The organism is Bradyrhizobium sp. UFLA05-108, from assembly GCF_059803455.1.
Genome location: NZ_JBANAZ010000037.1, coordinates 1 through 57,671, shown reverse-complemented (window position 1 = coordinate 57,671; position 57,671 = coordinate 1). Strand labels below are relative to the sequence as shown.

54 protein-coding genes and 5 pseudogenes (1 of these 59 running past the window's edge) are annotated in these 57,671 nt (G+C 59.8%); 26 read left to right on the top strand and 33 right to left on the bottom strand.

The window, feature by feature from the left end:
• Nucleotides 1–39, top strand: partial view of a peptide antibiotic transporter SbmA gene (sbmA, locus tag SO140_RS25535; RefSeq protein ID WP_498543357.1) — the end only. 1,182 nt of this gene lie to the left of the window's left edge; 39 of the gene's 1,221 nt are visible here — the last part of the coding sequence; the start codon falls outside the window, past its left edge; its stop codon occupies nt 37–39.
• Between the two features lie 1,114 nt (nt 40–1,153).
• Here sbmA and SO140_RS25530 read toward each other — a convergent pair.
• Entirely contained in the window at nt 1,154–1,804 is a 651-nt protein-coding gene (locus SO140_RS25530; protein WP_498543356.1) for an adenylate/guanylate cyclase domain-containing protein, read from the bottom strand.
• A gap of 285 nt (nt 1,805–2,089) precedes the next feature.
• Here SO140_RS25530 and SO140_RS25525 point away from each other — a divergent pair, with 285 nt between their 5' ends.
• Nucleotides 2,090–2,905 carry an ArdC family protein gene (locus SO140_RS25525; RefSeq protein WP_498543390.1) on the top strand — a complete coding sequence of 272 codons (816 nt, stop codon included), beginning with the start codon at nt 2,090–2,092 and terminating at the stop codon, nt 2,903–2,905.
• Nucleotides 2,906–3,049: 144 nt separating this feature from the next.
• Here the strand turns inward: SO140_RS25525 and SO140_RS25520 are convergent, their stop codons facing one another.
• The 7 genes and pseudogenes from SO140_RS25520 to SO140_RS25490 form a co-directional block, all read right to left on the bottom strand.
• Nucleotides 3,050–3,769 (bottom strand): SDR family NAD(P)-dependent oxidoreductase, encoded by a 720-nt coding sequence (locus SO140_RS25520; RefSeq protein ID WP_498543355.1) that lies wholly within the window; start codon nt 3,767–3,769, stop codon nt 3,050–3,052.
• An 11-nt stretch (nt 3,770–3,780) separates the two neighbouring features.
• A complete protein-coding gene (locus tag SO140_RS25515; RefSeq protein ID WP_498543389.1) occupies nt 3,781–4,110 on the bottom strand; it encodes an acyl-CoA dehydrogenase family protein in 330 nt (109 codons plus the stop codon).
• 281 nt (nt 4,111–4,391) lie between these two features.
• Nucleotides 4,392–5,024: pseudogene (locus SO140_RS25510) on the bottom strand (acyl-CoA dehydrogenase family protein); the annotation flags it as partial.
• 112 nt (nt 5,025–5,136) lie between these two features.
• Nucleotides 5,137–6,078, bottom strand: a complete 942-nt coding sequence (locus SO140_RS25505; RefSeq protein WP_498543354.1) for a helix-turn-helix domain-containing protein — start codon at nt 6,076–6,078, stop codon at nt 5,137–5,139.
• Nucleotides 6,079–6,762: 684 nt separating this feature from the next.
• Nucleotides 6,763–7,149, bottom strand: a complete 387-nt coding sequence (locus SO140_RS25500) for a hypothetical protein (protein ID WP_498543388.1) — start codon at nt 7,147–7,149, stop codon at nt 6,763–6,765.
• 816 nt (nt 7,150–7,965) lie between these two features.
• Nucleotides 7,966–9,135: pseudogene (locus SO140_RS25495) on the bottom strand (IS110 family RNA-guided transposase).
• The gene (locus SO140_RS25490; protein ID WP_498543353.1) at nt 9,092–10,657 is read right to left on the bottom strand and encodes a sensor histidine kinase; all 1,566 of its coding nucleotides are present in this window, start codon (nt 10,655–10,657) and stop codon (nt 9,092–9,094) included. The pseudogene SO140_RS25495 and the gene SO140_RS25490 overlap by 44 nt, the downstream one beginning before the upstream one ends.
• Nucleotides 10,658–11,011: 354 nt before the next feature.
• Between SO140_RS25490 and SO140_RS25485 the strand changes: the two genes are divergently transcribed.
• Nucleotides 11,012–12,016: a helix-turn-helix domain-containing protein gene (locus SO140_RS25485; RefSeq protein ID WP_498543352.1), complete on the top strand. Its 1,005-nt coding sequence runs from the start codon at nt 11,012–11,014 to the stop codon at nt 12,014–12,016.
• Nucleotides 12,017–12,325: 309 nt separating this feature from the next.
• A complete protein-coding gene (locus tag SO140_RS25480; RefSeq protein ID WP_498543351.1) occupies nt 12,326–12,733 on the top strand; it encodes a globin domain-containing protein in 408 nt (135 codons plus the stop codon).
• Nucleotides 12,734–12,825: 92 nt separating this feature from the next.
• Here SO140_RS25480 and SO140_RS25475 read toward each other — a convergent pair whose 3' ends face one another.
• Nucleotides 12,826–13,170 carry a hypothetical protein gene (locus SO140_RS25475; protein ID WP_498543350.1) on the bottom strand — a complete coding sequence of 115 codons (345 nt, stop codon included), beginning with the start codon at nt 13,168–13,170 and terminating at the stop codon, nt 12,826–12,828.
• 1,647 nt (nt 13,171–14,817) lie between these two features.
• Nucleotides 14,818–15,672: an SDR family NAD(P)-dependent oxidoreductase gene (locus SO140_RS25470; RefSeq protein ID WP_498543349.1), complete on the bottom strand. Its 855-nt coding sequence runs from the start codon at nt 15,670–15,672 to the stop codon at nt 14,818–14,820.
• Nucleotides 15,673–16,052: 380 nt separating this feature from the next.
• Between SO140_RS25470 and SO140_RS25465 the strand changes: the two are divergent.
• Nucleotides 16,053–16,755 (top strand): annotated as a pseudogene (locus tag SO140_RS25465) (IS5 family transposase).
• A gap of 378 nt (nt 16,756–17,133) precedes the next feature.
• Nucleotides 17,134–17,295, top strand: coding sequence for a hypothetical protein (locus SO140_RS25460; protein ID WP_498543348.1), 162 nt, complete (start codon nt 17,134–17,136; stop codon nt 17,293–17,295).
• Nucleotides 17,296–17,873: 578 nt separating this feature from the next.
• Here the strand turns inward: SO140_RS25460 and SO140_RS25455 are convergent.
• Nucleotides 17,874–18,068 (bottom strand): hypothetical protein, encoded by a 195-nt coding sequence (locus SO140_RS25455; RefSeq protein WP_498543347.1) that lies wholly within the window; start codon nt 18,066–18,068, stop codon nt 17,874–17,876.
• An 11-nt stretch (nt 18,069–18,079) separates the two neighbouring features.
• Between SO140_RS25455 and SO140_RS25450 the strand changes: the two genes are divergently transcribed.
• Both SO140_RS25450 and hemC read left to right on the top strand, forming a co-directional pair.
• Entirely contained in the window at nt 18,080–18,397 is a 318-nt protein-coding gene (locus SO140_RS25450) for a hypothetical protein (RefSeq protein ID WP_498543346.1), read from the top strand.
• A 75-nt stretch (nt 18,398–18,472) separates the two neighbouring features.
• Nucleotides 18,473–19,528: a hydroxymethylbilane synthase gene (gene hemC / locus SO140_RS25445; protein ID WP_498543345.1), complete on the top strand. Its 1,056-nt coding sequence runs from the start codon at nt 18,473–18,475 to the stop codon at nt 19,526–19,528.
• Between the two features lie 787 nt (nt 19,529–20,315).
• Here hemC and SO140_RS25440 read toward each other — a convergent pair.
• Complete coding sequence (locus SO140_RS25440; protein WP_498543344.1) at nt 20,316–21,806, bottom strand: MHYT domain-containing protein; 1,491 nt, start codon at nt 21,804–21,806, stop codon at nt 20,316–20,318.
• A 1,051-nt stretch (nt 21,807–22,857) separates the two neighbouring features.
• On the opposite strand from SO140_RS25440, the gene SO140_RS25435 reads away from it, so the two are divergent.
• Nucleotides 22,858–23,817 carry a hypothetical protein gene (locus tag SO140_RS25435; RefSeq protein WP_498543343.1) on the top strand — a complete coding sequence of 320 codons (960 nt, stop codon included), beginning with the start codon at nt 22,858–22,860 and terminating at the stop codon, nt 23,815–23,817.
• A gap of 57 nt (nt 23,818–23,874) precedes the next feature.
• Nucleotides 23,875–24,249, top strand: a pseudogene (locus SO140_RS25430) (transposase); the annotation flags it as partial.
• A 134-nt stretch (nt 24,250–24,383) separates the two neighbouring features.
• Here SO140_RS25430 and hemA (SO140_RS25425) read toward each other — a convergent pair.
• From hemA (SO140_RS25425) to SO140_RS25410, 4 genes are all read right to left on the bottom strand, one after another.
• Complete coding sequence (gene hemA / locus SO140_RS25425) at nt 24,384–25,613, bottom strand: 5-aminolevulinate synthase (protein ID WP_498543342.1); 1,230 nt, start codon at nt 25,611–25,613, stop codon at nt 24,384–24,386.
• A 367-nt stretch (nt 25,614–25,980) separates the two neighbouring features.
• Nucleotides 25,981–26,214: a DUF6894 family protein gene (locus SO140_RS25420; RefSeq protein WP_498543341.1), complete on the bottom strand. Its 234-nt coding sequence runs from the start codon at nt 26,212–26,214 to the stop codon at nt 25,981–25,983.
• A 102-nt stretch (nt 26,215–26,316) separates the two neighbouring features.
• A complete protein-coding gene (gene nhaA / locus SO140_RS25415) occupies nt 26,317–28,161 on the bottom strand; it encodes a Na+/H+ antiporter NhaA (protein WP_498543340.1) in 1,845 nt (614 codons plus the stop codon).
• 91 nt (nt 28,162–28,252) lie between these two features.
• Complete coding sequence (locus SO140_RS25410) at nt 28,253–28,882, bottom strand: hypothetical protein (protein ID WP_498543339.1); 630 nt, start codon at nt 28,880–28,882, stop codon at nt 28,253–28,255.
• 765 nt (nt 28,883–29,647) lie between these two features.
• On the opposite strand from SO140_RS25410, the gene SO140_RS25405 reads away from it, so the two are divergent.
• The 9 genes and pseudogenes from SO140_RS25405 (at nt 29,648) to SO140_RS25365 (ending at nt 35,385) form a co-directional block, all read left to right on the top strand.
• The gene (locus tag SO140_RS25405; RefSeq protein WP_498543338.1) at nt 29,648–30,010 is read left to right on the top strand and encodes a hypothetical protein; all 363 of its coding nucleotides are present in this window, start codon (nt 29,648–29,650) and stop codon (nt 30,008–30,010) included.
• Nucleotides 30,011–30,360: 350 nt separating this feature from the next.
• Complete coding sequence (locus SO140_RS25400; RefSeq protein ID WP_498543337.1) at nt 30,361–30,720, top strand: hypothetical protein; 360 nt, start codon at nt 30,361–30,363, stop codon at nt 30,718–30,720.
• Between the two features lie 204 nt (nt 30,721–30,924).
• Nucleotides 30,925–31,698 (top strand): caspase family protein, encoded by a 774-nt coding sequence (locus SO140_RS25395; RefSeq protein ID WP_498543336.1) that lies wholly within the window; start codon nt 30,925–30,927, stop codon nt 31,696–31,698.
• Between the two features lie 147 nt (nt 31,699–31,845).
• Entirely contained in the window at nt 31,846–32,109 is a 264-nt protein-coding gene (locus SO140_RS25390; RefSeq protein ID WP_498543335.1) for a (2Fe-2S)-binding protein, read from the top strand.
• Nucleotides 32,110–32,219: 110 nt separating this feature from the next.
• On the top strand, nt 32,220–32,708 hold the full coding sequence (gene bfr / locus SO140_RS25385) for a bacterioferritin (protein ID WP_498543334.1): 489 nt from the start codon (nt 32,220–32,222) through the stop codon (nt 32,706–32,708).
• A 623-nt stretch (nt 32,709–33,331) separates the two neighbouring features.
• Nucleotides 33,332–33,642, top strand: a pseudogene (locus SO140_RS25380) (NADPH-dependent FMN reductase family protein); the annotation flags it as partial.
• 4 nt (nt 33,643–33,646) lie between these two features.
• Nucleotides 33,647–34,021: a DUF1003 domain-containing protein gene (locus tag SO140_RS25375; protein ID WP_498543333.1), complete on the top strand. Its 375-nt coding sequence runs from the start codon at nt 33,647–33,649 to the stop codon at nt 34,019–34,021.
• 7 nt (nt 34,022–34,028) lie between these two features.
• The gene (hemF, locus tag SO140_RS25370) at nt 34,029–34,916 is read left to right on the top strand and encodes an oxygen-dependent coproporphyrinogen oxidase (protein WP_498543332.1); all 888 of its coding nucleotides are present in this window, start codon (nt 34,029–34,031) and stop codon (nt 34,914–34,916) included.
• 76 nt (nt 34,917–34,992) lie between these two features.
• The gene (locus SO140_RS25365) at nt 34,993–35,385 is read left to right on the top strand and encodes an OsmC family protein (protein WP_498543331.1); all 393 of its coding nucleotides are present in this window, start codon (nt 34,993–34,995) and stop codon (nt 35,383–35,385) included.
• Here SO140_RS25365 and SO140_RS25360 read toward each other — a convergent pair.
• The 6 genes from SO140_RS25360 to SO140_RS25335 form a co-directional block, all read right to left on the bottom strand.
• Complete coding sequence (locus SO140_RS25360; protein ID WP_498543330.1) at nt 35,382–35,744, bottom strand: DUF488 domain-containing protein; 363 nt, start codon at nt 35,742–35,744, stop codon at nt 35,382–35,384. The two genes, SO140_RS25365 and SO140_RS25360, sit on opposite strands and share 4 nt — an antisense overlap.
• 47 nt (nt 35,745–35,791) lie before the next feature.
• Nucleotides 35,792–36,337, bottom strand: a complete 546-nt coding sequence (locus SO140_RS25355; protein ID WP_498543329.1) for a carboxymuconolactone decarboxylase family protein — start codon at nt 36,335–36,337, stop codon at nt 35,792–35,794.
• 96 nt (nt 36,338–36,433) lie between these two features.
• A complete protein-coding gene (locus SO140_RS25350; protein ID WP_498543328.1) occupies nt 36,434–37,528 on the bottom strand; it encodes a DUF7482 domain-containing protein in 1,095 nt (364 codons plus the stop codon).
• 71 nt (nt 37,529–37,599) lie between these two features.
• The gene (locus SO140_RS25345) at nt 37,600–38,169 is read right to left on the bottom strand and encodes a cytochrome P460 family protein (RefSeq protein WP_498543327.1); all 570 of its coding nucleotides are present in this window, start codon (nt 38,167–38,169) and stop codon (nt 37,600–37,602) included.
• A gap of 11 nt (nt 38,170–38,180) precedes the next feature.
• Nucleotides 38,181–38,819: a cytochrome P460 family protein gene (locus SO140_RS25340; protein WP_498543326.1), complete on the bottom strand. Its 639-nt coding sequence runs from the start codon at nt 38,817–38,819 to the stop codon at nt 38,181–38,183.
• Between the two features lie 650 nt (nt 38,820–39,469).
• On the bottom strand, nt 39,470–39,685 hold the full coding sequence (locus tag SO140_RS25335) for a transposase (RefSeq protein ID WP_498543325.1): 216 nt from the start codon (nt 39,683–39,685) through the stop codon (nt 39,470–39,472).
• Nucleotides 39,686–40,423: 738 nt separating this feature from the next.
• Between SO140_RS25335 and hemA (SO140_RS25330) the strand changes: the two genes are divergently transcribed.
• From hemA (SO140_RS25330) to ccmB, 3 genes are all read left to right on the top strand, one after another.
• A complete protein-coding gene (gene hemA / locus SO140_RS25330; RefSeq protein ID WP_498543324.1) occupies nt 40,424–41,761 on the top strand; it encodes a 5-aminolevulinate synthase in 1,338 nt (445 codons plus the stop codon).
• A 478-nt stretch (nt 41,762–42,239) separates the two neighbouring features.
• Nucleotides 42,240–42,866 carry a heme ABC exporter ATP-binding protein CcmA gene (gene ccmA / locus SO140_RS25325; RefSeq protein WP_498543323.1) on the top strand — a complete coding sequence of 209 codons (627 nt, stop codon included), beginning with the start codon at nt 42,240–42,242 and terminating at the stop codon, nt 42,864–42,866.
• 130 nt (nt 42,867–42,996) lie between these two features.
• Nucleotides 42,997–43,659 carry a heme exporter protein CcmB gene (gene ccmB, locus SO140_RS25320; RefSeq protein ID WP_498543322.1) on the top strand — a complete coding sequence of 221 codons (663 nt, stop codon included), beginning with the start codon at nt 42,997–42,999 and terminating at the stop codon, nt 43,657–43,659.
• 98 nt (nt 43,660–43,757) lie between these two features.
• On the opposite strand, the gene SO140_RS25315 is transcribed toward ccmB, so the two are convergent.
• The 9 genes from SO140_RS25315 to SO140_RS25275 all read right to left on the bottom strand — a co-directional run bounded on the left by SO140_RS25315 (nt 43,758) and on the right by SO140_RS25275 (nt 50,858).
• A complete protein-coding gene (locus SO140_RS25315) occupies nt 43,758–44,234 on the bottom strand; it encodes a cytochrome c-type biogenesis protein (RefSeq protein WP_498543321.1) in 477 nt (158 codons plus the stop codon).
• Nucleotides 44,231–46,228, bottom strand: coding sequence for a heme lyase CcmF/NrfE family subunit (locus SO140_RS25310; RefSeq protein ID WP_498543320.1), 1,998 nt, complete (start codon nt 46,226–46,228; stop codon nt 44,231–44,233). The genes SO140_RS25315 and SO140_RS25310 overlap by 4 nt, the downstream gene beginning before the upstream one ends.
• Nucleotides 46,229–46,270: 42 nt before the next feature.
• Nucleotides 46,271–46,723 (bottom strand): cytochrome c maturation protein CcmE, encoded by a 453-nt coding sequence (gene ccmE, locus SO140_RS25305; RefSeq protein ID WP_498543319.1) that lies wholly within the window; start codon nt 46,721–46,723, stop codon nt 46,271–46,273.
• Between the two features lie 3 nt (nt 46,724–46,726).
• Nucleotides 46,727–47,425, bottom strand: coding sequence for a c-type cytochrome biogenesis protein CcmI (gene ccmI, locus SO140_RS25300; RefSeq protein WP_498543318.1), 699 nt, complete (start codon nt 47,423–47,425; stop codon nt 46,727–46,729).
• A 212-nt stretch (nt 47,426–47,637) separates the two neighbouring features.
• The gene (locus SO140_RS25295; protein ID WP_498543317.1) at nt 47,638–48,261 is read right to left on the bottom strand and encodes a DsbE family thiol:disulfide interchange protein; all 624 of its coding nucleotides are present in this window, start codon (nt 48,259–48,261) and stop codon (nt 47,638–47,640) included.
• Complete coding sequence (gene ccmD, locus SO140_RS25290) at nt 48,258–48,401, bottom strand: heme exporter protein CcmD (protein WP_498543387.1); 144 nt, start codon at nt 48,399–48,401, stop codon at nt 48,258–48,260. Before ccmD ends, SO140_RS25295 begins: the two co-directional genes overlap by 4 nt.
• A gap of 10 nt (nt 48,402–48,411) precedes the next feature.
• Nucleotides 48,412–49,185: a heme ABC transporter permease gene (locus tag SO140_RS25285; RefSeq protein ID WP_498543316.1), complete on the bottom strand. Its 774-nt coding sequence runs from the start codon at nt 49,183–49,185 to the stop codon at nt 48,412–48,414.
• A gap of 136 nt (nt 49,186–49,321) precedes the next feature.
• On the bottom strand, nt 49,322–49,555 hold the full coding sequence (locus SO140_RS25280) for a hypothetical protein (RefSeq protein ID WP_498543315.1): 234 nt from the start codon (nt 49,553–49,555) through the stop codon (nt 49,322–49,324).
• Between the two features lie 346 nt (nt 49,556–49,901).
• Nucleotides 49,902–50,858 (bottom strand): helix-turn-helix domain-containing protein, encoded by a 957-nt coding sequence (locus SO140_RS25275; RefSeq protein WP_498543314.1) that lies wholly within the window; start codon nt 50,856–50,858, stop codon nt 49,902–49,904.
• Nucleotides 50,859–51,338: 480 nt separating this feature from the next.
• Here SO140_RS25275 and SO140_RS25270 point away from each other — a divergent pair, with 480 nt between their 5' ends.
• A complete protein-coding gene (locus SO140_RS25270; RefSeq protein ID WP_498543313.1) occupies nt 51,339–52,367 on the top strand; it encodes a LysR family transcriptional regulator in 1,029 nt (342 codons plus the stop codon).
• Here SO140_RS25270 and SO140_RS25265 read toward each other — a convergent pair.
• Nucleotides 52,364–53,038, bottom strand: coding sequence for a redoxin domain-containing protein (locus tag SO140_RS25265; RefSeq protein WP_498543312.1), 675 nt, complete (start codon nt 53,036–53,038; stop codon nt 52,364–52,366). The two genes, SO140_RS25270 and SO140_RS25265, sit on opposite strands and share 4 nt — an antisense overlap.
• A 1,206-nt stretch (nt 53,039–54,244) precedes the next feature.
• Between SO140_RS25265 and SO140_RS25260 the strand changes: the two genes are divergently transcribed.
• The 3 genes from SO140_RS25260 (at nt 54,245) to SO140_RS25250 (ending at nt 57,438) form a co-directional block, all read left to right on the top strand.
• The gene (locus SO140_RS25260; protein WP_498543311.1) at nt 54,245–55,372 is read left to right on the top strand and encodes a helix-turn-helix domain-containing protein; all 1,128 of its coding nucleotides are present in this window, start codon (nt 54,245–54,247) and stop codon (nt 55,370–55,372) included.
• A 661-nt stretch (nt 55,373–56,033) separates the two neighbouring features.
• A complete protein-coding gene (locus SO140_RS25255) occupies nt 56,034–56,690 on the top strand; it encodes a response regulator transcription factor (RefSeq protein ID WP_498543386.1) in 657 nt (218 codons plus the stop codon).
• A 355-nt stretch (nt 56,691–57,045) separates the two neighbouring features.
• Nucleotides 57,046–57,438 (top strand): response regulator transcription factor, encoded by a 393-nt coding sequence (locus SO140_RS25250; RefSeq protein ID WP_498543310.1) that lies wholly within the window; start codon nt 57,046–57,048, stop codon nt 57,436–57,438.
• Between the two features lie 8 nt (nt 57,439–57,446).
• Here the strand turns inward: SO140_RS25250 and SO140_RS25245 are convergent.
• Nucleotides 57,447–57,671 (bottom strand): hypothetical protein (locus SO140_RS25245; protein ID WP_498543309.1); only part of this gene is annotated, 225 nt, incomplete at its 5' end.

The window sequence follows — 57,671 nt, the reverse complement described above, 5'->3', positions numbered from 1 at the left end:
CCTTCGATCGAGACACGGACCGAGCCAAAGTCGTTGTGATAGTCGGTTGGGCAAAGGCGCGCGCTAAGCCGCCGATTACCCGCACCCTGACTGCCACGCTTGACCTGGCGCTCTCGGCCGCGGGCCTTGATCACGTCACCGTCGGGCGCAGGCCGCGGCTTCTCTCAGACAATGGCTCATCTTACGTCCTACGGGCAAGGAGGACTTGCAAACCGCAATCGACATCGCCTACTGGATCGGGTGATCTGGCTTATTCGAAGTGATCGTATTTTTTGAAGTGATCGTATTTTTCTGGTGGCAGTCGCCAGCCGGGAATGGACTAACATCCCAACGGTTGGGATAGCGTTCCGGGGAAGATGGTTTTGTGCGGTGCCTCCACTTTTGGATTGGCCGCGCTTGCATCGGGGGCTTCTAGTGATCGAACGCCGAATGTTGCGTGCCCTTTTCAATGCGATTGCGCTGGTCTTCGGCATCGCGTGGACAGGCGAAGCATCGAGACCCACCACAATCGCGACACCCCAGCCTGCCCAGACCTCTATGTCCTCGGCGGGCGATCGAGACGCGGTTTACAGATCTCCGAATTGGGACCATCGGACCATCTCATCCCTAGCCTGAAACAGTCCGTGCCCCTGCTTCGCGAGACAATAGTCTTGAAAGGTTGCGGTCATTGGACTCAGCAAGAGCGCGCCAAAGACGTGAACAATGCGCTCCTGGAATTCCTGAAACAGTTATAAATCGCGAACGGACCACTTTTGGCCGCTCGCTTGCTGGCAACAAGCAACGTGTTCGCTGGATCGAAGACTTGCGTAGACACGGCAGGCAACGCGACTGAAGCTCGGCAACGCAATGTCGCCTATTGTGAAGATGCTATGGGGCGAGCGGCGAAGGCATGGCACCATGGGCGCTGTTCAACGGCAACCGATGGAGCTCCCCGATGTCGCAACATTCTCGTTTTGACGCGAGCCGGTCTCTCACCGCTCTCGAGCAGGAGCAATCATCGCCGTGATCGAGATGAGCCAAACGAAGTGGTTGGTTGAGGCGCTCGTTCCCGGCGTCGAACGCCAGCCCCTTAAGAAGTTCGATGCCCAAGAGGAAATGCTGCTGAAGCTCTTACATCGTTGGCGCCGCGGAGCCGGCCGGGTTGGGCGCAACATCAAGCGTATCGTCGTCGCCTTTGAGGCTGGACGCGACGGGTTCTGGTTAGCGCGCTGGCTGCGGACGCGGGATGTTGGTCGCCGACGACCACAAGGCCGGTGGCGATCCCGACCCGGACGCCCAGCGGCGCGCCGGCGGGGGTGTCGAGGAGGGGCACGGCCTCGACGAGGGCGAGGCCCGCGCGCACCGCGCGTTCGGCGTCGTGCTCGCTTGCCAGCGGATAACCGAAATAGGCCAGCACGCCGTCGCCCATGTATTTGGCGACGAAGCCTCCCTCGCGCTCGATGGCTTGCGCGCAGCACCTGTGATAGGCCGTGACGACGGCACGCAGGTCCTCGACGTCGAGCTTGGTCGACAGCGCTGTCGAACCGACCAGATCGGAAAACATAACTGTCAGATGACGCCGCTCCGCGGTATCTCTGGCGCCTTTATGCGCAGCATCGGATACCGATGCGGGTGGGCTCGCTTCAGCTCGCAGAGCTGCGATAGCGTCGAGCAACTTACGGCGATGTCCGACAGATCCGACACCAAGCTCCTTCAAGTCCTCCGTCGTCAAACTCGGGAGGATGATCTCGTCGACGTTGTTCTCGCGGAAAGCCGCCTCATATTCTTCGAGGCCAAGCTTCCGCAGCCAACCTCCGGTGTCCATGGCGGTGCCCTAGTTCGCTTAGCCGTTGCATGATCCCCCAGTCGAAACAGAGTGTCCACTCTTTAGCGTCGCCATTTTTGACCTTCTGAGATCGGTCAAGGACAGCGCGTTTACCTTCATTAACGCGCGGATTTTCTAGGCTACACATTTCCGGCACACGTCTGCGCGCGCGCGAGACGGGGAACGCACGGTGAGGTCCCGACGCGCCCTGTATGGCCGCGACCGAGTGGTGGTCGAGTTCCTTACGGGAGCGAGCGACATGAAGCGCGATCTCTATTCGGACGTATCAGTGCGCGCATCATTGCTGAACTGGAAGCCCGCGCGGCGCCGTGGATCAAACCCTGGTCGGCAACACCTGGCGCGAACACTCCATGCAACGCCGTGAGCAATCGCCCCTACTCGGGGTGCAACGTTGTCCTGTTGTGGATGGCGCAGACCGCGGGTTATCGCACGCCGCGGTTTCTCACCTTCAAGCAAGCGCTTGAGCTAGGCGGCCACGTTCGCAAAGGCGAGCGCGGTACGAAAGTGTTTTTCGTGAAGCAGCTCCAAGTTCAGGAAGAGGCAGAAGGCGATAGCGTGGCGCGGCTAGTCCCCATGATGAGGGAGTACACCGTGTTCAACGTCGACCAGTGCGAAAACCTTCCTGAGAACGTCAAGACCGGGAAGCCGGCGCGCGTCCGTAATCCTGACAGCCGCGACGACGTCGCCGATGAATTCTTGCGCTCAACGGGCGCGGACATCCGCGAAGGCCACGGCGAAGCGTTCTATGTGCCGAGGCAAGACTTCATCTCCATGCCCGCGTTCGACTCGTTCAAGGGCGCGGACGCCTTCTACAACGTGGTCTTCCATGAATTGGCGCATTGGACCGGACACAAGAGTCGCCTTGATCGCGATCTGAAGAACCGTTTCGGCTCGCGCAATTACGCGGCGGAAGAACTGATTGCTGAGTTGGGCGCGGCGTTCCTATGTGCAGAGTTTGGCTTCGACGGGGGACCAATTTGGGGACTGAAGCTACGTGTTCAGAAAATAGTTACGCAGGAATCGATAGTTACAGCTAATCCATGGCGGAGAGAGTGTCAGTCAATCCCCATTGAAAGATAAAGCATTTTCGACCCTCCGAGACCAAAACCCACCGTTTGACCTACGGCCGGACAATCGGATCATAATTCGGCTTTGGGAATCGCTCGGCGCCACGATTATGCAATCGATTTGAGGAAGACGCATTGTAGCAGAGGCAGCGCCTGCCTAGGTACGGTGGTGGCCAGCGGCCTGCCCTCCATCGACATGGAGAATCTCGCCTGTCACAAACTCCGCGCCGTCGAGGTACAGCACCGCATCGACCACGTCGGAGATGTCTCCCATCCGGCCCATGGGATGGAGTGCGGCCAACGCTTGATGCGCCTCCGGTGGATGCATTGGTGTCTTGATGATGCCGGGCGAGACGGCGTTGACGCGCACGCCGGTGCTCGCGTACTCGATGGCGAGCGCCTTCGTGGCGGCGTTCAGGGCTCCCTTGGTGAGAGATGCCAAAGCGGCCGGCACACTGTTCATTGGCTGGTCGACCAGACTGGTCGTGATCGTGACGACATGGCCGTGCCCCTGCTTGCCCATGATGTCGAGCGCACGCTGGGTCATGTGAAAGAAGCCGGCCACATTCGTCGACACGTAAGCCTCGTAATCGACCTGCGTGTAGGCGGTGAAAGGCTTTGCCATGAACATTCCAGCGTTGTTGACGAGCGCATCGACACGACCGAAGCGCTCGAGCGCCGCACCGAATACCCGCTGCGCGGTATTGGGATCGCCAACGTCGCCCGGCACCGCCAGGATTTCGGCATCTGCGCTTGGCTTGATCGATCGCGACGTCGCGATCACCCCATAGTTTCGCCGCCGGAAGGCTTCGACAATGCCAGCACCGATTCCCTGGGATGCTCCGGTCACGATGGCTACTTTCCGCTCTGTGCCCATGACCATCTCCCTCAGGCTGCGCCGCTGGCCACAAGCGGATCGTAGCTGCCTTGCCGAAACATCATGTGCAGTTGCCGTCGCCTCACGCCCATGTTGCCGCCGTCGAAGATTGGCAATGCCAGCGCGTCCTGGAGCAGACGAGCGAACGGCGCTTCGTGATCGTAGCTGTCGACGCCCACCACCCGCATGAGATCGGTGATCACGCGCACCGCGGCTTCCGAGCCAAAGATCTTGGCCTCGATGGCAAGCTCGTCGGCACCCGGCGACTGGATATCGACCGCGTGACAGGCGCGCCAGCTGAGATAGCGCGCGGCCTCGATCGTGGTCTTGGCATCGGCCAGGGCGTATCCGACGGCCTGATGCTCGATGATCGGTGAACGCCGCCGCGCTTTTCTGTCTGGGCAAAATGTAGCGAGAACTCAAAAGCCGTGCGCATCAACGCCACGCCGAAGATGCCGACGAGCGCCGCGGTCCCCGTGAAGGCGGCCGCTGTCAGGGCGAGCCCCGTCCCTTCCTGGCCCAGCAGATTGTGGTGCGGTGCCGCGACATTCTGCAAGCCGAACTGCGGTACGAGATGCCCGCGATGGCCGATCGTGTCGATGGCGCGCTCGAACACAAGGCCCTTGACCGGTCCCTCGACAGCAATGATCGAGATCGCTTCACTGGGGGGCGCTGCGGAATCGGTTCGGCACACGACGCACAGGACGTCGGCGCCCTCGCGATTCCAGCCGGTGGCTGAGGATACCCATTTCTTGCGGCCGTTGATGACCCAATTGTCGCCCTCCCGTCTCGCGGTGGTGCGAACCCCTTCGCCCGGCGGAGGCGAGCCGGAATTGGCGCTACCGCCGGGCTCGCTGGAGCAGAATCCGGCGAGCGGCGCACCACTCGTCCTCAGGAACGGCACCAGCAGGCGCTGGCACTGGTCGGGCGTGCCGCCGAGCAGAATCGGGAGCAAGCCAAGCACGGTGCCGAGCATCGTCAGCGTCACGCTGGCGTTCACGCTGTAGAATTCCTCGGCCAGGACCGCCATGTCGATCAAGCCTGAATTTTCGCCCCCCGCCGGCGACGGAATGCATTTGCGCAAATAGCCGGCCGCGACCATCGCCTCATAGGTGGGCCGGGTCGCGAGAAACCGTTCTTCCGGTGTTGCCAGCAGTTCAGCCCGCCGAGCCTCGCTGAGCACCTCCTTGGCGAAGTTGCGCGAAGCGCGTTGAAGATCCCGCTGTTGCGTCGTGAGCGTGAAATCGATCGCCATGGCGATATCCTCTGATCCCGGATGTCAACCGTCGGGCCATGGCTATCCCGGGATCAGACGAAAATCTTGGACGGCAGCGTCCGATTTCTTGGCGTGGAGTGAACCGGATCGGTCAGCGTGCGTCGCTGCTCGCACGCCGAAACTCGCGCGGAGCCAAACCGTGGCTGCGCTTGAACAGACGGTTGAAATGCGAGATGTCGCGAAAGCCCGCGGCAAAAGCGATTTCAGCAATGGTCCGGTGAGCGCATTGGGGATCTAGCAGCCGGCGCGTGCAGGCAGCAATCCGCCGGTCATTGACGTGTTCGCCGACCGAGCTATCCGTCATGGCAAAGAGACGATGGACGTAGCGCTCGGAGCAGCGGAACTTCGCAGCGAGGGCTGCCGCGCCGAGCTCGGGGTCCTCGCTGTGCCGCGTGATATAATCGATCATCATCGACAGCAGGATGGGGATGTGCACGCGCTCGGCGGACACATCGGTCAGCACGTCGGGCGCGTGTGCGATCAGATCGACCACATGCGCACCGACGGTGGCCGAGGTCATTGAACGCCGATGGTCCGCCAGACAGATTTCGGCATAGCCGGCGAGCGTCTTCGACAGAGCCCGGCCCGTCTCCGTGCGAGACAGGTTGAGCCGCGGACGATCGAGCAACCCGCTCGGCAGCAGTCGTCGGGGTACCGCAAAGCAGAAGAGCTTGAACTTGTGGCAGTTGGCGATCTCGAACGGCTCCGTCGTATCGGCGACGGCGAGATCGCCAGGCGCACAGGTCTGCTCGTGGTTACGCTGCGTGGTACGCCCCAGCCCTTCGATCTGGAGGTTGAAGAAACAAAGATCGTCGGTGCTTCCGGAAATATGTGAGGCAAGACGAAGTACCGTATGCCGCGTCGCCGTCACCAGGGAGACCTGGATTGGCGCAGCGTCAGCTCTGGAAATGGCGCCTTCGAAAGGCTCGTCCGCAATGCTGCGCGGCTCAAGACGAACAAATGCCGCGGCAAGGTTGTCCGCCCAGCTTCCAAAGGGTTGATCCGCGCGCTGCGGCCTGGTCGACCATTCCATGAGCACCCCATACAAATTGCAAGGGTCCCGGTCGGCATAGGATATCGCCCGCGCAATATGCGGTCAAATTGCGGGCAAATGGCAAGTTCGCGTTCACACCGAAGCGGGGAGGCGCAACCACCGATACCGACATTCGGTTCAAGTTGCGATCTGATCGAGGCCACCTCCTGCGTCCCGAACGCAGTGAGCATCTTCTAAGCTGTTGAATTTTCTTGCTGCAGCAGGCGTTTCTGTCCCGTTTTGTTCACGGTCATTTCACCTAATTCGTCGCGATTTCGTTGCGCCGTCCCAGGACGAGAACGTGAGCTGCCGGAGATCCGCGCTTACGACGTGCGCGACGGCAAGTTGCTCCGGGAAGGCCGCAGCCTTGCGTGGCTTCTTGGCTGGCTTCTTCGAGGCCTGAGTGTCGGCAGCGGCACTGCTCCTGCCGAAGCCTCTCCTGTGCTGTACCTACCGGTCTCGCTTTGTAGTTCGAACAGCGGGCGCTGCGGCGAGCGAACCGAAGCCAGCGCCTAGAAGCCGACGTTGTCGGCCGCCCTTGGGGCAACATTTTCGCCCGCTTCGGCCGGAGTCGAAGTCTCCAGAGAAAGCCGCTCGAACATCTGCTTAGTTGAGCCGTGACGCAGATCGCCTGGCTCTCGCCGAACAAACTGGACGGCGAGACGTGCCAGTTTACGCAGTCCTTCATGGACGGGACGAGGCTATAGCACCTTCGACGCGGGCCTCCTTAAGAAGCGTTGCCAGTGCGCTTTCGCGGGCGGCGCGTCGACGCTGACGGCGTCCGCGCCGAAGCCCCCTCTCAAGCGGTAGTGACAATGGAGGCGTCGCGGGTTTGGAGCGGTCGATCAAGCCCTCCCCACTCGTCGTACCTGCAGCAGCTGGGCGCGCTTCCATGAGCTCGAGCGCGGCGCGTCCGTTATCAGTTATTCGCCAGCCGCCGGCTGTTCGCTCGACGAGTCCTTGGGAAAAAATGTCCAAGTTAGGCATGCGCGACGCCAGGCGTTTGGTGCGCTCTGTCCATTCCTGCCCGCTAGTTGCCAATATCGCCATATCACGTTTGAGCTCCGCCATCAGGGCGAAGCCATCGGGATAGCTCACCAGGATCTTCAGGACAGTGACCTGGAATTCACCCCTGCCCCTCCACGACTACCGCCCGCATTGTCGGCGCTTCCGAGAGGGCTTTGCGGCCGACCTGCCTCAGGTCATCCGGTGAGCTGTCACCTCTCGTGGCAGCCTCCAAAATCTTTGAGGCCACGTGGATGCGGGTGCCGGTCTGGTCTCGGAGCTCTGGCGGCTTCCTCATTTGAAGGGATTCCACAGCATGGAACCAAGCGGCTGGCCGTCCGTTGGGCGCTTATATGAGGCCTCACGAGTCAAGAGGTTTTTTGCGAGATTCCGCTTTCTTGCTTCCCAAGAGGCGTGTGTCTGCATTCATGGCGTGATGGCCCCTTGCTCGGCCGTGCTTTCGCGGTCAAGCCCCAACGCCCGTTAAGGTTGCGCCCTTGGGCGCAAGGGCTTGACGGCGAAAGCACGCGCCGAGCGATAATGGCCAGGCCATGTCAGGCGCTCGCGGGTTTCTCAGTGAACGAACTCATCTCCCTTTCGTTGTCGGTCGTTCTCCGATCGGTTGGGGTTAATTTCTATTTAGTCCATTTGATCCAAGGCGGAGCCCTTGTTGAAGGTATGCGGCGCTTGCCGCATCAACTTATATCCGGTCGGGATCGAGCCCGTACCAAGGTCCCTCATGCATCGTTGCGAGGGCAAAGGGCTCCAAGGAGGATTGAACCCATCTATTAGACGGCGCCTCGCAGCCAAGTGCCCAAGCGGTCACGCATCCACCTTGGATCAGGTGTTCCTTTCATCGATCTTCAAGCCCCTTCAGTGCTCTCATGAGCTTTTCAGAACGGCGCCTGTCGGCACGATGCCGGTCTCCACATAGCGCCACAGGGCGATCAGCAGCTTGAAAGCTAACGCGACGATGGTGATGCGCCGGATGCGACCCTGAGGGTCCCGACACACTCTCGGAACCAGAAACTCAAAGGGCTATCGGGCTGATGACGAAGCCACAATCAGGCCAGCTCGATCATGATGGTGCGGGCCTTGGGATTGCCCGCCTTGCTTATGCCCTATCGTGGCACTTGGGGCCGCTCTGGAAATGACTCGGCGTCAGCCCAACGTAGCCCGCCACCTGGCGGCGATTATCAAACGGGCGGTAGAATACTTCGCCAGTTAACACGGTGGCGATCTCCGCTCCGATGGCCTTGAGCTTGACGAGATCCTGGATCTTCTTCGCGTTGGTATGCGCCGAGACGTTCTCGGCCAACGCAATGGCGTCGCGCTCCGCCTCAATCCCCTTAAGCATCCCCAGTATGAGCTCCAGGCGCTGCAATTCGCGTGCGATCTCGGCTTTGAGCCGCGGCGGAAACTCGCGTCCGTCACCGGTGTGCAACTGCTCCAGCCGCTGCATCCGGTCGCGCCGCATTGGCTCGTAATCATAGATGCCATGGAGCGCACACAGTCCCTTGATTCGGTTGACGTGCTGGCCACGTTCGACGATCAGCCGATCACGCTCACGGTGCAGCCGACGATCATCCTCTTCGGCGACACTTGGCACGCGGAACACACTCCACACCTTCGGCTCACCGCGCAGATAGGCCATCAACGACCGCAGCAACCGTTGGGCATCTATGTGATCCGTCTTGGCTCGTCGTGCACGCCGATCCACCTGCACACTCGCCGCATCGACCACGTGGCCGCGCACGCCTGGCCTTCGAGCAGGCGGTGGAGCCAGAACCCATCATAGCCCGCCTCGTAGCATGAGATCATTTCCACTGGCCGGCCGACCTCGCGAGCAACGCGTGTGCGGACCCGCTCAATCAACTCCAAAAGTCGATTCCAATCGCACCCTTCCAATGTGTACCGGCTGATCTTGTCCGACAGTGACGTATTGATCGCCGCGATCCAACTCTTCTTGCTCAATTCGATTGTCAGAAGACAGCGGACCGGGTCATGATCAGCTGCGACGGGCGGCAGGGTGTCTACTGTTCGGGCTTCCATCAGTATCTCCTATGCGCTGGTGGTAGGTAGGAACCGAGATGGTACCAAACCTCCCGTCCGTCGCGCCTGCATAGGATCTATTGTAAGGGCGCGTGAGCACATAAAAACTGAATCGCGCCCCGCCCAGGGCGGAATCGTTGCCAGCACGAATGCTGCCCCCATGGGCTTCGACGATCGACCGGCAAATTGTCAAACCTATGCCCATGCCGCGGGCTTTGGTCGTGAAGAAGCTATCGAAAAGATGAGGGAGATGCTCCGGATCGATACCCCGGCCGCTATCCTCGATGCTACAGCACACCGTCTCGGGGTCTGAAAGCATGGTTCGGATAGAAATTCTGCGCCCCGCCGGCGCAAGCTGCGCCATCGCTTGGACGGCATTGATGGTCAGGTTAACGACTACCTGTTGTAGCTGGGCGCGATTCCCGACAATCTCGGGAAGCTCCGGTGCTAGATCGAGGGACAACACGATTCCGTTTTCCTGCAACTCATGGCGCAGGAAGCCTAGTGATTCATTAATGACATCATCAATCGGCAGCAATTTCTGTTCGGGCGCTTGTTGGCTCGTCATGTCACGAATACGCTCTACAATCTCCGATGCCCGCCGCGCGTTGGCCACGACGCGTTTTGTGGCCAACTGGGCCCTTTCGATATCCGGGTCGTCCCGTGTGAGCCAACTCAGGGTCGACGTGCAGTTCATGATAATCGCGCTAAGCGGCTGGTTGACTTCATGGGCGATCGAGGCTGTCAACACGTCGAGGCCCGTAACCTTGGTGATGTGCGCGAGCTCCGCTCGCGCCTTGGCGAGCGCCTCGTTGCGGCTCTCCAGCTCCTTGGTCCTGGCGCTCACCTGTCGTTCCAGACTGTCGGTTAATTCGCGCAGTTCTGTTTCCGCTTTTTCACGCGCAGCGACTTCCAATTTGAGCGCTTCGATGGATTCGACGGTTTGGTACGCCGATGACGCGAAGCGACCCAGGCTTTCGAGCAACCGCTTGTCCTCGGTGTCAAACTTGCGATGATCGCGGTGGGCGATGGCCCAGATCGTACCGACAGCTTTTCCATCTACGTGAAATGGAACGAGCAACCCCTCTTCGGCGAGCGGCATCGCGGCGCTCAAGTACGGATAACGGCGCTCCCAATGAGTGAACAGCGTTGTGACGTTGGAATCGAGCACATCACCGCAAGGTCCAAAATCGCGCGGGGTACCACCGCCAAGGTGGGGTTTCCATGCACCGGCGATGGCCGCCCAGTAGAAGCGCTTTCCATCTTTCGTCAGCAGACTTAGGCCTGCTGAATCGGCATCAAGTGTCTCGAGGACTTTATCCGCCAACGTTTGTAGAATTGTACGCGGAGAGTCGGCTAACGCGCTGACCAGCGCGGTAAGTGCCGTGTTCTCCTTGTGGTGATCCGGCGGACGGCTGGGACGTCCAAGCAACTTGTCCGTGCAGAGAATCGATTCCAAGGGAGCCGCTGGACTTGACACTTCCTGAGGGACCTTAGATTGCAAATTTAGGGCCTCGGTCATTTGTTGACTCCACCTGCAAGAGAGAACTTAAACGGCGCTATAGCGACAGTGGCCCGTCACCCGGGCTTTTAGCGCCGCGCCGGAACTCACAATCGCCGGGACCGGGTCTCGGCCTTACACTCGAATTTGAGTAACCATAGGGTCCCACATCACTACCGTCGTCCCACCGTGCGTCGCACGATGTCTCATTCTGCGCCGATCGAGCTCGCCTGCCGTAACCGAGACGCGAAGGGGACACACCGCGTCGGATGACCGCCTTCAAAAGTGGCAGCCCCAAAGTCTCGCACCCTCGCTTTGCCCATGTGATCAGTTTAAGATTGGGGCCCTGGGCATTTGGTCGGCCATAGGATGGTCATGCAAGTCCATTTTTCCACGGACGATATTGCGCCGCGCGACCGCGTGAGGTCTTGGTGCGACTACTTCGCGAAGCAGGCCCATAGCATCACGCCGGGCGAGATCCAGGACCCCAGCGCCTTTCGCGCGGAAGCGAGCGGAACGATTGCGGGCGAATTTGCGCTGCTGGAGATCAAATCGGGACTCGAGAGGGTCCAACGGACTGCGGCCGACGTTGCCAAGGACAGGACCGAAGCGTTCTTTGTCCGCCGATTTCGCGTGCCGGTCATCTGGAGGGCCGCCTCACGAAGCACGCCGGTCGATCTCATTCATGAGCCTGGCGATTTCTGTGTAAGCTCGACTGAATGGCAATTCGACGCGGAATCGAAAGGCCCGGCCTCGCTCGACATGCTGATCATCCCGCAGGCCGCGCTTTCGCCGCTTATAACCGGCGGCCGTCTGAAGTGCCCGTTTCGACTGCCGAGCGCCTCGCCGCTCGGCTCACTCCTCGGCGCAGCTATGGATGCGGCGAAGGCGCAGGTGCCGCTGCTTCCCGATGAACTTGGTGAAGCCGTGCTGCGCAGTCTCTGCAGCCTCGTGGCACTGACGTGCAGCGCCTCCCACGAGGGCACCGCGCAGGCGCGGGATTCGCTGCACTCGTCACAACTCGCGGCCGTCAAGCGCTACGTCGATCTGCATCTCGCCGATTCCAGCCTGACCCCCGCCAGCGCCGCCACCGCACTCGGCCTCTCGGTGCGCCAGCTGCACCGGCTGTTCGAGCCGGACAAAATTAGTTTCGCCCGATATGTTTCGCGCCAACGACTGCTCCGGTGCCGCGACACGATCGCTGGTGCGACGGGAACCGGCCGATCGGTGGTCGACATCGCTTTTGGCTGGGGTTTCAACAGTATGGCGACCTTTTATCGCTCGTTCGTAAGCGAGTTTGGTGCCCCGCCCGCCATGGTGCGTGCTGCGTCGCAAGGACGAGTGAGCAGCCCGCGCTCGCCAGAGGAGGAAGCATCGTGAATGCGGCGCAGCAGGAACCTTTCCAAACCACATTCGCTAGCCTGGATGCGCTGTTCGTGACTCTCGAGCTCTCGGAGAACATATCACTCCCGACGTCCGCTAGTTGTGGACGGTCTGCAACAATGAACTCGCCAGTAAGATGATGGCGACGGCCTGGCGTCTGACTGCGATCTCCCCTTGGCACTGAATGAGACGTCGCCTGGCGTCAAATGAGACGACCTTCGAGCGCTTCGCCGTTAATTACGCGTCCGATAGAAGCGCGGCTCATGCTGCGTACGGCGTGATCGCGCACGACAGGAGGAGGAGATCGTGAATGCGATTCAGCAGGAACTTGTCCAGAATACGTTCGCCAGGCTGGCGGTGATGCCAGAAGTCACCGGGGCGCTATTCTATGAGCGGCTATTCGTCACCAATCCGAGTTTCCGCTCGCTGTTCGAAAACGACATGCGCATTCAGGGCAACAAGCTGATGGCCATGCTTGCCATGGTCGTCTACAATTTGCCTAAGCCGCGTCAGGTCTCGCCCGCGATCCATGATCTTGCCATCCGTCATGTCAAGTACGGCGTTAAGTCCGCCTACTACGACGCGACGCGGGAAGCGCTGCTCTGGACCCTGGAACAGGCACTTGCAGAAGATCTCACGCCCGATGTTCGTGAGGCGTGGACGGTCTGCTACGATGAACTGGCCGGCGAGATGAAGGCGGCGGCCGGCGTCTGACCTACGATCTCGCGCTTGGCGAACCGATACGAACCCATCTATAGTTTGGTCGCTTTCCACATCTTGCGAGACGGCGATTATGGAGATCGCGATCAGCCCATGCTCCCAGGCATGAAGCAGCGCGCCCTCGGGTGACCATCTAGGTTGTAAGGCCAGACCATCGTGCGGCCAGCGCGGTTCGGTCCATCCACGACTGCGTCGTTCGGAACATCAACCCACTCACCATCAATGCGTACGCGATAGTGACCATCCTTAGTTTCCCAATCGGCGTCATCAACGCGCTTCGCATCGCTGCCATCACAGCAGGGCCCTTTGCCGCTGCGCAAGCTCTCATACCAACTGTTCAACTCAGGGTGCTGATAATCGTGGGCTCGGGCGCTACCGAGCGCGATGACAGCGAGTAAAACAAGCGTTACATGCCACATGTGATTGTTCATCTCACACCTAATCCCGGAATCTCTTTCTGCAGTCAGGAAATTCGTCCATCCGCATCACCATGCGAAGCTTTCTCAGTTCGCCGCAGGTGGTCGTCGGCAAGGGCCTTAAGCTGATACGCAATCGCCGAGTCCGCCATGGTTCGGGCAGCGCGGAGCACACTTCGTGCCGTTTCTAGATATTGCTTTCTTCGTCGCGAAATCTGCAATGTCATGTATCCCTTGCACGGTTCTCAGGCGGCTGGTTGAAGGCGATCGGGAGCCGGCCCACCCAATCGCGGTCACTTTTCCTGCGAGCTCTGAAGCGATCGACGCACTTCTTGGGACCAAACGGGGTTCGCCACGAGTAGTGCGGACGAGACCAAACTTCGCCATAAGAAGACTATCCACCACCCGACGAGAATGACCTTCCACCGCCGGTGAGGGAAATCACCTCTCGCCATCGAGTCGATAGAAGATCGTTATCGCCGCCGCGCCGCGTGATGCCGTAGCGAGGATTTCCACCCTAAGCTCGCCTGCCATCCTGTTTGCCGATCACGCAGCGCCAGCCCGCCAGGCGTTCTGGGAACATGTTTGAAGCTGCCCACCGGGTCGCCATTCGCGTTGAGCGCTAGGAGCCGATCGGGCGAATACTTTGGCCGCATCAACGTGCGAAGCTTTCTCAGCTCGCCGCTCGTAGTCGTCGGTAACGGCCTTAAGCCGACCCGCAATCGCTGAGCCGTGCGGAGCAAAGTCCGTGCCGTCTCTAAATAGGCCTTGCCTCGTTGTAAGCCCCCTCGCGCGATTCTCCGGCAGCTGGTTGAAGATGATCTGGAGCCAGCCCACCCAATTGCGGTCGCTTTCCCTCCTCTGAAGTGATCGACGCACTTCTAGGAGTGCCGGACGAGACAAAACTTGCCATCACAAATTGCGCATCGCGCGGCTCTGCCAGATTTAAGACTTTCGGAGCAGTCGGGGCATTGGAGTCGCCTCTTGGTACTATTCTCACTTTCCTCGATCGTTCGCTTTTTCACCGCCGCAGTTCGTGAGCTTCTGCGCTTTCCCAAACGCATATAGCGTAAGACGATCGCGATCAGCGGCTCAATTGAACGTAGGTAACCGTCGGACATCGGACATCGGACATCTAAAGGGGGCACGGAACGATACGAAAGGTTTATGGCTCGCGCCAAAAGCCACACACTTCCGCATCTGTCCAAAAGCGCTGGTTTGATTGTTGACCCGTCATTTCTGGTCTACTTTTGATCAGCAGACGTTGAGACCTGCCGTTGGCAGGTCTTTGAAGGGGCACACTTCGCGCACCCCTGGCGAGGACGTGAGAAAATCGGATGCGTGACGCTGGGTAGTAAGTCGAAAGTTCAAACGGCGCTTCGTTGGGAAACGCTGGCGTTATCGTCATCGCGATATCGACTTCTCCAAAATGGGCTCCCCGGCAGGCGTTGCATATATATGCGCAGGCAACTCATCCCCGGCCTGCAATCGCTCCATCTAGCTAATATGGTGTGGCCTCTGTGTGTCCAATGCAATGTAGGGTTGGAATTAAAGGCTGACCCGAGCTGGCATGATCTTCGTCACCTCATCTTCCGGAAACAGACTTGGCGCTCTGCGCTCAGGTCGGCAGGGCGCCACAAGTGGCTGTGAGAGATGCGAGGGCTAGCGTCGCGGGGTTCGTCCGCGTATACGGTCGAAGCCCCGCTTGATCGCTGCGAAGCGCTCGTCGATCAACGGTTCGTGCTCTGTATCGGTGAAAATGTAGGGCCAGTCGTATTCGATGGCCTCGCGAACCAGTTCGCCCACATAGAGCGGATCAATGCCGTTGTTGATCCGTTCCTGCAATGCCTTGATGAACTCGGCGCGGGGTCCTTCTGTCGGCGGAGGGTTGCCGACAGCCCCAGCAAATCGCTGCGGCACGTTGCGCCGAGAGTTCATAATCTGCGTGCGGATGACGCCCGGACACAGAACGGATACCCCAATCTTCCTCGGCGCGAGCACGTTACGCATCCCCTCGGACAGCGCTACCACTCCATATTTGCTCACATCGTACGCCAGACTTGGTCCCGCAATCAGTCCAGCGACGGACGCTGTGGAAACAACCTGCCCTCCTTCGCCGTGCGCTTCGATCAGCGGACCGAAAATCTCGAAGCCCCAGACCACCGACATCAGGTTGACGCCGAGGACCCAGTTCCAGCCTGCACCAGTCCACGCACCATAGGTGCCGCCGCCGCCCACGCCCGCATTGTTGACCAATATGTGGATTTTACCATACCGCGCGACGGTCGCGTCCGCTGCCGCCTGAAGTTCGCCTTTGAGCGAAACGTCAGCTTTCACGCCATCGACATCGACGTTGGTCCGTGTTTTCAGGTCCGTGACTGCTATTTTCAGCGCCTTTTCCTCGATATCGCAGAGCATGACCTTCACTCCCGCCTGCGACAGCGCGGTCGCGATCCCCAGTCCGATCCCCGAGGCAGCGCCTGTCACGAATGCGGTCTGTCCAGACAAGTCTCTCATGCGCTTTCCACCTTGCTTTCACTCAACAAATTCGCCTGCCAGACTGCGCCGCAGAGTGCAGCAATGAACGCGCGTCGTCTCATGTTCCGCGCCCCTCGCCAAGCTTAGAAATAACTGATCGCTACTTTCAAACTAGCACATTGGAAACCACTAGATAACGAGGGACAGGCTCAGTTTTCGGAAGCGCTGGGCTCCACGCCGACGATGACGCTCAGGGTCCCAAATTCGACAAAACTCAAGCTGAGCATAATGCGTCCGCTTTCGGACACATCGCGCCCCCCGTCGGCGCGGGCTCATTGAGCCTAACTGCCGGCCATGATTCAAATCCTTCACCGAAGGGGGCCCAACTTTCCGACGAGGAATGGACTGCCATCAGGCCGATGCTGCCAAACAAGCCGCGCGGCGTACCTCGGTTGAATGACCGTCGCGTCCTCTCTGGGTTTTGCGATCCGGGGCGCGACGGCGTGATCTGCCAGCAGCATTCGGCCCTTACACGATTTGCTACAACCGCTTTGTTCGCTGGGGCGGGCTGGTGTCTGGGGCTGCATCATAGACGCACTTGCCGCTGCCCGTTACGCGACTTTCCAGATGATCGACACCTCCATCCGCGTGCATCAACATGGAGCCTGCATCACAACAAACCAGCGCCTATGATGGGAAGGTCACGCAGCGCCTTGACTAGCAAACTTCACGCGTTGGTCGATAGCAATGATCTACCGGTCCGGCTGGCGCTGAGCCCCGGAGAGGCTCATGACGTTCGACTTGCCGGCAAACTGCTGTCTCGTCTGAAATCCGGGTCGATGCTTCTTGCCGACCGTGGCTACGACGCCGAATGGATCAGAGAGCCTGCACTGAAGAAGGGTGCGTGGGCAAGCATCCCGCCGAAGAGCAATCGCCCCAATCCGATTTGCTTCAGCTCGTATCTCTACCGCGCTCGCAACTAGGTCGAGCGGTTCTTCAACAAGATCAAGCACTGCCTCCGGACCCTGCGACGCGCTACGACAGGCTCGCCGCTAACTAGCTGCCCTCGTACAACTCGCATCGATCTGGCTATGGCTGCATGCTAATGAATCCGCGTCCTAGCTAATCCCGCTCAGCGGACCTCAATCAGAGGTGTCACCACTACGCTGATGGGCTATCGCTGGAAGTCGGCAATCTTATCTCGATCACCCGGACGGCGTAGCCGCGCAACCTCGCGGGGATATCAATGCCAGCTGGAACTGCCTTAAGATTAAACCGACGTCTCGTTGACTTATACCGATTCACTAGTCCGAGCGGACCTCAGTACTATCACTTCATACCCGCGCGCAATGGCGTCAATCAGGCGCTCAGTGCTACCTCGTGAATGCAGCAATAAGCACCGGAACTCGCCCGCGAGCAGGCAGTTGCGGGACAAGGTCGGCGGCGTAGCGCCCGCTGAACTTCCCCCTGATCGAGTCAGTTAGCTGCGGAGAGTATGTTATGAAAAACATCGTCGATCTCCTAGTGCGGTTTTGGCAAGGGAGCCAGCCCGCGTCCAACACCCAGGTTGCGGCTATGGCCGAAAATCGGGACCGATCCAGCATGGCCGATTTTGTCCGCATCCTGCGGACCTACGATCAAGATCAGTACGGCGGGAGTTAGTTGCGACCGCATCGGACCTCACCAAGGTCCAGCTTTTTTTAACATCCGCGGCGTCCCTTCAGGAGCACACTCGGTCCTGGCTTGGCGAGTTGGGTCCAGTGTTCCTTCGACAGCCAACTTGAATGCCGAGCAAGCCGATCAGCAGCTTCGGACCAAAGGCGACGCAACTCGTCCGGATCGGCTCCGGTCAAGTGATGGGTCGGGGGACTTGGCTTCGACCACCAGACCTGAGTGTGCAAGAACAGCTTGATCGTTACCCACGTAACGTAATTCCGTATTTCAGAACCTTTCTGTAGACATCCTGCCCATCTGCGAAATGGCGCTGTCTTTCCCTCTCTTACTCGGTCCGGCACCGCTCGACGCCGTGCGCCCGCCAAAATCACCGTAGGAGCGGCGTCATGGTCAAGGACGGCGGCTCGCCGGCACGCTCAACCTCGATTAGTCCAAGGGCGGCAACGGGGATCTCTGCAAATGCGGCCGGTGGCAATCCTCGAGACGGCGTCAAGCGGCGGGGCGGCAATAACAACCGTCTATCGACTCTATGGCGAGAGGTGATTTCCCTCGCCGGCGTTGCAAGGTCATTCTCCAAAGCATCGTAGTAGTGTCGCCACTTGCCGGCGATCCCGTCGTAGTGCCACTAACCCTTCCAAACACATCATCACCATGCTGCGCGGGCTAAGTTGCAAGGCGATCAACGGCCAGGAGTACAAGGTCGAGATGCCGCCGTTCGCTGACAACTCTCTGATCAGCAGATCGCCGATATCGTCGATCACGAGCGCACTTCATGGGCAACCACGTGCCGTTGGTGACGCCTACCACCATTGCGAAGTTCCGCGCCAAGAAACAGGAGGCGACGAAGACCGACACGATGACCGCCTGGATTCTCTCGGCGCTTGCCTATCTCTGCACTGCGCCCGCGACGGTTAATGGCGCCTGCGATCATGGTCTTGCCGAACCAATACTCGGCAACTTGCTGGTGGTGAGCGGGGCTGGGCTCGTGCCCCTCTGCAGCTGCATCGTGGCGGCGCTGTGGATGCTCATCGACCCCGGTGAACGGAACCCCGATTATCCAAAATATCGTGTCCTAGACGCCGACCGTTAGAGAAGCGCAACACGTGCCCGATCCGCGCAACTGCATCTACCTCGTTGATGAAATCCGGTCCGAGGGAAAATGCTCATGCAAAAGACCACCGCACCAGAGTTCTGCTGTGCGGCTAAACGAGCAGGCGCCGATTTTAGCGCTCCTTACTCAGCAGTAAGAAGTCGTTCAAGTACTCAAGAAGCAAGAGGCTTTATCGTGAAAATTCGGCTCGGTACCAGGCGAAGTGATTTGGCCCGCTGGCAAGCCAATCACGTCGCCGATCTTATTCGTAGCGTCGAGCCGGCCGCCGAGGTAGAAATAGTCTTCGTTAGTTCCGTTGGCGATAAAGATCGGCGGTCGGGGTTTCAGCAGATTGGCGGCATCGGAGCATTCACGAAGGAGAGCGAAGACACGCTTCTGCGCAACGAAGTTGACCTGGTCGTTCATTCCCTCAAGGATCTTCCGACAAAATTGCAGCCCGGCCTGGTATTGGCGGCCGTTCCCAAAAGAGAGGATCCTCGTGACGCGATTTGTGGCGCTACACTAGATCAGCTACGACCGGGGCTGCGCGTCGCCACTGGATCAATTCGTCGCAAAGCTCAACTTCTCGCTCTATGCAGTGGTCTGGATATTCGACCTATCCGAGGGAACGTTTCTCCAAGGTTGCGTAAGGCAAAAACCCGAGAGGGAATAGACGCGACTCTATTGGCAACGGCGGGGTTGTCCCGGTTAGGATTGCTACATGAGGCCTCACAGATTTTAGACCCCCATGTTTTCCCGTATGCAGTCGGCCAAGGTGCTCTCGCGGCCGAAGCTCGCGAAGAGGATACGGCACTCATTGTGCTGCTTCAAAAGATTGAAGACCGGCAATCGCGCACCGAAGTGGATGCAGAGCGCGCATTGATGAGAAGTCTCGATGCGGGCTGCAGCCTACCGGTCGGGGTCTCTGCCACATGGCTCGCTGGGACCTTAACACTTCGCGGACAGGTGACTCATCCGGATGGCCAAACGAAGATTGCCGACGAAAGCGTGGGTCTGGCCGATCAAGCCGACGCAATAGGCAGGAGCCTCGGGCATAAACTTCTTCAGCAAGGTGCAGAGGAGTTGTTGAAGGCTGCGCTCCGTACCGTGGAAGGGCAAAGGCCAACCTGAATTCGCTACCCGCCATGACGACTTTATGTTCTTGGGAAGCCAGCATAGCTGGCAAACCGCCAGAACGGCGCATCCGACTTCAGCGAAACCAGTTGTAAAGCCCGAGACCTGCCCCAACCGGCCGAAACGCAAAGGCTGTCGGACGCGTTTGCTGCCCAGCGCGAGCACCCGCGTCGGGCGCATCAAGCAGCATCTCGGCTTAAGCGCACAGCAAACCCCTCGCCGCGCCAAGCTGGACGGGTCAAGGCCGCACAGCGCCCCCAGGGCTTGACCTTGATTCGGTCGGGTTGGTGTGACCTGGAAGCGCAATCCTTGACCAGCCGGCCGGAGCCACCCGCGGAGGCCGGCAAGAACTGCGCCCCGGATTGCGCGTCAGTGATAGCGATGCCGCAGGCAGAAGGCACCCTTCATACTGCAGGCGTTCGGCCTCAGTGAGCAGCTTGGGATCGATTGCTGTCGCGCCAATTGCGCTGCGCAACGACGAATGGTGTGGACTAAGACCAGTGACGTTCGATCGTCGATCAAAACAGCAAGGTCATCTTTTTCCGCACCCGACGTTTCATCGACGACATCTGCATCGGGAACTGCTGCTTCATGCGGAGCAAAGCCCGAGGAAGGGCCGTTCAACGAAGAACATGTTTTACCGGAATGGCCACTCCGGCCTGCTTGGAAACCATACTGGCTCCTATGTGCCTCATCGGCCATGACAACGATGTTCCGCCTATTAGACAGCACCGGGTAGGCAATCTCGCCGGCGGCGGGGAGAATTTCTGAATGGTAGTGAAGATCACGCCGCCGGACGCGCGGATGCCGTGGCTTGATCGTTGATCGGCAAAGTGAATTGCATGGTGATGCCTGGCCCGGCGTTCGGGGTGGCCCATATGCGTCCCCCGTGAGCTTCGACAATCGAACGGCAGATCGATAGCCCCATGCCCATGCCGCCGGGCTTGGTGGTGTAGAATGAGTCGAACAGGTGTTCAAAACTCTCCGGTTTCAGTCCCGGGCCAGAATCCTGCACGGCGACGAGCACTCTGCCCGATGCATCTTTCCGAGTGCCGATCAGCAACTCGCGCGACCCTTCGTTGACACCGCTCATCGCTTGGACGGCGTTGGTGATCAAGTTAAGGATCACTTGCTGCAGTTGAACTCGATCTCCTTGAATGAGCGGCAAGCCCTCCGCGAGTTGCGTCTGCACCGAGACATTGTTTTTCATCACTTCGCCACGGGTCAGGGCAATGATCTCAACGACCGCTTCGTTGACGTCCAAGGCATCCTTCCGCGGGGACTCCTTCTTGACGAGGGCACGGATGCGACCGATGATCTCGGTCGCACGCTGTCCGTTTTCGACGGTACGACCAAGCGCCTCCCGGGCCTTGTCCAGATTTGGCGGGTCGGCACCCAGCCAGCGCGAGGCCGCCCCGGCATTGTTCATTCCCGCCCCGAGCGGCTGCATGACTTCATGCGTAATCGAGGCCGCCAGCTCTCCCATGGCGGTGACCCGTTGGATGTGGGCAAGATCCGCCTGCGTCTGACGCAAGGCCTCGTCGGCGCGCTTGCGCTTGTACGCGGAGGCGAACAGGGCGGCCAGATCGGCGAGCACGAAACCGGCGATCGCCACCGCCAGGGGGGTCCGATCGAGGGTCGCGACCTGATGGGCCTCCGGCGTGGCCTGAGCGGTACAGATTGCCGCCCGCATCCCGGTGTAGTGCATGCCGGAAATGGCGAAGCCCAGGACGATGGCGGCGGCGAGTTTCTGCCCAGGGTCCCTGGTTCCGAACGCCAGCCACAGCGCCGCCGTCGCCGCGCCGATCGCGACGATCACGGAAAGCGCGAACCACAGGGGGTCGTAGCTCAATTCGACGGGCCCCCGCATGGCCGCCATGCCGGTGTAGTGCATGGCGAGGATGGCGAACCCCATGAAGACGCCGCTGAGGACGAGCCGGGGGCGCCATGCGCCCGGGCGACTGATGACGTAGAAGCTGCCGCTCGTGAAAATGATCGCCAGCACGAGGGAAAGGACAGTCAAGCTGACATCGTAGGTCACCGGCGCCGGTAGCTCGAACGCGATCATGGCGACGAAGTGCATCGACCATATGCCGGCTCCCATGGTGAGCGCGGCCCCCGCCAGCCAGAGGCGGTGCGTGGGTCCTTGGGTCAGCGTAGGTCCTTGGGCCAGCGCCAAGCGTCCGCCGAGATCCAGGGCCGTGTAAGACGCGAAGCCAGCGACCAGGATGGACAGGGCAACGAGATACGGATCGTATGTTGCGGTAAGGACCATCGGGATCGTCCCCATTTCGGAGCAGCCCCGATGCGAGCTTATACGGTGCGCCGCGCAAGGGCAATTGTCAGTACGATGCGGCAAGGACTCGGTTGCCTTAAGGGCGACGATAGTTCGGCAGCGAGGCTGTCTTAAGCCACGGCGCGCCATCTGCACGGTCGGCGGCGGCAGCGGTTGGATGGGCCACCACCGCCCGCAAGAACCCCGCGCAGGTGCTCTGCTATACTTCGAGCATGATCTGGCGAACGGCAGTATCGAAGACCGGCGTGGGGATCGTCATTTGGTTCGACTCCAAGCGTGGCTACGGCTTCATTAAACAGACGACGGTGGCTCTGATGTGTTCGCGCGCCCCTTTGTTAGAGCAGCAGCTTTCGACACGGGAGAGCGTGTTGAATACACGCTTGTGACATCAGGCGAACCGGCTAGGACTGGGGCTTTTATCCGAACCAAGCGATAAATCGTGAATCTAAGCTCGCGTGATCAGGGACATGGAAAACCAGGCAAACGGATCGGCAAACCTCCGAACGTTTCCCGCTCAGATGCCCGATCGAATGTCGGTTGAGGGCCCAAAAGGCGACGTCACGCGTCCGGGGCAGCGCGGAGCGAGTGGCGGGTCGAGGAATTTGGCTTCCTGTCACCACCAGACTTGAGTGTGCAAGAACAGCTTGATCGTTACCACGTAACGCGATGGTGATGTCTTTCACTCTCTTCGGTCCGGCATCCGGTCGGCGACGTGGCGCATGACAAATCCACTTAGGAGTGGCGTCATGGTCAAGGACGGCAGCAACACGATTGGTCCAAGGGCGGCATCGGGAGTCTCTGCAGACGCGGCTGGTGGCATTCCTCGCTACGGCATCACGCGGCGCGGCGCCAATAACGATCGTCTATCGACTCTATGGCGAGAGGTGATTTCCCTCGCCTAGCGTTGCAAGGTCAACTGCGCGTGCTTTACCCACAACAAAGCGGTGGCGGATGCGATGTCCGTTACGTGCAATGGACAGAAGTTCTCTTCATTCGATGACAAAACGCGAAAACCTCGTCAGGCGCACCGGTGAAAAAGACGCTTTTGCGCTCTGAAACTTTGGCCAAACGGTTTGCCGAATTTCTTGCCGTGATGTTTGCTGGAGGAATTGGCCTTGCTGCCGATACCACGGGAATATCGTTGATTCTATTTCCAGAAATTGCGGCGTTAGCGTTCGATGTATTTTCCCGTCCTAGAGGAAAATGGGCAACTCAACCTCTCAGGCTAATCATTACCCCGACCATAACCGCGGCGATTGGTGTGATCGTCACTCGTCATTGGGACTATGGCCCAATCGCTATAACAGCTATTACTCTTCTTAGCCTTGTTACCCTCAAATTGCTGCGGTCGAATATTGGGGCAGCGATCTCTGCAGGCGTGCTCCCAATGGTTCTTGGGACGACAAGTTGGGTCTATCCCATCGCCATTTTCTCAGGACTTGTTGTGCTTGCCTCGACACTGACCCTTTGGAAGCAATTCGATCCTCATATTTACTTGCCTGAAGGAAAAGAGAGTCAAATTATTGACGCTGCCGAAACGCCACCCAAAGATAACTTTTGGATCGTCGCGTTGACTGGATTTGTATTGGTCTCTGGGGCGGCGGCACAAGCAACTGATTTACGATTTCTCTTGTTTCCTCCCCTTGTTGTCGTGGCCTACGAATTGTTTGGCCATCCGGAACTTCCGGGCTGGATGTCGCGGCCGGTGCTGTTTCCTCTCGTATGCTTCCTGACAGCCTCGGTTGGCATGTTTGCCAACTCTACACTTCACCCAGGTTTTTTTGGAGTTTCGTTCACGATGGTTTGTTCGATCGCGATTTTGAGGGCGTTTAAAGTCCATATGCCACCTGCGTTGGCAGTCGGCTTGATACCGTTTGTGATTGTCCATCCCACCTTCTGGTATCCGATATCGGTGTCTCTAGGCGCTTCCGCTTTGATCGCGTCCGCGAGCGTATACACGTCCATCAAACGCAGGCAGCGGGTGAGGTAAAGCCGCAAACCACGAGCGCGAAGGCCAAGGGCGACGAAGAGGACCGAAAGCAAACCGTTGAGCAGCGGGCAGCTACCAGTCTGGCTGGCGCTGAGCCCCCGGTGAGGCTCACGACGCTCGACTTGCCTAAAAACTGCTGCCTCGTTTGAAATCCGGGCCAACGTTGCTTGCCCACCGTGGCTATGACGCCGATTGGATCAGAGAGCTTGCAATGAAGAAGGGTGCGTTGGCAAACACCCCGCCGAAGAGCAATCGGAGCGATCCGATTTGCTTTAGCCTGTATCTCTACCGCGCTCGCAACCAGGTCGAGCGGTTCTTCAACCGGATCAAACAATGCCGTCGGTGGCGACGCGCTACGACAAGCTGGCAGCGAACTACCTTGCTTTCGTACTGATGGTCTCCATCGACATCAGCGAGGTTGCTCTTTCGTAACGGCTCTCCGCTCTTGCTTTGAAGACTCGGTGTCTCTCTTGAGCGACAACTCTTAACTGCCGAGGGGCGCACCAATCGCCAGCGGTGTTTGCTAATCCGAGCGCTTCTCTCCGACGCTGCCATGCGCGGACAACCTACTTCTCTGCACGCTCGCGATATCGTAGCGGCAGACCAAGGCGCTCCCACACATCCACCAGTGCTTGAGCGAGTGCATCGATCAGCTCGTCATCGTGATAGGGTGTCGGCGTGATACGCAACCGCTCGGTGCCGCACGGGACAGTCGGATAGTTGATCGGCTGGATATAGATGCTGTGCTCGGCGAGCAGGAGTTCGCTCGCTTTCCTGCACTTCTCCGGATCCCCCACCATCACCGGCACAATGTGCGTGTCGGTTGCCATCAGCGGCAGGCCGGCAGCATTCAGTACGGCCTTTACCCGCGATGCGCGGTCCTGATGGCGGTCGCGCTCCCCCTGCGAGGCCTTGAGGTGTCTAATCGCTGCTGTGGCAGCCGCGCAGACTGCCGGCGGCAATGCCGTCGTGAAAATGAATCCCGGAGCGTAAGAGCGCACCGCATCGATGACGTCTGCACTCGCCGCGATGTAACCGCCGATGCAGCCGAACGCCTTTGCCAGCGTGCCCTCGATCACGTCGATGCGGTCCAAGGCCCCTTCCCGCGCCGCGATGCCCGCGCCCGCCGGTCCGTACATGCCGGCCGAATGGACCTCGTCGATATAGGTCATGGCGCCGTAGCGCTCCGCCAAGTCGCAGATGCGGTTCACAGGCGCAATGTCGCCGTCCATCGAGTATAGCGCCTCGAACACGATTAACTTCGGCCGGTCTTGCGCCTCCGCCGCCAGCAATTCCTCGAGGTGGCCAACGTCGTTGTGACGCCAGATCTTCTTTTCCACGCCGGCGCGCCGCACGCCCTCAATCATCGAATTGTGGTTCAAGGCGTCCGAGAGAATCACGCAGTTTGGAAGCAGCCCGGCGATGGTCGCGATGCCGGTCTCGTTGGAGACGTACCCCGAGGTGAAAACCAGCGCCGCTTCCTTGCCGTGCAAGTCGGCGAGCTCGCGCTCCAATTCGACCAGCGGATGGTTGGTGCCGGAAATGTTGCGAGTGCCGCCCGCCCCAGCCCCCATGCGAATGGCAGTTCCGACCATGGCGCCGATCACCCTCGGGTGTTGCCCCATGCCGAGATAATCGTTCGAGCACCAGATCACGACCGGGCGCGGACCGTCTGGCGAATGCAATGTCGCGTGCGGGAAATGCCCGGCCATGCGCTCGAGATCGGCAAATACCCGGTAGCGTCGTTCGGCGAGCAGGCGAGCAAGCGCCGCAGAAAAGAAATGATCATAGACCATAGAGAAAAATCTCCGTCCGGTTATGCTCAACGATTGCGACTTCACCGATCCAACTAGCCCATCCGACTCAACGCCGTCGCCTACAACACCTGCGATGAGGCGGGCGGCCTCGGGACGAAAAACACCGATCGCAAAGATACGTGACGGTCCGCATGTTGGAGGGCCCTCACCTGGGTCGGCCGAGAACTCCTGAAGAATTCTAACCTGCACCGCTGCCCAGCCGTCTCCTGTACACTGCCAACCCGGCTTCTGCCGATCAGGGTGCGCTCTTTCAGCTCAAGATAGTCTCGAGGCTCCAGCCGCGCCTGATTTCTAGGTGGAACATGTGCGCCTTAGCCCAAAAGGATCGCCAGGAGCACGGCGATCTTCAATGCGATTTTCCAAGCACGAGAGTGAAGGGGACAACGAAGAGCTCATCGCCTTGGTCGTCGCTGACATGCAAGACCCAGTCACGCCAATCCTCGGGACTGCGCCCACGGATAAGGGATTGCACGACACGTGTCGCATGATCGCGGGCCTCAGCAAGATCGTCCACCACGGCGCCGCGGCGATCGACGAAAACCTTCTTCGTGTTCGAGCAGTGGAAATATATCTGGGTCACGTTCAACCTCCTCAAATGCGACGGTTCGCCACGATATCTCAGCGTTGCTGGTGTCCTCGCCGTCAGCTACTGCCACTGTCGTACTGGTAAGTAGGATCATCGTTAGACCTCCTCCTTCGTCTGGCACAAACACTGGCTGGCTATGATGCCTGCATGTGCGCCCTGCGGCGCCACTTCGAAAAGCTCCTGACGCGAAGCAGTCCAGAGTACGACAGTCCCGACGGCGGCCGAGAGAATCGACGCGGCGAACACGGCAATCTTGGCGGCCGAGAGGTCGGTGGCGGCCAGAAAGGCCCGCCCGGCGATGAAGAGCGACATCGTGAAGCCGATGCCAGCGAGGGCTCCCGCCCCGGCCAACTGCCGCCACGTGTACGCTGCCGGCTTGACGGCCATGCCTGTGCGCACGGCTGCTGCGGCCGCGAGGAAGACGCCGACCGGCTTTCCTATGGCGAGGCCGGCGACGATTGCGGCCATGAGCCACCCATGCCCAACGAACGCGCCGGGGTTGATCGTCACGCCCGCATTAGCCAGTGCAAAAATCGGAAGGACAACGTAGCTCGACCTCGCCCCGGCGTGCCGTAGCAGCCGGTCGGCGGGCGATTCAATTCTGTCGTAAATCGCGTCAAGCGCGTGCAGTGCCGGCGTGGAGGGGCCGTGCCTGAGCACCTCGCCCTCGTGCCGGGCCTCGGAGGCTATTATAGTGCTAACCTGCGTCATCAAGGCTGCCAAGTCGGCGGGCGGCCGCGTCGGAATGAACAGCGCAAGGATCACGCCGGCCAGCGTAGCATGTAGGCCGCTCGCGTAGACGAATGCCCACAACGTGACGCCCAACAGGATGTACGGGGACAGCAGGTAAACCCTCCATCGGCTTAGTAGCGCCAGCGCAACCACCACCGCCGCGGCCGCGGCAAGGTAGGCCGGATGGATCTCGCGCGAGTAGAACACAGCGACGACCGCGATCGCACCGATATCGTCGACGATGGCCGCCGCGGTGAGATAGATGCGCAGCTCCACGGGGACGCGCGGCCCCATCACGGCGATCAAGGCGATCGCGAACGCCGTGTCGGTCGCCATCGGGACGCCCCAACCAAGCGACCACGGCCCCGCAGGGATGACCAGCGCATACAGAACTGCCGGCACGATCATGCCGCCGAGCGCGGACGCAATCGGAAGCGCGGCGGAGCGGCGGCTTGCGAGGTGGGCGACTGTCATCTCGCGCTTCACTTCCAATCCCACGACCAGGAAGAACACCGTCAGCAGGCCGTCGTTGACCCAATGGAGGATGGACATCCGGAAGGCCGCCTCGCCGAAGCTCACGCCGAGCTCCTGGCGCCAGAACGCGTCGAACGCCGGTCCGATCGGAGAGTTCGTCACGACGATCGCCACCACGGTCGCCAGGACCAGCAAAATGCCGGCGGATGGGCCCCAGCTCGCGAAGTCGAGGGCTACCGTGCGGACGCGGTGGCCGAGTGTGCCAAGCATCGCGTCGACGAGAGAACTCTCGTCCCAGGGTCCGTCGTAGCGCCGGCGGTTGATATAGAAGGTCGGCGTGAACCTTACGCCACTTGCGCGGGAGCTTGTGACATCCGCCTCGACCCTCGCTCTCGCGCGGCGCGCGGCGTCGCTGTCGCCGAGGTTGAAGTCGGCGTTCACGCCGAGGTTTTTGGCCACCGCCACGAGGTCATCCTCTGTGAGCTCCATCGACCTCGTCATCAGATTGATGTGCGCGGACCAGAACGCTTCGGGCGTCTGGGCAAGCTCAGCGAGTTCGGCGGCTCGAAACGCAAGAGGGTTGTCCTTGAGCGGATTGTGCCGGAAGGCGTAGCAGACGCGGTCGCCGAGCTGGTCGCGGGCTTGTGCGATGCGCTCGTTGGCAGCCCTGCAATGCGGACACGCGTAGCTGCCGTACTCGACGAGCGTGATCTCGGCATCGGCGGGGCCGAGCACGTGGTCCGTCTCGTGGTCGACCGGACGGTCGAGGCGGCCGGATGGGATCATGAGCTCCATCGCTGAACCGGTCTCCAGGTGTTTGCGCCGGCTACGCCGTCGGCGCAGCCGCCGTAGGTCGGACGACGTGGAATAGCTCCCCGTCGTCGTCGATGATCTCGACGAATCCCCGGACCGCGGCAGAGGAAGGTTCGACGTTCCGCGCGGCGACGATGATCACGGCGCCGTCCGGCATAGCATCATCCAAGTTTCGGCAGAGGTTCAGTAAAGCGAAGTACAGTTCTACCGGGTCGGCATTGAAGGCCCATAAGTCAGGGGCGATCTCGGCGCGAACCGTGATGTCCGGACGCAACGCGCGGTCAAGCGTGCCCGCTATCGCTGCGAGGCAAATGCTTGCGACAAACCCGTCGATCGGCGTGGCGCGCGGTCGCGCAGCGTCGAGGAGCTGCCGCCGAAGCAACGCGCCTCGCGTGTCGGACCGCGGGCTGGTGTGGCACAAAATCCCCGAGACCTCGCCGTCGGCCCCGGCGAGCGGGATCTCCAGGCACTTGGACGCGATGAGGCCGCTACCGTCATCGCGCACGCCACTCACCCTTGCCCTGAACGCACGCTGCACTCCAAGCGCGACGCCGGCGCCGTCCACGAGCACGACGACATCTTCGGGCAGCGGGCGTTCGACAGAGCCGAAGAATGAAACACCGATTGTGTCTTTGATCTGCATGTCGGACCTCCTGGCCTGTGATCATTCAACGGGACACTGGCTTCTGCCCGTACACGAGGGCAGGCGACGATGGCTCGAAGATTGAGTGCATGACGGTCAAAAGGAAAATCACCTCTCGCCATGGAGTCGATAGCCGACCGTTATCAGAACATCTGAGAGACGCTCGGCGGGCTGCGGCAGGAGTGCGGCCCTTCCCGTTGCGCCGCCTCGCCGAAGCGAACTCCCGGCTACCGCGAACAGATGTTCACGTGCCTCTCCTTCAAGCAGACGCGGATCAGTTGATTCCACAGCAATAACGCTGATGCCACGAGCGCGGTCGTGAGGCTGACGCGCCGGCGTACACGTCGCCGCAATCAGAATTACGAGTATAGGCATGCCGCAGAAGACTGCAGGACAGCTTGCCCCTGAACTCGCGGTCTCCTGCCGGGTTGAAAGGAACGCCTCTCACTCTGAAGGAGCTTGGCGTACGGCACAGGCTTCACTCTTTCTACAAGCATTGGTGCGGTGACTGCCGCTCTCATGGATTTCCAACTTTCCAGGTTTTGCTTCAAAATCCCCGCACCACGAATGTCGTACGCGCAACCTCGATCGGTCCAATGGGGCAACGGGAGCCTCTACAGGTACAACTGTTGGCGTTCCTCGCCGCGACGTCACGCGGGCGGCGCCAATAATGATCGTTTATCGACTCTATGGCCGGCGGTGATTTCCCTCTTCGGCGTTGCAAGGTCATTCTCGCTGGGTGGTTTAAAACGAACAGGAGCTACCATGAACATTCAAGTCCGCAGCCTCGCGATTGCGCTCGCAGTCGCTATTCCTATCGCGGCGACCGCCACGGCCGAATCGTCTGCTGCGCCGATCAATGGCGCGTCGATCAAGGCAGCGGTACCAGCCGTGGCGACGCACGTGCGCTATCAGGTGCGGCGAGGTCATCCCTACCCTTCGTACTATCCCACCTATAATTCGTACTGGAGCTATCCCGCCTATAGTTCGTATTGGGGCGATCCGACCTATAATTATGGAGCCTACGGCTACGGACATTACAGCTCAGCTTGCGCGCCCGGACCGCGTGTCGGCGCCTTTGCGACAGCGCCCTGGACCGACGCACCGACGTGTCCGCCGTATCGGTAAACTCCTCTGCGCTCCCGAAGGCTGACGCGTGCATCTAAGGAAGTCGGCGCCGGCCTCCGGTGATCCGCGATCAGATCACCACCTTCGACGACATCCAATGGATTGACGATGATATTGGAGCTGTCCGACCTATTACTATCCCGGCTTCTCTTTTGGCCGGTGGTGACTACGCCCGGTGGTGACGCCAAAGCCTGGCAGCGTACGGCTCCCTCAAGCCGCCGCTATCCAACATTTATCCGAGAGATTTTAGCATTCCTCGGTCATGCGCACGTCACTTTGGGAGGATTTTCGTCGGATTTCGGCAGGAACCGTCACCCGGTTGATGTCCGCCTTTAGCAAGGAGAACTATCATGACAAAGCGTTCCCTTCTGATCGCAACGGCGAGCTGCTTCATTGTCTTTGCACCGGCAGCATACGGGCACTCGGCCTTCGACGGCTCCTGGGACCTCGCCTTCGTGACGCAAAAAGGAGCCTGCGATTCCAGTTTCACCTTTACTGTCGATGTGACCAACGGAATTGTCACGCATCCCAATCTCGTGAGATTTCGAGGCAACGTCACAAAATCCGGCGCGGTTCGCGCCTCGGTGACGGTCCAAGACAAATATGCCACGGGTGCGGGCAAATTGTTCGCAACGTCCGGTCGGGGGACCTGGAGCGGTCACTCAGGAACGGCGCGATGCTTAGGCTACTGGACAGCGCGACGCAATTGAAGGACGCAACAGCAGCACGCGACCGGGTGCGACTTTAGCTCGAACTCTGACGGCGCAAGCCATCTTACCGAGAGGAGCGTTTCCTCGGCGCCTGGAGACCATAATGAAATGACAGTTCCCAGATTACTGGTCGGCGTTGCAGCCCTGCTCGGCTTGCTCTCAACCGGCTCCGACAGGACTACGCGGTTGGAGAAGCCTCGGCCCATGAGCGCGCCTATCAGGTCGGGTGTATCCGCACCCCTTGATACTAATCGGCTAGCTCTGGTGATTGCCAATTCAACCTACCCCGATGCCGGTTCTCCTCTTTCCCAAATGACACGCGATGCGGAGGGTTTGACAAATGCTTTTCGCAAAGGCGGCTTTCTGGTCGACACCGTCGACAATGCGACGCGCCCCGACATGATCCGCGCAATCGATCATTTCAGGGCAAGAGTACGTTTTAACTCAATTGTGTTAGTCTATTTCGGAGGTTACGGCGTCCAATCTGACGGGCAAAATTATTTAATCCCAGTCGATGCGAAGATCTGGGGTGAAGAAGACGTCCGTCGACAAGGCGTAAGCATCGACCGTCTCCTTTCGCAACTCAAGACTTCCGGAGCACGCGTCAGGCTTGTAGTCATTGAGGCCTCACGCCGCAATCCTTACGAGCGACGCTTCAGGACTTACTCACACGGACTTGCACCCATTCACACGAGCGAGAACGCGCTCATCCTGAGCTCAGCGGCGCCTGACCAGGTCGTCGAAGACGCGAATGAACTACATAGTCAGCTGATGACCGCCCTTCTTGCGCAGATGGATCCCTCGAAGGGGATCGAGGAGGTCTTCAACAACACCCGAAACGCAGTGATGACTGCTACCCGGGGCCAACAGATTCCAGCTGTATCATCTACGCTAACCGAGAGCGTTAATCTTTGGCCGGAACGGAGGGGCGCTCCCGTGTCCTCCGTCGGCTCTGCAGCCAGCGGTCGCCCCGAGTGATCAAACAGATTTCTGCTGACCTGCAAGGTCAAGGCTGACTTCCCATGGGAGGGTGCCTCTCGCCATCTCCGCCTTGTTTGGAACCTCCAATGCGTCCTGTCGCCGTCCCATATCGATGACGCATCACTGAAGGTCTTTTCGCGTTTCATGATCGTCTGCTCCTGCAATGTCCTCAGCGACCACGATGTTCGTCACGCCGTGAACACGGCGGACGACGCGCTGCGCAATGCCAAGCAGATCTATGACTGCCTTGGCTGCAGCGCCGAATGCGGTCGCTGCGCGCGCACCATCAAGACGATCATCGACGAGGCCAAGAGGGAATGTGCACTAGCCTGTCGGGCCGGCTGCCAGCATCGCCGGATCATCGATGACGCGCAGGATGAGCTCAAATTCGCGCCCAGGGCTAGATAAGTGCCTCGCTGTTTCGTGCCCCGGGGATTCCCGCCTGCTTGTTCTTCTTCAGAATTGTTCTAAGCTAACGAAAGGCAAAGATCCGGCCTCAAACCTTGGAGGAGTTCATCATGCTGGGCGACCCCAAAGTCATCGAGTATCTTAACAAGGGATTGCGTCACGAGCTCACTGCTATCAACCAGTATTGGTTGCATTACCGGCTGATGGCCAATTGGGGCATCTCGGACATGGCCAAAGTCTGGCGCAAAGAGTCGATCGAGGAGATGCAGCACGCCGACCGCATCACCGACCGGATAATCTTCCTCGAAGGCTTTCCTAACATGCAGGTGCTCGACCCCTTGCGGATCGGCCAGAACGTCAAGGAAATCATCGATTGCGACCTTGCCGCCGAGATGAGCGCGCGTGCGCTGTATCAAGAGGCGGCGACACATTGTCATTCCGTGAAGGACTATGTCACGCGCGACCTGTTCGAGAACCTGATGGCGGACGAGGAACACCACATCGATTTCCTCGAGACGCAGCTTGATTTGATCAACCGGATCGGACTCGAGCTTTACACCCAGAACCATGTCGGTGGGCTCGAGACAGGAGAGCACTGAACTTTCGCTCCGTCCATGGCAGGCGGAGAAGCGCGGCGGACGTCTTCGCAAATACGGGCCGCTGTAATGATTGGTGCCGCTCACGCTTCCAGACAGTTGTGCTCGATCGTAGGCGAGCGTGACAGAGAGCTTTGCAACCTAGCCTATCGCCGGCGAGTCGACCCGAGTTCCGGACATTCCACGCGGCCGTTATTGAGCGGATGCGCGCAAACAGCTTCGCTCACCATCGTCGTCGGCACCCCGAGCCACGTGTTGCTCAAGGACGACTCCGGCCAGCACGTCGCCGTGACCGCGCGGCATTCCCGGCTGCTATTGATACAATAACTTTACCCGGCTCTGGGGCAAGCTAACCTAGCAGACACAGATCCCCAACCGTCCGCTCTCGCGCTGTGTGATCTCCACGCGTTTCGGTGCCGTGTGCCGGAGCGAAGCGAAACACCCGAAGACGTGAAAACGGGCCCGCGCCCACATGATGGAAGTCTCCCATGGCGAAAGTACTAGTGCTCTATTGCTCTTTCCACGAACGCGTCGAGAAGCTCCGACACGAAAATCGCCGCGGGCAGGCGGGTGGCAGGGGCGTCCGCCGATCTGCCGAGGCCGCCAGGTCAGCCAACCACAAGCTCGGCCAGACCGCCCCAAGCGCGCGCATCAACGACGTCGCCGATTACGACGCAATCGTTGTGAGCACAGGCACGCGCTTTGACAGAGTGTCGTCCCCAATCGCACGCTTTCTCGGCCAGGCTGGCGGACAATGGGCGAAGGAGCCGCCCTCCATGGCAAGGTCGGCGGCGCCTTCACGTCGTCGGCAACGCGGTACGACGGCCATGAGACAACGCTGTTCACAATCATCATCAACCTGCTCCACTTCGGGATGACGGTTGTCGGACTGAACTACGGGCTCACCGGCCAGATGAAAATTGACGAGATCACCGGCCCTGGTGGGCGCGATCAGGGGCTGGGACCCCTACCCGTTCATTCTTCTCAATCTCGCTCTTTCGTTCCAGTCGGCCTACGCCGCGCCAGTCATCATGATGAGCCAGAACCGGCAACAGGACATTGATCGCAGGGCTGCGGAGAATGACTACCGCATCAACGTAAAGGCGGAGCTCGAGATAGAGTTGCTGCATCAGAAGATCGACCAACTGCGCGAGCGCGAAATCCTCAAGCTAACGGAGGCCGTCAGGATGCTGACCGAGCTGCTGGAGCAGTCGGCGTCGGGTGCACGCGCGTCCGATAACGTCGGCGTCGGGCCGGCGGCAAGCTATTACGACGACCTGAGCAAGCTTCCGATCCTGAACATCGACCCGGATTAGTACCCGCATGGACATTTCCGTCACTGAAATGCGCAAAAGGAAGGCCAGGGTCTGGTTCGAGTCGCTGCGCGACGACATTTGCGCGGCGTTCGAGCGGTTGGAGGACGAGGCGCCCGCCTCGCTTTACCCCGGTAGCGCTGGCCGCTTTGTGCGCACGCCCTGGCAGCGCACCGACCCGGGCGGGGCCGCCGGTGGCGGCGGGGTGATGTCGATGATGCGCGGTAGGCTGTTCGAGAAGGTCGGCGTGCATTGTTCGACGGTGCATGGCGCGCTCTCGCCTGAATTCCGCGCGCAGATAGAGGGCACGGCCGAAGACCCGCGCTTCTGGATCTCCGGCTGTTCGCTGATCGCACACATGCGCAGTCCGCATGTGCCAGCGGTGCATATGAACACCCGCTTCGTCGTCACGACAAAATCCTGGTTCGGCGGCGGCTCCGATCTGACGCCGGTTCTGGATCGCCGCCGCACCCAGGTCGATCCGGATACGATCGCCTTTCACGCGGCAATGAAATCGGCCTGCGACGCGCACGCGGCGGTTGCGCCCTACGACAAATACCAAAAATGGTGCGACGACTATTTCTGCCTGCCGCACCGGAAGGAAGCACGCGGCATCGGCGGCATCTTCTACGACCATCACGATTCCGGCGATTGGGACGCCGACTTCGCCTTCACGCAGGACGTCGGCCGCGCGTTCCTGAAGATCTATCCCGAACTTGTCCGGCGCAACCTTGCGACCCCTTGGACGGCGGCGGACCGGGAGGAGCAACTGATCCGGCGCGGGCGCTATGTCGAGTTCAACCTGCTGCATGACCGCGGCACGCTGTTCGGGCTAAAAACCGGCGGCAATATCGATTCGATCCTATCGTCGATGCCGCCCGAGGTGAAATGGCCCTGAACCCGATGACCAGACTGCCGCACGCGACACTGATCGGCCGAGATGGCGTAGGGTCGCGATCGAATTTGCGCCCGAGTTGGCACCGTTTTCGCCGCGAGAGGTCGCAACCGCAATTCTCGCGTTTGCGCGAAACTTTTGGTCGACGGCCGAGCCTGTCTGGCGGCTCAAGCTCGGCAAGGCGCGCGTCTCTCCGTCAAAGGCGGCTTCGCCGCGCTCGCAGCAAGCGGCCACGCCGCACTGTCCGACGATCTCGCGATTGTGCACGGCGATGACGATACGGCTGCTGGCGCGAAGGCGGAAAATCGCGCTTTCCCACGTCGCCGTAGCCGCGTCGTACCACCATGGCGGGGATGGCAGCCGCGACTCCTTCGAGCGCTCCATCAGGCTCGAAGGAAACCTTGGCGACGAGGAGTGCGCCCACTATGACGACGACCTGGAGCTTCCGATCCCGAACATCGACCCCGACTAGTGAGCCGCGAGATAGTCCGCGAGCGCCACGGCGTTGTTGCGCTCGGCGTCGTGCGCGCCGAAGAGCAGCGTGACTTTGCGCGCCGATACAAGATCCGTCAGGTGATCGACCGCGGTGTGATTGGAGCGGAGCTCCTCGAAGTATCGCTTCTGAAACTCACGCCAGCGGTTCGGGAAATGGCCAAACCAGGTCCTGAGGCCAGTGCTCGGCGCGATGTCCTTCAGCCACACGTCGACGCTGGCCTGCTCCTTCGTGAGCCCGCGTGGCCAGATGCGGTCGACAAGCACCCTCGTGCCGTCCGAGGCCTGGGGCGGCTCGTAGACGCGCTTGACACCAAGCCGCGGGGACCGTCGAGACATTGGATTCTCCAACCGTCCCCTCTCCAAAGAAAGAAGGGGACCTCGCTTTAGCGTGCCTTCGCGGGACTGACCTCGGGAAAATCGATCGGGGTCTGCACCGCATTGTTCATGAAGTTGGTCAACAGGAACTGGGCAGTCAACGCGATCATCTCGACAATGTTTGCGTCTGTCCACCCCGCATCCCTGACCGCCGCAAACTGGGCGTCGGAAACTTTACCGCGCGTCTCGATTAGCGCTTTCGCGAAGGCGACCGCAGCCTGGCGCTTGGGATCGCTCGAGCGGCCCTCTCTGTTCAGCTCGATTTCGTCCACCGGGACTTTGGCCAGGTTGCCCGCGGTGAAGCTGTGCGCGGCCAGGCAGTAGTCGCAACCGTCCGCCTCCGACACCGCCAGCGCGATCCCGTCTCTCGTTTTGACGTCCAGCGTCTTCGCGAGCGATCCCATCAGCGTAGCCCAGCCTGAGATCGCGTTCGGGCTGATCGACATGAGGCGATGCAGGTTGGGCACGAAGCCCAGTATCTTATTGACGTTGTCGAGGATCGGCTTGGACTCCGCGGGGGCGTCCTCGCGCTTCGGAATGGCAATACGGGGCACTTGATCCTCCTACTTCAGTTCGCAAACGTTTATTCGGGTCAGAGACATTGCGCTCTCCCGCATGAACGGGGGAAGCGCAGTTATGCGGCCAGGAGATTATTCATCGGTGAAGCCCACGACCGGACAATTCACCAGATTCCCCGTCGTCTTGACTGGCCCTCCAGCGGGGCTCACCAGTAAGCCTGAGGCACTTTTGGCTTCGAGATCGTCGCCATCAGTGATCAGTTTCCGTTGATTCTTCGAGATAGCGTCCTTGGTCCACTCGGCCAGACGTACGTCCCACATCGGAGAGTATCCCGCGCTGATCTCCGTGAAGTGCGCGAGGACGTCGAGCGAGGGCCCCTCTCCGTTAAGAGCGCTGTCGAGCCCCTGGCGGTTCGGATCTTTCGCACCCATGTTGCCGTTCACAATCGTATAGATCACCTCTGTCGCGCCACTCTGAAGAATGTCGCTTTCCGCCGGCGCAAAGGTGGAGGACTCGAGGGTCGCCGTCTCCTCGGAGTTTGCGTCAAAACTAAGATAACGCAGGTGTCTGCCGTTCGCGAAGCCAAACCGGAGCTTCAAATCAACCGTGCCCTTATCAGGACAGATGCTCGCCACGGAGTCCGTCACGACCGAGTAATCGGGGCTACCGTTGCAAAACGAGATTTTCTCGGGTCCGACATTGAACGCGATGACCGGAGCATTAAAGACAATGTCCTTATTGTTCGTCACCCGAACCAATGGGCTGTAGTGCGCATCCCCGACAGACCCGGCTCGGGCCGTTTTAGGAGGAAAAAAATTAGGCGCCTCGCCGGCCACTAACGTCTGAGGCGGTGAGAAATCGATCCGACCCGATTTGAACGTGAAGTTACCCGAGCCGTCCATTTCCGCAACCCGTGTGCTCGTCAGGTCTTTGGCCTTAGCGAGACTCGGCGCCCATGTGAGTCCCATCTTTTTCGAAGTAGCAAAATCACTTACGTCGGTGAGCACGAACCAAACAGCTTCTCCCGAAGAAAGACGCCCGCGATGGAGCGGAAGCGTCACCACCTCTCGTACGAGGTCCACTTGGCCCGACGTAAGGAATTGCTTTGTGATTTTTTTGTCGGCAGCCGGATTGGCCGCTAGACTTTCTTGAGGTGCCGAAAACGACACCACGAAGATCATCATCGATCCACAAATACATCTGTTGAACTTTTTGCTAGGCTTCATGACCCTACCTTTTCTCCGCATCTGGCCCGGTTTCGCCCACGCAACATCTAAGCCTGGGTTGCCTATGGTCGTCATTTCTTCAAACCGGGATAGCCTTGCACATAGATCCAATCAGTCGCCTTGGCAGGGATGTGGCAGCCTAGGCAATCCGAGCGAAAGTTCGTTGAGGTCGTTTTCACCGGGTCACCCGCGTCGAACCAAGACCAACCCCAACCATTGCCCCATAGCTTATTATCGGGGTGGCTGTTCTCGCTGTCCTTCACCATCATGAACCAACCTTTGAGAATGTCTTGATGGCTGACCGTCCCAGTCGTCATCTCCGAAGTGGCCGTGCCGTAAACTTCCTTCACCAGGATCGAAGCTTCGGGGAATTTGCCCATCGCGCGATAGGCCGCCGCAGTTCCGGGCGAAGCGTAGACGGCGTGAATCTCCTTAGCTCCGTTCTCACCTGCGACAGACCAGCTCCCAAGAAATTCGTAGGTGGTTCGGTAGTCCTTCGGGATATGCATGTTGCCTGCCGCATCAACAAGTCGTTCCTGCGCTGGGGCGGGCTGGCTATTTACGGGCTGCGAAACAAGGCACCCGACGGTCACGACGATGAACGACGCGGACGCCACGGCTGTACTTCTGAGGAATTTCATCACGGTTCCTCCTACTGTTTTACAGTCTGGCCGGCCGGCACAGGCACCTTGTCGAGCAACGCGTAGAACTGCGTCCATACGTCATCCCGCTTCGCACTTGCAATGTGGCAGTAGGCGCATTCCTCGATCGGCCGGACTTTGGCGCTGGCCGCCTTGGGTTCAAAATGGTTGAAGTTGTAATAGCCCCAGCCATCGGTAGCCTTATATCTCACGGTGTCCTTGACAGTCACATCCGCCCCGTTGAAGGGGCCCGGGAAGAATCCCTTCCCCGATGGTGCGGTTCTCGAGCCGTCCGGATGAGTGGCGGGCTGCATGAGCTGCAGTTCTTTCACGAAGATTGTTCCTTCAGGGAAGACGCCCGTGTTCTTGTAGATCTCGTAAGAACCAGGCTCGATATATACGTTGTGAAATTCAGGGAAGTTTGCTTGAGGCGGATTCAAAAAGTTGGGCGTCAGTGGCGAACCGACATAAACCCATTCGTGAAAGTTCTTTGGCAGAACAAGGTCTCCATCTTTCGTGTATTCAGGAAGATAGCGGCCGGTGGCGTGCCAATCGTCGGGCGGAGGAAGCTGGGGTTGCTGTGCGAAGACTGCGGTTGCCATAGCGCCAACCCCGAGGATGGCGGTAAGTGCTAATACTGTGCGTCTCATGATCTCTCTCCTCTGACCAGCTGTATGTCACCGAATGATGCGCAGGTGGTCTCGTTAACTACGCACAGATCAGATTAAGCGTGGGTCCCTAGATGCGGAAGCAACAAAGGGGCATGCAATTGATACCCGTCGGGAATAACGTCCTCTCGAACTATCGATGTTTGGTCATAGGAAGGTTCTGGCCCTTGCAACTATGCCCATTGACTAGGGATTGGCGGCGTCAGTTTTCCGGCCGCGGTCGTCGCGGACAGGCAATACCAATGTCGAAAACCGCTCTCCGATCGACACTGCCTCGTGTGTCGCTTCACTACCTACTTCCCTTGCTGCTTTAAATGCTTCGCTTCTGAACGGCCCTCGATCAGTCATCCCTTTTTTTGCGTTGTCCACTCGTCGGGTCTCGCTTTTGTACGGGATCGTCGCAAAGCCGCCACCTGTTGGGATTGGAAGAGTATGAAGCTGGCCAATCTAATCCGCACGATCGTCATGTCACCGCGAAGCGCACGGCTTAGTGCGATCCATCGTCCCGGCGAAGGCACTTCGCTTCGAGAGGGCCTGATGTCGTGCCCTGTCCGAACTGTCGCGCGCCTCCTGTCACTCTTCTGCAGCGTTGAAGGGGACTCCTTCGGCAAGCATGCGATGCATGATCATCTTCAGTCGGCGGGCGAGCCCCCCTTGGCCTTTTGTGCCGGCGCGGCTGCGATCCGCATCGCCCAGCTCTTCAGTTGTGGGCAGCCCTTGGACGGCTTGGGCAGTATGATATGGGCTGCATCGTAGAGTGCCGTGCGCAACGAACCATCGCCAATCTTACTGATCCGGCCAGTGTAGTCGATCTCGCCGGACTGATGCCTCTTCGGCGTCCAGGACAATCTCGCGACCGCGATGGCGTTTGCATTTGGGCGCCGTGCGCACAATGCCAGCCCTTCGAAGCCGAGGCCGTGACACAGAAGGATTCGCTCGAAACGATTTTTGAAGCGACCCACTTCGCAGCGAGACAGCGCTCGAACAGGCGCGCAGGCCGCGACCAAAGCGGCGGCTGATTGCTTCACAGCGCGCCACCGCCAGAAAAATACGACGCATTGGTCGGCGAGCGCGGAGCGACCTCTCAGTCGGCCAACGCCAGCGCCTCGCTATGCGCGCGATCGTAAAGAACGCACCGGCGCTGATGTTTGGTAGGGCGACTTGCGCGCTCGACGCCGAGAGCGGACGACTGGGGCTGTCGTCGCTCGATCGCATGGCGGACCGACGCACCACCATCGTGATTGCTCATCGGCTCGCCACCGCGCAAAAAGTCGGACTGTATCGTTGTCATGGAAAACAGCCGCAGCGTCGACAGGTTTGCATTCGGACCTCACGCAAGGCACCTTTGTGCCCGGTTAGCAGCCCTGCAATTCAGCCAACGTCATGGAAAGGACGGCAAAGCCGCCTCGCTGATAGTTGCATCGGAACGGGGCTTAGGTTTGCGGAAAGGGACCCAGACGCGGGCAAATTTTAGCTGCCTCAGCGGCGCCCGACCATAACCGGGGGTCATGCAAATTATAGCTAAGACGAGTGCGAAGTTCTGTCCATGATGAGCTACGGTCGAGCGACGGTCAGGAGAGATTGAGATGGACGCGCAAGCAAGGCATCCGCGGCACGGAAGCGTCGGTGATAGACATTTGTGTGTGGATATAGTGCCGGGACAAGGTGCATTGACATCGCCCAACCGGACGTTCGCTACGGACGATAACAATTGTGCGGCTGAAGCATACGAACGTCATTTCCAAGACTCTCTTGAGCGCCTGCACGGGGAACAGCGTTATCGCGTCTTCGCCGACATCGAGCGCATCTCCGGCAGCTTCCCAGCCGCCAAATGGCGCCGGTCTGACGGAACCGTTACGGAGATCACGGTTTGGTGCTCGAATGACTATCTCGGCATGGGACAGCATCCGGAGGTCGTGAGCGCTCTGACCGCGACGGCTCACCGCTGCGGCGCAGGAGCGGGTGGAACGCGCAACATCGCCGGAAATAATTCGCCCTTGGTTGATTTAGAGGGTGAGCTTGCTGATCTGCATGGCAAGGAAGCGAGCCTAGTCTTCACCTCCGGCTACGTATCGAACCAGGCCAGCATCTCGACGATCGGTAAGCTGATCCCGGATTGCGTGGTCTTATCTGATGCATTCAACCACAATTCGATTATCGAAGGCATCCGTCAATCAAATTGCGCAAAGCGGATTTTCCGCCACAACGATCTCGGTCACCTCGAGGCGCTGCTGCGCGAGGCAGGAGACCGCCCCAAGCTTGTCGTGTTCGAGTCCGTGTACTCGATGGATGGCGATGTGGCGCCGATCGGCGCCATTTGCGACCTTGCGGACCGGTATGGCGCGATGACCTACCTCGATGAGGTTCACGCTGTGGGCCTCTACGGCGCTCACGGGGGCGGGATCAGCGAGCGTGATGGCGTGATGCACCGCGTGACCGTGATCGAGGGTACCCTCGCCAAGGGATTCGGCTGCATTGGCGGCTATATCTCGGCGTCGCGATCGATCTGCGACGCGGTGCGCAGCTTCGCGCCCGGATTCATCTTCACGACGGCACTCCCTCCACCAATTGCCGCCGCAGCCCGTGCGTCCGTTCGTTACCTGAAGCATTCGTCTGCTGAGCGCGAAGCACACCAACGGCAAGCCGCTGCAACGAAACAGGCGCTCCAAGCCGCCGGGCTTCCCGTCCTCCCGACCGAAACCCACATCGTGCCTGTGATTGTCGGCGATGCGGAATTGTGTAAGGCGGCCGCCGATCACCTTCTAGAGCGCCACGCCATCTATATCCAGCCGATCAACTATCCGACCGTTCCCCGCGGGACGGAGCGTCTTCGCATCACGCCGTCGCCATATCACGGGGATACCCACATAGCGGAACTCGCTGCTGCGCTCGCTGAGACCTGGGACACCCTCTCTCTTGCCTGAGGGCCGTGCTTGGGCCCCTTTGCAACCGCCTCCCCGGATTGTGCATCGAAAGGCGCCTCGGCTACCCGGCGGGCGCAGACCAAGCCGGCAAGGCGTCGCGTGTCCCAGGTTGCGGCCGAGGCAGCCAAGTTGGGACGATGGACCATCCAACGAAAGTCGTTTGAGGGCATACCCGCCCCCCTTTTCGACACGCCTTCGGACAAAAGATGTGATGCGCCCCAATCCAGTGCTTCTATCACGCGGCTAGTTTGCATGGGTCATCGCATGGCACATCTTGCTGACGACGATCACAATCGGGCTCGCATCCTTCAAGTAGGCAATCCCGAAGAACTGAACTGCCTCATCCTCTTGGGCGGTTCTCCCCAACGGCGCCGCCTTTCGCTCGAACATGCTGATCCAGAATTGTTCATTTCGATAAGCACTCCAACCGGGCGTTCGAAGACGATCCGAACGAGACAACGGGCAACCGAAAATGAAAATGGATATCACGCAGCGGTGCCATCTCCTGATCGAGGATCTTTCCGTCGCGCGCGGCGAGCGCGTGGTGTTCGGCGGGGTATCTTTGCGACTGGGCTCGGGCGAAATCGCCGAAGTGAGGGGTCCCAATGGCGTGGGCAAATCCACACTTTTGCGTGCGATCGCCGGTTTCTTGCCGCTTGGATCCGGCCGCATATCATGGGTGGAGTCCGAAGCCACGGATACGGCGCTCCTGGCAGAGCGCCTCCACTACGTGGGCCATCTCGACGGGCTGAAATCGGCGTTGACGGCCCGCGAAAACCTCGACATCGGCCGGGGACTTTTAGGGCGAGGTCGGCTAACCCCGTTAGAGGCGCTGGGCCGTATGGAGTTAGCCCACGTTCTCGATCTGCCTGTCGGCTATCTCTCCGCGGGACAGCGCCGCCGCGTCGCATTGGCCCGGCTCCTGATTACCGATCGCCCTCTTTGGCTGCTCGACGAGCCGCTAACCGCACTCGACCGGCATGCACGCGCCTTGCTGAAGGCTGTTGCCGCCGACCATCTCGCAAGCGGAGGATTGATGCTCGCCGCAACCCACGAACAACTCGGTCTACCCGGGACAATTCAAGTCAGGCTCGAAGCGAGGTGAGGATCGTCCCGTTGGGGCGCGGCCCGCACCTCCGTAGCCGCCTGTCTCAAGGTCGGGAGAGGAGAGGTCACGCCGCTCTTTCAATTTCCCGGGAGCAGTCTCGACACGATGGCGACGCTGGATGGGGGCCATGACCCGTATTCTCCTCCTCGTTTTTCTTCGCGACCTCTTGCTGGCGCGCCGCATCGGTGGTGGCGGGGTTCTCGGCCTGGTCTTCTTCCTCAGTCTCGTGACGGTCGTACCTTTCGCGATCGGACCTGACCTGCACTTGCTGTCGCGCATCGGTCCAGCCATTCTGTGGATAGCGGCGCTGCTCGCGACTTTATTGGGCCTTGACCGTCTGTTCCAGGCGGATCACGAGGACGGTTCGCTGGACCAGATGTTGCTCTCGCCGGCGCCGCTAGAACTCATTGTTCTGTTGAAGTGCGTGGCTCACTGGTCTGTCACGGGGCTGCCGCTCGCTTTGCTCTCGCCTTTGTTTGGCTTGATGTTGGACTTGGACGGCCCGGCGCTCTGGGCGGTGCCAGCGACGTTGTTGGTTGGTACGCCGACTTTCACCTTTCTGGGAGCAATCGGTGCAGCCCTTACCGTCTCGCTGCGGCGCGGCGGTCTTTTGCTATCGATCCTCGTCGTGCCACTAGCCGTTCCGGTGCTGATCTTCGGTGTCTCCGCGGCGCAGAGTGGCACAGTGCCCTTTCTGACGCCCTTCTTGATCCTCTGCGCACTCGGGCTCGCATCCGTCGCCCTCGCCCCAATCGCCGCAGCCGCAGCACTTCGCGGCGCGGGAGAATGACGAGCGATGCAGACGAAAGAGTTTGCTTTCGGGGGGCGCCGCCGTGGATCGACTCCGCACGCCTCCGAAGCTAAGACCGCTTGACCATCAGGAAATGCCTACAGCGGAGTATCGGCGTCTAACACAGCCGCGAGCCGATCCCGCTCGGCTTGGCTTAAGGGCGCCGCCGGCGTGGACCGCAGGCGGCGCAGACCGAACAGGAGAGCGATCCCGCCCGCTGCGAGCACCAAAGGCGGCATTCCCCAGAGGAAGGCGGTATCCAAATCGAGCGGTGGTTTCAGCAGGATAAAGTTCCCGTAACGCTTCACCAGAAAGGCGCGGACCTGCTCGTCGCTCTCGCCGAGATTAAGGCGTTCGCGCACTAGCAGTCGGAGATCCCGCGCGAGCTCTGCGTTCGAATCGTCGATCGACTGATTTTGGCAGACTAGGCAGCGCAGCCCGGCGGAAATAGCGCGCGCGCGCGCCTCAAGTTTCGGGTCGGGCAGGACCTCGTCTGGCTGTACCGCCCTTGCCAAGCTGGGCGCGAGGCCTGCGAGTACGATCGAAAGCAGGAGAATGCGACGAAGCGAAGTCATTCGGCGGGCTCCGGCGCTGCGGAGTTGGCGATGGCGCGGACGCGAGCCGCGCGGCGCGTGAAGCCGATTCTGAAGCGTCTATCGGACATCGACACGATCCCCCCGAACGCCATAATGACGGCGCCGATCCAGATGGCTGTCACAAGGGGCTTCCAGAACATGCGTGCGTCGATCGAACCATCCGCGTGCTGGTCCCCGAGCGAAATGTAGATCTGGCCAAAACCCAGCGTCACGATGCCAGCCTCGGTGACGGTGGTCTCTCGCGCGGGAAAGCTGCGTTTGGCGGGCTCGACGGTGGCCACGGCGGCGCCGCCCCGGCTGATGACCGTATAGGCTAGGACTTCGGAATAGTTCGGCCCCTGTCGCGATCGAAGATTCTCGATGGTGGCTTGATAGGGGCCGAGATCGATCCCCTGGCCTAGCTTGACGGTCGCGATCCGCTCCACGCCCCAACCGGTCGCCGCCAAGCCCATGAGTGTCACGCCAAAGCCGGCGTGAACGATTGCCGCCCCCCAGGCGGAGCGCGGTAGCCCGACCGCGCGGGCTAGCATCACTCGAGCGGGCTGCCCACGTGTCCAGATACGCGCCGCCACATCGGCGAACGAACCGACGATGAGGTAGACGGCGAGACCGAGACAGACCGCTGCGAGGACAGGGCCGCCTTGGATGATAGCAACGAGCACAAGGGCGACCACAAGGCCGGCCAAGGCGGCGACCGTCACCCGTTGCGCCGCACCGAGCAGGTCGCCACGCTTCCAGGCGAGCGACTGACCGAGCGGTATCAGGAGAACGACCAGCGCCACTAGCGGACCGAGCGTCAAATTAAAAAATGGTGCGCCGACCGAGATCTTGTCCCCGGTCAGAGCCTCAAGCGCCAGCGGATAGAGCGTGCCGGTCAGAACCGTAGCGCAGCACGTGGTGAGCAGCAGGTTGTTGACGGCCAGCGCGCTCTCGCGAGACACAGGAGCGAACAGACTACGCTGGCTCAAGGAAGGCGCTCGCCAGGCATAAAGCGCGAGGGAACCGCCGATGAACGCAGTCAGGATGACCAGGATGAAGACGCCGCGCGCCGGGTCGCTGGCGAAGGAATGAACGGAGGTCAGCACCCCTGAGCGCACGAGGAATGTACCGAGCAGCGATAGCGAGAATGTAAGTATCGCCAGAAACAGCGTCCAGATCTTGAGGGCTTCGCGCTTCTCCATGACGGCAGCCGAATGCAGGAGCGCTGTACCCGCAAGCCAGGGCATGAGCGACGCGTTCTCGACTGGATCCCAGAACCAGAACCCGCCCCAGCCTAAGGTATAGTAGGCCCAGTACGAGCCCATGGCGATGCCAAGCGTCAGAAAGATCCAGGCAATCAGTACCCAAGGCCGAACGTAGCGAGCCCAAGCGGCGTCTAGTCGGCCGCTGATCAGCGCCGCCACCGCGAACGAGAACACGATCGAGAAACCCACATAACCGAGGTAAAGGAGCGGCGGGTGTATCGCGAGGCCCAAATCTTGAAGCAGCGGATTGAGGTCCTGGCCTTCAAAAGGCGCCGGAAACCGTCGTACGAAGGGATCGGAGGTGAACAGAATGAAGCAGAGGAACGCAAGGGAGATCCAGCCTTGGACTGCTAGCGTATTGGCTCGCAATTCGTTCGCCATGCCGCGCCCGAGAATCGCCACTGTCGCTCCGAAGGCCGCCAGGATCAGAACCCAAAGCAGCATGGATCCCTCATGATTGCCCCAGACGCCCGCGATTTTGTATACAAGTGGTTTGGTGGTGAGCGAATTCTCGGCGACTGTCACGAGACTGAAGTCGGACACCACATGGGCGTAAGTCAGTGCCGCGAAGGCATAGCCCAACAAAAGGAACTGGGTGATTGCGGCCGGGACCGCAATGGAAGCGATTCCAGAATCACCACTGCGGGTCCCCCAGAGTGGCAGAACTGACTGAAGCAGCGCGACGGCGAGAGCCAGAGCGAGCGCGTAATGTCCGGTTTCGACGATCATCCATTTGGTCCCATCGGCAGCGATGTTTCGTGGAGCGCGGCGCTATTCCGCTCGCGCGGATCTTTCGCTGCGCCAAGCGCCTTGTTGCTTGAGTTTGTCGGCTACGTCCTTGGGCATGTATCGCTCGTCGTGTTTGGCGAGCACGGTATCGGCATGAAAAAGACCCGGTCCCTCCACCGTGCCCTCGGCCACGACGCCCTGTCCTTCGCGGAAGAGATCCGGCAGCAAGCCAGTGTAGCTGACCTTGACGTCGTGCTTCAGGTCGGTCACCGCGAAGACGACAGTCGACGATCCACCGCGGGTAAGTGAGCCACGTTTCACCAAGCCGCCGATACGCAGATGTGTTCCTCGCGGCGGCGCTCTTTCGGCCATCTCGGTCGGCCCGTAGAAGAAGACAATACTGTCGCGCAACGCAAACAGGATGAGCCCTACCGCGATGGCCAAAGTGAAGCCTGCTGCGTTGATGATAGCGAGCCGCCCGCCTTTTCTGGTCACGGTCTATCCCTTCAAACCGAGCTGCCTGACGAGTTCGTCGATGCGTGCCGGCGCTTGCGCATCGCCTGCTAACTGGGCACGTGCGCTTGCGACGGCCGCCTCGGCCTTTTGGCGTTCACCCAATACGGCGTAAGACTTAATCAGTTGCAGCCATCCCTGAAGGTCGTGGCCGTTCTTCGAGAGCTTCTCGGCGAGCCCTCCTACCATCCCGCGGATCGCGTCGCTCCGCTGCTCTGGAGGAAGCGATGCAATGTCAGACCGGGTTTGGCCGGCGTGGATGTCAGGAACGGCGGCAGCGAAGGTGACGTCCCCACCCCTGCGCCTCGAGGCGATCGGCATGTCAGGCTGGCTGGGAGCGCCGACCTTGAGGTACGACGCGAGTCCGACGAGTGGCAGCACTAGGACGATCGCCACGGCTGCGACAGTGCGTCTCGGCTGCCAGCGCCACGACAAACGCGGCCGACCCTCCGACGCCGAGTTGAGCGACGCGAGCAGCCGGCGCCCGATCTCGGCACGCGTCGCCACGGCATCCTCGGGTGCTACCAGTCCACAGCGGACGTCATCATCCGCTTCGGCCAGAAGGCCTCGATAGAAGGTGACATCGGAATCGTGAGCACCAAGGCCCTCGCGCCGCTCAGAGAGCGACCGGGCGAGCGCCAGCACGACCGCGGACGTCATCATTGCAAAGACCGCCCAGAGCACGTTTCAAGGCCTCCGTTGGTTTTTGCCACTGCGTAACGCACCACGTCGTCGGACATTCGCCGCCCTTGACAATCGGACTGCTTCTGAGTGTTCCGCTTCCATGGTCTGATCGCTCACTCCTGAATTATTTAAGTGGATGGAATTACATGCCGAGGCAAGAAAACGCCTTCTTGCATCCGTCGCGCGGAGATGGGGAGCTTGAAAGGCGGTCGTCATGGACGCTCTGCCTCTTCAATGGCGGCCATCAAAGCAGGTCGACTTGCTTCCGAGATGCCACCAATCAGCTTGTAGGCGATTGTGCCATCGCCCTTGATCACATAGGTCTCGGGGACGCCATAGACGCCGAAATCGATCCCCGTTCGGCCGGACCGGTCAGTGCCAACCTGTGCGAAGGGGTTCCCGTTGGCGTTGAGATAGGCTAGCGCGTTTCTGGGATCGTCCTTGTAGACGATGCCAGTAAGCTTCACCCCCTGTCGCTGCAGCGTCCGGTCGCTCGCCAACGCCATCAGAGCCCCATGTTCTTCCCGGCACTCAACACACCATGACGCGAACACGTTCACGATGGTCACGTGCCCCCTCCGCAGATCGGCGCTCGACAAGCCAGGCGGACCGGACGTCGAAAGCCCATCGAGGGGCTCCAGCGCAAACTGCGGTGCTGGCTTGCCGATCAGAGCCGAGGGCACGCGCGATGGGTCTCCGGAGCCGAGCCGCACCAGGAGTAATGCCGCAATTCCGAAGAAGACCAGAAGCGGGATAATCACGCGCAGGCGCGCCAGTGCGCGTCGAGGGGCCGCAACGCTCGCTGGGAGGTGAATCGAGGCTGGCATTTTGCTCATCGCCGATCCGACTGTTCAGGTAGCAGACGACGCAAGGTACGGAGCTGAGCGCGATAGTCGATGAGGACCGCCGCGATCATTCCGGTCAGAACGGCGCCCGTCACCAGAAACGCCGCCATGATGACTCCACTGTGCTGCATCATGATCTGCTCAGGACGTCACTTCGGCAGGCGGCATGCGAGCCATCGCGGGTTCGCCCACGGCCGCCAGCGTGATTGCAAGCCGCCGGGCTCGGCGTCGCATGATCTCATTACGGACCGCCATTACGTGGAGGGTTGCGAACAAAAGCGTGTATGCGAGCGCCATAGCGATTAGCGGCCATAACATCGAGCCAGCGATCGCCGAGCCTTCCATCCGGAACACTGAAGCCGGCTGGTGGAGAGTGTTCCACCAATCAACCGAGAACTTCACGATCGGGATGTTAATGAAGCCCACCAAGGTCATGATCGAGACTGCTCGTGCCGCCCTGCTCGGGTCCTCGATCGTTTGCCAGAGCGCGATCAGACCGAGATAGATGAGAAACAGAACCAACACAGAGGTAAGACGAGCGTCCCAGACCCAGTATGTGCCCCACATCGGTTTGCCCCAGAGGGCGCCCGTGACGAGGCAGATGAAGGTGAAAGCTGCGCCAAGCGGCGCAGCCGCCCTTTGTGTTGCGTCGGCAAGTGGATGACGCCAAACTAAGGATCCGAGCGCAGACGTCGCCATGAGCATGTAGGCAAGCATCGCTGTCCAGGCGGCGGGGACATGGATGTACATGATGCGCGCCGTCTCGCCTTGCTGGTAGTCGGGTGGCGCGCCGAATGCTCCAAAGAGACCAAGCGCGAAGGCGAAGGCTGTCGACCCCCAAAGCCAAGGCAGCAGCTTTGCGGCGATACGCAAGAAATTACCAGGATTGCTGTAGGCGGTGAAGCTCAGCTTCAACTTTCCGATCTCCTCGAAGCCAACCCGTAGGCCGGGAATTCGCTCACTTCCGACTGCGGCTCGCGACGAAGGACTGTGCCATTGGAGCGTCTGCGAGCTCACGAGTATTGCATCACGCCGGAGACGATCCCGCAAATTACTGTCGGTTATCGTTTCGATGTCCAGTAGCGCCCAGAATTTCGACATCTCCATCGTGTGCTGAGGCAGATGACAACACAATCATCGCGGCCGGTGCTCTCGACGACAGCTCGCCCGCATTCTCCCGGAAGATCGTCGGCAAGGCTTTCTCTCGTTGGGTCGGGGCGAGCAGTTTAGCGTCCCCCACCCTGATCTGCCGGCTTTCTGCGTTGGCCTCAATCAGCGTGAGCATCCCCCTTCGCACAATCCCGTAGTCCACCGAAAGAATGCATGTCCAAAGGGAATTTCTAATTTCGTCGGCTACGTCCGATCCTGAGGTTCATTTCGCCGCCCGAGCACGCGCGGCAGCCTCCAAGGATTGAAGCCATTGCGCCGAGCCGCCGCGCCGCGCGCGGGCAGCAGAGGAAGCACACCTTAAACGAATACTGCGAATTAGTCGTGAGGATGCCGTCGCCGCCGGATAGAGGGAAATGCACTGTAACTATCTCCGACAACTATCTATCATAGACCTGAATTCAGACGCGATCGCATCGCGGCGGCCTTGCCTGCCGCGGCTGCCGTCACCATGCGCCGTATCTTCAATCGGAGTTCTGTCCACCACCCTCAGATTCTGCTGGGCAGTATCCGTGCGCTTGGCGAAAGGCTCGGAGAAAGCTGCTGGAGCTCCTATAACCAACCGCCCGCGCGATCTGCTCAACAGAAAATGTCCTCGCGGCGAGCATATCAACTGCGCGCTTCATCCGAATTTGCCGGAGTGCGACCATTGGCGAACATCCTATCGCGCGTACAAAGCGCGCCATGAATGCGGATCGGCTCAAGCCGGCCTTCTGCGCCAAGGCCATGACGGAGTGATCGGCCGATGGTCGCGCCAACATATCGGCAAACGCAAGAGCGATTTGACGGTCACTCAGGATAGAAAAGCGTTCGAGCCAAACGCTCGTCGACTTTAGACTCCGACGGACCAGCGTGACGAGCACCTGCTTCAGGATGGCGGTCGTCATCGCCTGCATTCCAACCTGCCGGCCGCTGATTTCTGCCAAAGCAGCCTGCAACTTTGACCCCAGTTCATCTTCGGGTTCGAAACGCTCGACAATCGGCGTGGAAAGGCTCGCAAAGAGGTCGATCGACGAACCGAAGGTGGCGCGAAAGTACCCGCAGATTAGCATGACCATTGGGTCGACCTCCCCGGCGACGAATCGCTGAATACGCTCGCCGAAGCGCGGATCCCATTGCGCCTCGACCACATTCACTGTCGTGGCCGCTGTGCGGTCATCGACCTCGATGTGAAACGGCTTCTTGGCCGGTGTGATGACAAGTGTGTGAGGTACCAGAGGAAATGCGGAGAAGCCACTTACAACCATTCGTCCGGTCCCGGAAAGATTGTAGTGGATAGCAGGCGCGTCCGCGCTCCCGAATGACAGGCGCCAACCTGGACTGATCAAACACTCGATGAGCCCAATGACGTCGACATCCAAGGTTGTCATCAGCACATCGAGATCGGATCGAGGCAATGCAAGATTTGGACGATCGGGCATGTGTTTCGGACCCTCGGATTGAGCTGATGTCCTAGTCTTGGGACAGGACAATTGCAAATCTTGGTCTGCTTTATGGCTAGGACCGTGGGCATCTGCTCGCCATGACCCGTGGCCCGGGCGGAAGCAGGGAATCTCTTTGACAAGCGTGAGTGTGCCACGCTTCCCGCGGCCCCTTCCAACCGTCCAGAACAGAGACCTTAGGAGATCCCTAAATGAGCAAAAAACACTTGATGAAAAGATGGCAGGGCCGATCGCAATGCGAACCCTGACATTTAACTGTCTCGCCTACGCAACCGCGACGTTAATAGCAAACACCATCGGTGAGAACACTCGCCGTAAGGCGCGGGTCGACAATTCCGAGCCGACGCACAACATCTGCTTCCGCGGAAGCTCCGCGACAAACCGCTTGGCCATCGACCCTGCCTATTATGGCAACGAACTGGAACGCGCCGAACCGCGGCAAATCTTTCGAGTATGAGTATGCAGCTCCAGCTTTATCAGGTGCGATATTTTCTAGCCCTAGCAAAGACGCTCAATTTTACGCGGGCCGCGGAGCAATGCAACGTGACCCAGCCGGCGCTGACAAAGGCGATACAAAAGCTCGAGCAAGAACTCGGTGGCGCGTTGATTCACCGTGAACGTCACCTCACCCAGCTCACCGACCTGGGCAAGATGATTTTGCCCACGCTGGAGAAAATATTTGCCGCCGCGGAGGCCGTACGGCTTCAGGCGCGAGGCTATCAAAAGAAGACAATCGCCCCGCTCAAGATCGGGCTGGTGCCGTCAGTCTCCGCCGCGCTCATTACGGAATTGCTCTTGGAGCTCGCCAGGATCATCCCTGACCTTCAGGTCGATCTGCGCGAGGCGGATGCCAACGCGCTCGTTGCGATGCTTCTGGATGGCGAGATCAATGCCGCACTCGTCGGTGACGCGGTGGAGCTACCTGAACGTATCGACCGCTGGCCGCTCTTCGAGGAGCGGTGTGTGCTCGTTCTATCTCGGAGACATCCGATGGCGGGGCGAACCGTTATCCCGCTCCAAGACTTGCATGAGGTGGTATTTCTCGAAAGACTCGGATGCGACGTCGCAGGCCGATTCAAACAGGCTTGTTTTGCCGACCATCCAGGCCCTAAGGTTGTGCACAGGAGCGATCAGGAAGGGCATCTTCAGCAGATGGCATCCGCCGGTTTTGGAGCCATCTTGGCGCCAGAGCACGCTCCCAGACTGCCGTCGCTCACTGCTATTCCAATTGAGGGCGACCCCGTCCGGCGAGAGGTGCAGCTTTTGGCCGTGGCGGGGAGGCAGTATTCGCCGGCGCTCGATGCCTTTATCAAAGTTGCTCGTGTTCGCGACTGGACGAGTGCGCTGGACAAACTTCGCCGCTCGTCTGCCCCTGCCTCGAACAACGACAATGTTCGCAAGAATGACGCACAAGGTGGCTCCTTGACCCAAATCGCGGCCCCCTGTCGCTCGTCTCATTTTCGGCCCGACTCTAAGGGCGAGGCTTAGGCCCCGTCCAATTCGGACAGGGCGGCAAGCACGGTTTCGATCTTCGCTCCCGTGATGGAGTCCGGCCCGACACACGCTCGACGGATGATCCCTCGTTGGTCGAGGACATAGGTGGCCGGCGTTGGCAACATCGAAAAGGAGAAGCCATGGGGAGCGCAGAGATCAAGGCCGCGCCGCAAGAGACGGCTCACTATCTCCGCCGGCACTACGGACACCAAGCCGAACGAAAGGCTCACCCCAAGATCTAGGTCGGAGAGGATTTCCAGATCCAGTCGGCAATCGCGTTTGATATTGTGTAGCAAGTCTCCAGCCTCGGGCGTTATGGCAATTGCTCTGGCGCCCGCAGCGCGGATACTAGGGGTGGCCTCATGAAGAGCGCGTAGACCAGCTGCGCACAATGGGGACCAAGTCCCGTAAACGAAGGTGACGATCAAAGGTGCAGTTTGTCGCAATTGGAAAGATGAAACGAGCTTTCCATTTACCTCGGGGAGAAGGAAATCGGGGGCAAGTTCGTTCGCCGTCAGGGCGCCGTCAGGAACGCCTTCCTCTCGCAGCCACGATGAAAGCAGCCGGTCGGTTCGGATGTCTAGCATGCGAAAACCACTCAAGGTCTCCGCGAAGGGTTTGATCGGCGTATTGATCGGATGCCGCTTCGAAACTTCGTCGTCCATTCTAGTTCTCCCCCAACGGCGTCCCTCGCGGCACCTGTCCGCTTATGTTTCTTGCATGGTGGCCGTCCGTTCTGGAAAACGATAATTCAACTTTGGAATGTTAGTCGTTGACGAATAATCGTTAGGAATAGTCGGCGACCCCAAATATCGGGATGTGCCGCGGGCAAACGAAGCACCAGGCGCCGCTTCCATAGAGGACGCCGCGAGCGATGACTCTCATAGTCACCACGCCCGTGCACCGGCGTACCGAGCGACAGCATGAGGCAAACGCCTACCATGGAGCGGAACGAACTGATAGGAACGGCGTGGTAGCGATCAGAATGTGCGGCATGTCGCCGAGCCGAAAGGCCAGCATGATCGTGGCGAACATCTGTTGTTGCTGATAGCGCGTGCGCGCGATCTAATCGATCACGGACGATTCGCATTGCGGACCGCGCGAGGATTCCGGCTCTTCACCAGAGAAGAACACGCACACGCTCTGTTGGGCCACTCCAGACGTCGCTTCGACGACACCCAACGCGGGCGTCAATCGGCATTCAACATTTGGGCGCCGACCCCAGCTTTGGGGGCAATATTGGGTGCTAACTCAACTTTGATGCAGTTTAAATTCGTGTAGTGCATTTTCGGAGAGACTCAACGCCATACAACAATCGTTTAACCCCACCCAAAATGCGTCAGAACCAATATTGCAGGCCGAATAACACGCGGTGGAAGAAACAGTCGTTGCGGGCAGGACTGGCAGACCCAACCTTCCGGCTTGTCAGCGCGTTGCAGCATGCACGCGACGTTGAGGGAGACCTCATCAAATTGGGTCCGCGCGCGCGACGTTTCAGAAATCGGAATCGGCGAAGTGACGTTCCGCGCCAACTAAGTCGAAACCGGGATATCCAAAAGTCGCAGCCCTGGCCTGCCAAAGTCTAACTCCCTTTCGCCCTTCCTGTCAGACGCGCAAATGCGAGTGCAATTGAGGACTTGCGTGCCGCAGGGCAGGCTGCTCACCACGCATCGCTTGTAGCAGCTTTCGGGCGAAGGAAGCTGCCGCTTGGCCCGACACGGGGCCCTACTGGCCCCAGCACGGGCACCACGATCGCGACAACGGAATGGATGAACGCAATCCTGTATAGGAACCCGGAGTTCGACCCCATGCGTCTAGCCGATGACGATCAGTTGACAGCACGACTCCAATTCAAGCGAACGGGAGAAGCGATGGCAGAAGGCCGCCCCCTACTTTTGCCCTCCAAGCTGCGGGCCGGGCTCCGGCAACTCCGTTTACGCGAGAATTTATCGAAGCCACGCGATTCGCGGCATGACCCTGAAGATCTGCAGCAACTTTCGGGATCGCAAGTGTCGCCTCCGATAACTCGATCCCCGATCATTGGAGGCGACCATGACTGCTCCACTTTCGATCCAGCTCGCCAATTGGATGGTGACGTCGCGGCGAACGCGATCCATCCCGTCGTTGAAATCTCTCCTTCCGAGGCTGTGGCACGCCTAACCGTAACAGGGCACGGCATGGCCGCCGAATCTGTGCGATCCACCAGCCGAGGCAAAATCCAACATCACTATCGGGCTCCAATGCATATGCTCGTGATGTACGAGAAGGGGGAGCGCCGCGACGGAGAGACATTTGTGGAAGGTTTGCAGCGATCAGCGCTCCGGAACCTTGAGCGGAAGCTGACATTCGTGCCGGCTGGCCGCGAATTTCACGATTGGCACGAGCCGCAGGGGTCGCAGATGCGGCTCATGTACTTCTACTTCGAACCTGAGAAGCTGAAGGCTCTTTCTAAGCGTGAGATCACGGACCTACCGGACGCTCCACGCCTTCTATTCGAAGACGAAACGCTATGGCACACCGCGCTCAAGCTGAAGACGTTCGTCGAGAGCCCCGCAGGAGACCCGACCTACTTCGAGAGTCTAGGTACTCTGCTCATACATGAAGTTGCGCGTTTCGCTTGCGGGATGCCCAGCGTTCAACCTCAACTCCAAGGTGGCCTTGCACCGTGGCAGCAACGACTCGTCACCGCCTATATCCAGGAACATCTCAATGAGCGGATACCGATTGGCACGCTGGCGCAGCTCGCTCGTCTGAGCCCGTATCATTTCTGCCGGGTATTCAAGCGATCGCTCGGAATGCCGCCGCATCAATACCAGACCAAGCGTCGTGTTGAGCACGCCAAGTTACTGCTGGCAAACCGAGCAGGCTCGATGACGGAAATCAGTCGGGCGGTAGGCTTCAGCAGTCCTAACGCGTTCGCCACGGCGTTCCGGAAGGCGACGGGAATTGCCCCCACGGATTACCGCCGAAGCGTGGCTACTCTCATGACATATAAATGACCTGCGACGTCGCGACCAATTTTTGCTATTCGGAAGGTGGAGGCATCTCGGCCTCACATTGCGATGAGGACGATCAGGCTTTGGGTGCCCGCTAGGAAAGCAGCTCACGAGCCTGAAGAAGACATCATCTACGAGCGATGGTCCTGGCGGAATCCGTTCTTCCGACCGTAGCGGTGAGCACGGTATCGCACGTAAACGGATCATTTCGGTCTCTATACCACTGTTAGCACACGGCAAATCGGAGATCTGGCCTAGTCGGCACTCCCATCGCTCGCCGGCGACCGGCTAAGACTGATTTTGCATCTTGGCTCCGCGAGCCGGAAGGCTCTTAGCGAACAGAAAGCAGAAAGCCCGCCGCGGGAGTTCAGCAACGCGACCGAAAGCTGAAGCGGCGCAAGGGGAACGGCCCCGCCCAAAGGCCATAGAGCGATCGTAGGGGCGTTCCGCAAATCTGTCGCTGCTAATGGAGCGTGGACGGGATGAGCTGACATTTCATCGGCCGGCTTACAGCAAGGGGCCGAGGACCATCGAGCTGGCGAACTTCTCTCGCCATCACGAACTATGGCGTTCCACGCTGGAACTCGCGCGGTGTCATGTGTTGAACGGCCTTCGTGAAGGTGATATTTTTGCACCAAGTTGTCGCGTATCGGAAGTTTATCTCGTGGCGCAGCAATCTATTCAAAAGCGTGCGGTTGCCGAGGAGCCAACTATCGTCGTCGTTGACGATGACAAGGCCTTCCGCGACTCACTCGGAGATCTGTTCAACTCGGTCGGCTTCAAGGTCAAGCTGTTTGGGTCGGCCGCGGAGCTACTCGAAAGCGAAGTGTTACCCGACGTGGTGGGTTGCCTCGTACTTGACGTCAGATTACCGGGGGTGGGCGGTCTCGATTTCCAAACCGAGCTGTCGAAAGGGAACGCTTCCATTCCCATCATTTTCATGACCGGCCACGGCGACATTCCGATGTCGGTCAAGGCGATGAAAGCGGGCGCTGTGGATTTTCTGACCAAGCCGTTCCGCGATCAAGATATGCTTGACGCAGTGGCGATCGCGCTGGAGCGCGATCGGACGCGGCGGAAGGCAGAGCAGCGGCTCGCGGACCTGAACTCGCGTCTCGACCGGTTGAGCCCGCGCGAGCGAGAAGTGCTGGCTCTCGTAACCACTGGCTTAAAGAACAAGCAGATCGCTTTCCAGCTGAAAGTCGCTGAGATCACTGTGAAGGCGCACCGCGGCCACGTAATGCAGAAGATGGGTGCGCAATCTCTAGCCGAGCTTGTCAAAATAGCGGAGACGCTCGGCATAACGTCGCCGCGGTCCTAATCGCTTCATGATGGCATGCGTATCCATCGGCAAAGACGGTGGTTGCTTGCGCAAACCAACTCATGCTTTTGATCGTTGCCGGAAGGCCCTGCTGCCGCGTCGAGCGCAACCACCTGGCAACAGCGCACGCATTCGGACGTTGCTCAACCGAGCTGAACTATTCAGAAGTTCTGCTTCAGCTATTCCAAAGTATAGCATCGATGATTCCGAAGTATGGCGTTCGCGCGTCCACCGCATAATCGCCAGTTCAGATCCTTGTCGCTACGGTGCGATGACAGCCGCGCAGTGCCTTTCTTGAGATGGACACGGAACGCGAGATGCGGCGGACCGCATCCCCAGTAATCAAGGCGGGGATATGTCTAGCGAGATTCAAATTTCGATCGTCGATGACGATGAGCACTCTCGCGCGGCGTTAGCGGGTCTCATGGAGGCTATGGGTTTCACGATTGAGACCTTCCCGTCCGCAGTGGATTTTTTGGCGTCTCCCAACTTCCGCCATACCTCCTGTTTGATCCTTGATGTCCACATGCCGCGCATGACTGGGATCGAGTTGCATAGCCGCTTGGTGGGATCTGGCTATGACATACCAACAATTCTGATTACCGCTTACCCCGATGACAGTGCACGAGCTCGGGCTCTGGGTCAGGGCGTCGTTGGCTACCTAACCAAACCCATCGACGAGAAGGTTCTGCTCGGATGCGTCGAATCGGCTCTGCACCGCCCCAAATCGGATGAAAATCCGTCATGACCGCTCAATCAGCTGCCGGCGCCCGGCCAGGAGACTTGTGGTTCGCGTTCGGGCCCCACGATGGTAAAAATATGCCGCCTTAGTCTTACTGAGTCAGAAATCCACGGACCAAGCTGGGTGAGAATCGCATATTGAAGGAGATTCAACGCGAGATCCAGGATCTGAGATGGGTCGCCGAGGAAAGGGAACCAGCGAGACACGATTTGCGGCGTACGTCGACGGTCTTGTTGGCG

Excerpts from the sequence above, each read along its gene's own strand:
- SO140_RS25530 (WP_498543356.1), bottom strand. The coding sequence starts at position 1,804 with ATGGACACCGGAGGTTGGCTGCGGAAGCTTGGCCTCGAAGAATATGAG.
- SO140_RS25520 (WP_498543355.1), bottom strand. The coding sequence starts at position 3,769 with ATGGGCACAGAGCGGAAAGTAGCCATCGTGACCGGAGCATCCCAGGGA.
- SO140_RS25505 (WP_498543354.1), bottom strand. The coding sequence starts at position 6,078 with ATGGAATGGTCGACCAGGCCGCAGCGCGCGGATCAACCCTTTGGAAGC.
- SO140_RS25500 (WP_498543388.1), bottom strand. The coding sequence starts at position 7,149 with ATGGCGGAGCTCAAACGTGATATGGCGATATTGGCAACTAGCGGGCAG.
- SO140_RS25490 (WP_498543353.1), bottom strand. The coding sequence starts at position 10,657 with ATGACCGAGGCCCTAAATTTGCAATCTAAGGTCCCTCAGGAAGTGTCA.
- SO140_RS25485 (WP_498543352.1), top strand. The coding sequence starts at position 11,012 with ATGCAAGTCCATTTTTCCACGGACGATATTGCGCCGCGCGACCGCGTG.
- SO140_RS25475 (WP_498543350.1), bottom strand. The coding sequence starts at position 13,170 with ATGAACAATCACATGTGGCATGTAACGCTTGTTTTACTCGCTGTCATC.
- SO140_RS25470 (WP_498543349.1), bottom strand. The coding sequence starts at position 15,672 with ATGAGAGACTTGTCTGGACAGACCGCATTCGTGACAGGCGCTGCCTCG.
- SO140_RS25460 (WP_498543348.1), top strand. The coding sequence starts at position 17,134 with ATGAAAAACATCGTCGATCTCCTAGTGCGGTTTTGGCAAGGGAGCCAG.
- SO140_RS25450 (WP_498543346.1), top strand. The coding sequence starts at position 18,080 with ATGGGCAACCACGTGCCGTTGGTGACGCCTACCACCATTGCGAAGTTC.
- hemC (WP_498543345.1), top strand. The coding sequence starts at position 18,473 with ATGCAAAAGACCACCGCACCAGAGTTCTGCTGTGCGGCTAAACGAGCA.
- SO140_RS25440 (WP_498543344.1), bottom strand. The coding sequence starts at position 21,806 with ATGGTCCTTACCGCAACATACGATCCGTATCTCGTTGCCCTGTCCATC.
- hemA (WP_498543342.1), bottom strand. The coding sequence starts at position 25,613 with ATGGTCTATGATCATTTCTTTTCTGCGGCGCTTGCTCGCCTGCTCGCC.
- SO140_RS25410 (WP_498543339.1), bottom strand. The coding sequence starts at position 28,882 with ATGCAGATCAAAGACACAATCGGTGTTTCATTCTTCGGCTCTGTCGAA.
- SO140_RS25405 (WP_498543338.1), top strand. The coding sequence starts at position 29,648 with ATGAACATTCAAGTCCGCAGCCTCGCGATTGCGCTCGCAGTCGCTATT.
- SO140_RS25400 (WP_498543337.1), top strand. The coding sequence starts at position 30,361 with ATGACAAAGCGTTCCCTTCTGATCGCAACGGCGAGCTGCTTCATTGTC.
- SO140_RS25395 (WP_498543336.1), top strand. The coding sequence starts at position 30,925 with ATGAGCGCGCCTATCAGGTCGGGTGTATCCGCACCCCTTGATACTAAT.
- SO140_RS25390 (WP_498543335.1), top strand. The coding sequence starts at position 31,846 with ATGATCGTCTGCTCCTGCAATGTCCTCAGCGACCACGATGTTCGTCAC.
- bfr (WP_498543334.1), top strand. The coding sequence starts at position 32,220 with ATGCTGGGCGACCCCAAAGTCATCGAGTATCTTAACAAGGGATTGCGT.
- hemF (WP_498543332.1), top strand. The coding sequence starts at position 34,029 with ATGGACATTTCCGTCACTGAAATGCGCAAAAGGAAGGCCAGGGTCTGG.
- SO140_RS25360 (WP_498543330.1), bottom strand. The coding sequence starts at position 35,744 with ATGTCTCGACGGTCCCCGCGGCTTGGTGTCAAGCGCGTCTACGAGCCG.
- SO140_RS25350 (WP_498543328.1), bottom strand. The coding sequence starts at position 37,528 with ATGAAGCCTAGCAAAAAGTTCAACAGATGTATTTGTGGATCGATGATG.
- SO140_RS25345 (WP_498543327.1), bottom strand. The coding sequence starts at position 38,169 with ATGAAATTCCTCAGAAGTACAGCCGTGGCGTCCGCGTCGTTCATCGTC.
- SO140_RS25340 (WP_498543326.1), bottom strand. The coding sequence starts at position 38,819 with ATGAGACGCACAGTATTAGCACTTACCGCCATCCTCGGGGTTGGCGCT.
- hemA (WP_498543324.1), top strand. The coding sequence starts at position 40,424 with ATGGACGCGCAAGCAAGGCATCCGCGGCACGGAAGCGTCGGTGATAGA.
- ccmA (WP_498543323.1), top strand. The coding sequence starts at position 42,240 with ATGGATATCACGCAGCGGTGCCATCTCCTGATCGAGGATCTTTCCGTC.
- ccmB (WP_498543322.1), top strand. The coding sequence starts at position 42,997 with ATGACCCGTATTCTCCTCCTCGTTTTTCTTCGCGACCTCTTGCTGGCG.
- SO140_RS25315 (WP_498543321.1), bottom strand. The coding sequence starts at position 44,234 with ATGACTTCGCTTCGTCGCATTCTCCTGCTTTCGATCGTACTCGCAGGC.
- SO140_RS25310 (WP_498543320.1), bottom strand. The coding sequence starts at position 46,228 with ATGATCGTCGAAACCGGACATTACGCGCTCGCTCTGGCTCTCGCCGTC.
- SO140_RS25295 (WP_498543317.1), bottom strand. The coding sequence starts at position 48,261 with ATGAGCAAAATGCCAGCCTCGATTCACCTCCCAGCGAGCGTTGCGGCC.
- ccmD (WP_498543387.1), bottom strand. The coding sequence starts at position 48,401 with ATGCAGCACAGTGGAGTCATCATGGCGGCGTTTCTGGTGACGGGCGCC.
- SO140_RS25280 (WP_498543315.1), bottom strand. The coding sequence starts at position 49,555 with ATGCTCACGCTGATTGAGGCCAACGCAGAAAGCCGGCAGATCAGGGTG.
- SO140_RS25275 (WP_498543314.1), bottom strand. The coding sequence starts at position 50,858 with ATGCCCGATCGTCCAAATCTTGCATTGCCTCGATCCGATCTCGATGTG.
- SO140_RS25270 (WP_498543313.1), top strand. The coding sequence starts at position 51,339 with ATGCAGCTCCAGCTTTATCAGGTGCGATATTTTCTAGCCCTAGCAAAG.
- SO140_RS25265 (WP_498543312.1), bottom strand. The coding sequence starts at position 53,038 with ATGGACGACGAAGTTTCGAAGCGGCATCCGATCAATACGCCGATCAAA.
- SO140_RS25260 (WP_498543311.1), top strand. The coding sequence starts at position 54,245 with ATGGCAGAAGGCCGCCCCCTACTTTTGCCCTCCAAGCTGCGGGCCGGG.
- SO140_RS25250 (WP_498543310.1), top strand. The coding sequence starts at position 57,046 with ATGTCTAGCGAGATTCAAATTTCGATCGTCGATGACGATGAGCACTCT.